Raw genomic sequence first — 57,671 nt, forward strand, 5'->3', positions numbered from 1 at the left:
CTTGAGTCCAGAGAGTAGTGATGGTGTTAAAAGTTCTCCCAAATTGGAATCTTTTTCTGGAAGTGTAATCGAAGTTTTGATACAATCCAAAGAATTGATTCTGAGTTCAGCAGACTCTCTTGCAAAAAAAGACATTTTGGTTCGATCCAAATTTTGAATGTCAGGGCTAATGGCCTTTGGCGGAATTTCTTTTTGCAAAGTCACATAACATTGTTTAGCTTCTTCCCAACCAAAATTTCCTTCAGGAATCCAAACAGAATGTGCATAGAGAACACCTGTCGTGAGACAAATGAATATCCCTAATCCAAATTTAACCATTTGTCCTTTCAAATTCTTTGATAAAGGATACAAGTGCATCCACTCCTTCTTCAGGCATTGCATTGTAGATACTCGCTCTAAATCCACCTACTTCACGGTATCCTTTAAGACCAGCAAATCCTTGTTCCTCGGCAAGTGACAAAAATTTGGAATCTAAACTATCATTATGGCTACGAAATACAACATTCATCGCAGAACGAAACGCCTCTGGTACGGGAGCATAAAATAAAGATGATTCATCAATTGCATCGTACAGTTTTTTTGCTTTTCTTTCATTGATTTCTTCCATAACAGAAAGTCCACCTTTCCGTTTTAAATACTTGTAAACAAGCCCAGCAATGTAGATGGAATAGGTAGGTGGTGTGTTATAAAGAGATCCATTTTTTTCCATCAAAGCAAAATTCATAAGATTGGGTATTGCATGGGAAACTTGTGGGAGTTTTTCCTTATCATAAATCACAACAGTCAGTCCAGAAGGACCAATGTTTTTTTGAGCTCCTGCAAAGAGGACAGAAAAATCATCAATAGGTAGTTTGCGACTGAGTAACTCACTTGTCATATCAGCTATGAGTGGAGCTTTTTTCAATTTAGGAAAGGATTTGTATCGTGTTCCATAAATTGTATTATTAGATGTGATATAAACATACTTTGCACCGTCATTGACAGAAGCATCCGTGATGGTAGGAAGTTCCATGTATTTGGAATCCGCTCCATTGAAGATGGATTTTACATTTGGGTAGAATTTTTTGGCTTCTTCAAACGCTTTTTTTGCCCAAACGCCAGTTACTGCAAAATCAGCGGAATCACCTGATTCTAAATAATTAAAAGGAATCGCTGAAAATTGTAAAGTAGCTCCACCTGGAAAATAAACAACCGCATAACGAGAAGGTAGGTTTAAAAGTTCTCGTAAATCAGCGATGGATTCATCTAAAATAGTTTGGAAAAGTTTTTCTCTATGGCTCATTTCCATAACAGACATACCAGTTCCTTTAAAATTGAGGAACTCAGACTGCGCCTCCTCCATGACCTCGGTAGGGAGCATGGCGGGACCTGCATTAAAATTGAAGATTCTGTGTGTAAACGTAGGCATTCTCCCACAGAATTTTGAAAGTTCACCCCCTGGTAAATAGATTTTTATTCGAAAACTTGCTTTGCAGAATCGGAAAGGTTGTTAATCTTGTGGGCATCTGAAACCTATTTTCGTGAGGAAACAATGAGAATCTCTCGTTCCATCATCATTTGTCTAATTGTTGTCGGTTTTTCACTGACAGCCCAGTCCAAAGCCCCTCTCGGTGAATCCGAAATCAAGGGTTCCAAAAAAATTGAATTCATCAACCGATCCTTACGTAAGGCTTCCGATGACATCATCCAAGAAAACACGGAAACTGGTAAAAAACTCGCAGAAACCTTGTCCAAAGAAAATTCGGCAAGTGTGGATGGAGTGAAAATCCAAAGGATTTTACCTGGAGCTGATGGAAAACTGGGAGCTGATATCCTGATTATTTCCGAAACACAAAGTTTTGATCATATCAATTCCATTGCTAGGATCCTTGCTTCTTATATTGAAAAGTCTTTCCAATACAAAGTAGGAAATGCTGAGACACTCGCTCAGTACATTCTGTACTATAATGCAACTCATCGAAAGGATGCCAAATTTTTTGGAAAAAAATACACAGCCGGTGTGATGGAAGTAACATCTCCTGATAAATTGGGGATTGATACGGTATATAAAAATTGGCCAGGTAAAACACAAATCATCATTCCAATAGAAGGGAACATCTTAAAAGACAGTGGTAAAGATGTTACGACAGATGAATTAGAAAAAGATGTAAATCGTACGGTGAAGGACAAAGAAAAAGATCCTGCCACCAAACAGAAGATGGAAGACGAAGCCAAAAAAATGGACAAGTTGCAAACCGATAAAATCAAAGATGAAAAAAAGGTATTGCAAGATAAAAAAGACGAAGTGTCCAAAGAAGGTAAAGATCTCCAAGACAAAAAAGAAGCTCTTAAAAAACAAGAAGCAGAAGCAGTTGCAAGTCTAAATGAACTCAAAAAAGATCCTGTAAAAAATAAAGCTGAGATTGATAAAAAAACGGAAGAAGTCAAAAAGATCGAACAAGAGAAAAAACAAACTGACGAGAAATCCCAAGCAGTCGAAGCAAAAAAAGAAGAGCTGAGCAAAAAAGAAGAACAACTTGCTAAAAAAGAAGAAGCAAGAACAGGAACCACTACTTCAAGTGATGGTGCAAAAAAAGATGACACAGTTCAAAAGGTAGAAGCGAAAGTTGAAGAATTAAAAACAGAACTCGCACAAACCAAAGAAGAACTGAAGAAAAAAGAAGAACAAAGTGATAATGTTGTGAACAACAAAATCCTTTTTATGAAGTTTATCAAATATGATACAGATGGTCACTATTCCAATGAACTTTGGGCCATTGATCCAGCAAAAGATGATGCTCTATTCAAAAGTCCTTACAATAATATTTGTTCTAAGGAGTTTAAAGAAATTGCAAACCAAGGGGTACTTATACTTGGTTATGATGGAGAAAAAGTAGAAACTCGAAAACACAAACTAGTGTTACTTGATCCAGATAAATTAGGTGTAAAAAAGACTAGTGAATCAGCTGATATTTTCTGGCGAACACCTATGATCAATCGTGAAGACAAAATTTATGTAATTGAAAAGGTAAAAGACAAATACCATGTATCACGTTTTAAATCAGATTTAACGTTTGAAAAACGGACAGAAGAACCAGTCGAAGAAAATTCGGAACTCACATTTTTTGGCGATAAAATTTACGTAACAGGAAAACCAAAAGAAGGAGAAAAAACAACGATTAAAGTCTTCAAAAAAGAGGACTTAAGTTTACTCAAAACCATTGCTCCGTAAGGAGTGTTACTGATTCTTTTCCATCCAGTTTCATAAGAGTGATTCCCAAATGGATACATTCTTTTGGGCTGGTAGGTCTCTAAAAATTTGAAAACAATTTCCAAAACAGTTTGGATACTCTCGCTTGTGAGTCTTTTTACCGACATCGCAAGCGAAATGTTATACCCAATTTTACCTATTTACTTAAAGTCCATCGGTTATTCGATCCTCTTCATTGGATTTTTGGAAGGGGTTGCTGAATTTGTCGCTGGTTATAGTAAAGGGTACTTTGGCAATCTCTCGGATATCCAAGGAAAACGAGTTCCTTTTGTGCGTTTTGGTTATGCACTGAGTGCCATCTCCAAACCCTTGTTAGCCATAAGTCGATTGCCATACCTTGTCTTTTTTTCACGAACAATGGATCGGATTGGAAAGGGTGTTCGCACTGGAGCTCGGGACGCTTTATTATCAGCAGAAGCAACATCTTCCTCAAAAGCACAGATTTTTGGATTCCATCGTTCCTTTGATACACTGGGTGCTGTGATTGGTCCAAGCATCGCTTTAATCTTTTTGGCACTTTATCCCAATCAATATGTATATTTGTTTTATTTGGCGATAGTGCCAGGTTTCATTTCAATAGGACTTACTTTTTTATTAAAAGATAAGGAAAACCAAACAAAACAAATGGGAAAAACAACTAGTTTGTTTTCCTATCTTTCGTATTGGAAACAGACAAATTCCAATTATCGAAAGTTAGTTTTTGGATTACTTGTTTTTGCTTTGTGGAATAGTTCCGATGTTTTTTTGATCCTGAAAGCAAAAGAAGTGGGGCTCACTGACACGACAGTCATTGGGATTTATATTTTTTATAATTTAGTGTATGCCATCTTTGCTTATCCATTTGGGATATTGGCAGATCGTTTCGGACTCAAACGAATGTTTTTATTCGGAATTTTTATGTTCATCCTTGTGTATTGGATCATGGGTAGCTTTCAAACTCTGGCATGGATTGTATTTGCCTTTTTTTTATATGGTCTTTTTGCAAGTGCAACAGAAGGAATTGGAAAAGCTTGGATTAGTAACCTTGTGCCTTCCGAGGAAGTAGGGACTGCCATTGGAATGTTCACTGGGTTACAGAGTTTTGCTACTTTTTTTGCAAGTTTGATTGCTGGTTGGATTTGGTTTACGTTTGGAGCAGGAGTTACTTTTTTTGTAACAAGTACATTTGCACTATTGGTATGGATGTATCTCAATTTCATACCAATAAGTGAAAGATAGTATTCCTAATCCTTTAAATACTCAATCCGTTCGCGAATTGCTTCGTTAGATGGATTTTTCTTTGCTAAATCCTCTAGCAATTTGATGGCCTGTGCTTTTTTCCCCATGATGTCCCAAAGGTCTGAAAGTTCAAGGGCTGGTCTTGGATCATTTGGAGATTTGGTTAGCAGTCCTAAATAAATTTCTTCTGCTTTTTCGAGGTCACCAATGAGTCGTAATGCGGCAGCTTTTCCGAGAAGTGCAAAATAATCGTCGCCACTCGCGAGAATTTTGTTAAAACATTCGAGAGCTTTGTCGTAGTTGCCAAGGCCTCTGAGAGAGTCCGCATAACGGTTGATAATGAGTTTGTTTTCAGGGTCAGACTCAAGGATTTTTTCCCAATGAGTGATTGCAGTTTTAAAATCTTTTTTCCCGCGGTAAGACTCGGCAAGACCATAAAGAGCAAAAAAGTTTTTTGGATCTAGATTTTTGGCACGTTCGTAGTAAAGAATTGCTTTATCAAAATCTTTGATCTTACGGTAACTATTTCCAATTTCAGTTAGGATTTTAATATTATTTGGTTGGCTACTCAGAAGTTTTTCCCACCATAAAATCGCATCCGCATACCGTTGGCAGGCAAAATACAAATGCCCAAGTCCTACAATGACATATTGGTCATTTGGATTAATTTGCAGAGCTTCCATATAATACACTTCTGATTCTTTGAAGTTTTTTAACTTTCTGTGGGCATCAGCAACTCTAGATAAAATACTTGCATCTGTGATTGTTATGTGGTGAAATTCTTCCGCAACTTCAATGATTCTTTTTAAACTATTGAGATCTCGGTAGGCATTCATAAGTCCCATAAGGGAAAACTTATTTGTGGTATCACCACTCAAACATTTTCGATAATATTGGATGGCTTGTTCTGGTTGTTTTGTTTTGGCATAATAATCGCCAAGTCCAACAAGCCCATAGGTATTGGAAGGATCTTCATCAATTAATATGTCTAATCGTTCTTTTGCTTCTTTGAAGCGACCTTGGTCGAGAAAACGATAAGCTTCTTTTGCAAGAGCTTTTATTTTTGTGAATTTTTCATCTTCTTGTGTTTTTTCAATCTCGGCGTTTTCCATTTTCTCTGTCCAATTTTCAGCATTCCTTTTTAGACAGTAAAAATCGACTCAAAAACGTGAGAACATTGACACCAGGCTCTTTTTTGCAGAAATGACAATGAGGGGGGATACGTATGACATCTACAACCGAAGCAATTACAGGCGGCCGGCTCATGGTCGAATTATTGGAAGAAGCGGGTGTTGAAATTGTCTTTGGTTACCCTGGTGGTGCCATTCTCCCTTTCTACGACGAACTTTATCATAGTAAAAAAATCAAACACATCCTTGTTCGCCATGAACAAGGTGCCATCCATATGGCGGAAGGCTATGCTCGTTCCACAGGAAAGTTAGGTGTTTGTATCGCAACTTCTGGACCTGGAGCAACCAATTTAATCACTGGTCTGACTGATGCTAAAATGGACTCCATCCCCATTCTTGCCATCACAGGTCAGGTAGCCACAGATGCCATTGGAACCGATGCTTTCCAAGAAGCAGATATTTTTGGAATCACAATTCCCATAACAAAATACAATGCACTAATCAAAAAGGCCGATGACCTTGCTCGTCATTTTGAAGAAGCCATAAAAATCGCAATGGGTGGTCGACCAGGCCCAGTATTACTCGATTTTCCAAAAGATGTTCAATTGGAAAAAACTTCCGTACGAAAAGCTTCCGCATTAAAAATTGCTCCTCACCATTATGAAAGACCAAAGGTAAAAGGGGATCCTCAAGAATTTGCGGATGCTTTGAACCAAGCCAAACGTCCGTTACTCTATGTGGGTGGTGGTGCAATCAACTCTTTTGCTTCTGCGGAAATTAAAGCTCTTGCTGAAAAAGCAAATGCACCTGTGACGACAACACTCATGGGGCTTGGTGCTTTTCCTGGCACCCATCCACTTTCCGTGGGAATGCTTGGTATGCATGGAACGGCTTATGCCAACAAAGCCGTGTTAGAATGTGATTATATTCTCAATTTAGGGGCTCGGTTTGATGACCGTGTTGCCAAATACCAAGACTTTGCACCAAATGCAGTGAGAGCCCATGTTGACATTGATGCAGCAGAGTTTAATAAACGAATTAATGTGGACCATATCTTACATGGTGATTTGAAAGATGCCATTCGTGAAATCCTTCCTTTTGTAAAAGGTGGAGATCGTGCCGATTGGATTTCCAGAATCCAAACTCTCAAAAAAAATCACCCACTCGATTATGACAACAATGGCGAAAGTATCAAACCACAAGACTTCTTAAACAGGGTATATACAAAAACTAAGGGTGAGGCAATTGTTTCTACTGATGTTGGCCAACACCAAATGTGGGCAGCACAGTATTATCTCTTTGATAAACCGAATACATGGCTTACTTCTGGTGGCCTTGGTACAATGGGATTTGGATTACCTGCGGCCATCGGTGCCAAATTTGGTAACCCAGATAAAACTGTGATTTGTGTGACAGGTGACGGATCTTTCCAAATGTGTATCCAAGAACTTGCGACGATCGCACAATCTAAGTTAGGTGTTAAGATTTTACTTTTTAATAATAACTTTCTTGGTATGGTTCGCCAATGGCAGGAACTTTTTTATGAAGAACGTTTTAGTGAATCACAATGGTCTTATAATCCTAACTTTGTGAAACTTGCCGAAGCTTATGATATCCCAGCAATGAGAATTGAAAAAAAATCAGAGATTGATAAAGGGGTAGAGTTCTTTTTGAAAGACAGTGGTTCAGCACTCATTGAAGTCATGATCCCTGCAGAAGAAAAAGTTTTCCCAATGATCCCTGCTGGTAAATCACAACAAGATCTCATCGAATTCAAAGACTTGGGGAAATTGAAAAAATGAAACATACACTCAGTATATTAGTCAATAACCATCCAGGTGTCATGAGCCATGTCTCAGGTTTATTCACAAGACGTGGGTATAACATTGATTCAATTGCAGTCGGTGTTACCGATAACCCAGAAGTGTCCTCTATGACAATTGTTCTCAATGGAGATGACTTTGTCGTTGGTCAGGTGAAAAACCAATTATTAAAACTCCCTGATGTTTTAAGAGTACAAGATATGGCGTATGCGAGTTCAGTTCAAAGGGAACTAGTTCTTGTTTCGTTTTCCATCAGTGAAAGTAATCGTAGTGAAGCACTTACAATTTGTAATGGATTTGATGTGAAAATTTTAGAAATGACAGAAGATTCCCTTCTAATTGAGTTTTCTGGAAATTCACGTCAGGTGACGAATATCATCGCTGTTTTAAAACCATATGGAATCCGAGAAATTTCAAGAACTGGGCAAATCGCCATCGCCTATCGAAACCAAAACGCTGTTTAGAATCCTCTTGACAGTGCTCTAATTTTAGAACAAAATTGGGGGCAATTGAGAATTGTCCCTATGAAACGTAATCTAGTTTTTTTAATTTCTTTCCTACTTGGTTCTTTCCTTTATTCTGATGCTGAGAGAAAACCAGTTCCTCTAAAAAGAGGGAGTGGGGCAGAAGTTTTGTATTTTGATTTTGGAGAAACGGCACCAAAGAGTTTTTTCCAATCTGAAAAACTCCAAGAACCAAAACTGGAAGATTTGAAGTTAGGATTTTTAGATGCAGCCCCTGGGTATTATTCGGGACCTGATGGGGGAGAAGTTTACCAATGGGCCAAAAACCATTACCAATGGAAACGTGCTGATGGCAGTGTGTTTACGGAATGGCCAACAGGGATTTTTAAATTAGATTTTCCAACAGGGACTGGATTTGTTTTTGCTCCTCCTTCCGCATCATGTAACGGATGTTTGCCGACACTCGTTTGGAATTATCCAGACAATACCAAAATCACAAAGTATTGGATTTCCCACCGAAAAGAATACGATTCCATTTACCAAAAACCTCTCGAGTATCAAAACTACCTTCTTGTCAATGAATCCAAATTCGGAAAACCAAAGTTGGAATTGGAAAATCTTACATTTTATGGTTCTGATAAATGGAATGAGTTTTTACGTGTGTTTGGTGAAGAAGTCAAAACCAAATCTTTATTTACTTTTTTAAAAAATGAATTTGGTTTTGAAAATCGGGGGAAAATTCCTGTTTTACTCTTTGATGATTACCAAACTGCAAAAGAATATATAGGTTTTGATCTCCCTGGTGCCAACCAAACAGAAATGGGATTTGGGGGTAAGGATGCCATCGTTTTATGTTGTGGCGAACAAATGCCAGAACGGTCGGGTAATCCAAATTTTGACGCAGATTCCCTTCGCCGGCTTAATTTTAGTATGGTACTCCAAAAACTGACAAGAAACGCAGAACAAGTTTCTTGTTTAAAAACCATAGCGGAAACAGGAACCCAACCTTCCCAAGAAATCCTTGATCCCTGGTTTGAAGAAGGATTGGCATCTTATATTGAATCTCGAATGAGTGACCGTAAACGTGTATGGGTATATACAGAAACAGAAAAATTAATACGCGAAAGTAAGGCACCCAAATCCTTTAAATCTTTGTTAGATGCCAAATACAAAGACAACATACCTTATCTTTTTGGCGCCATCTTAGTGAAACACATCCATGATGTATATGGAAAAGACGCGATCACTTCCTACCAAAAAGAAACTTGTTTGGGACTTGAGTCCACTCTCGCCTTACAAAAAGTAACTGGTGTCAGTGCAGATTCCATATTGAAAGAAAGTGTAAAACGATTTGAAACAGACAAAATTCAAATCTTAAAGGATTCTAAATCACTTTCTCTCTCTGGGTATACAGTCATGAACCCACAATTTCCCAATGAATATTTTTCCTTTTTAGAGAAAGGTTTTACTCTCAAAGAATCTGCAAAAGAGATCAAATCCTACGATGAACTTCCTTCCCTCTATAAAATATTTGTCGCTAATGTGAATGATTATACAGGAAAACGGGAAGGGGATTTTTTAGGACCCAAAGGAACCTATTTTTTCTTATGGAAAAAAGGAAATTATCGTTGGTTTGGAGATGGATGGGAAGCGAATGTTTTCCCTGGGAATCAAATTGTTTTCCGAGGTTCTAACTTCACACTCGTGGAATGGGAAAATGGAAAAAAACAATATGTGGCACCAAATGGTGATTCGGTGGTGTTCCCAAATCGAGAATCGGTACAGTATTCGGAGTGATATAAAAAACCGATTTGGCGATCTCCCACCAAATCGGTTTTTCTTCCAAAAGGAAGTGAATGTTTAAATTCTAATGACCTTCTAACCAACGTTCTGCTTCGAGTGCCGCCATACAACCGCTACCTGCAGCCGTGATCGCTTGTCTGTACACTTTGTCCTGAACATCACCTGCAGCAAATACACCTTCCACATTGGTTTGTGTGGTTCCTGGTTTTGTGATGATATAACCTGTTTCATCTAAATTCAATTGGCCTTTGAAAATTTCTGTATTGGGAACGTGGCCAATCGCATAAAAAAGTCCACCCACTTCTAAGTCTTTTTGGGTTTTGTCCTTTGTGCTTTCGAGTACGATGGAGGTAAGTCCACCTGCACCACCTTTTGCTTCCACAACGGTTTGGTTCCAAAGGATTTCAATTTTTGGGTGTTCCATGGCACGTTTTTGCATGATCTGGGAAGCGCGGAGTTGGTCACGTCTCACCACAAGATATACTTTTGATGCAAATTTAGTCAGGTGATTTGCTTCTTCCACTGCTGAGTCACCACCACCGACCACTGCAAGAGCTTTGTTTCGGTAAATCGGAAGGGCACCGTCACATACGGCACAAGCGGAAATCCCACGTTGCCAAAATACATCTTCTCCTTTTACAAACATACGTTTGGCGGTGGCGCCAGTTGCAATGATAATGGATTCTGCTTTGATTTCTTCGTCATCTGACCAAATGGTAAAAGGGCGTTTTGAAAAATCGACTTTGGTGATGGTTTGGGTATGGATGGTGGTTCCATATTTTGCCGATTGTTCGCGGAAAAGTTGAGTGAGTTTGGTTCCATCGATCCCCTCTGGAAAACCAGGGAAATTCTCCACTTCCGTTGTCGTTGTGAGTTGTCCACCTGCGGCAACACCACCTGCCATAAATCCTTCATACATCACTGGGTTTAAATTGGCTCTCGCCGCGTAAATGGCTGCTGTGTGTCCTGCAGGTCCTGATCCAATGATGACAACTTTGTGGTTCATATTCTCTCCTAATCTGTATCTAGTTCGTTATTCTTTAGACTCGGTCTAAACGATTTGTGCTTATTTTGTTTCACACGCCCGCACCCAAGGTGCATAGTACGGGTCACCCGAAAGTGGGCTAGTTTCTAAACTCTGGAGGTAGTCCTTTTGTTTGACCCCTCTGGTAAGACAGAGATAGGTAGCTTCAAAAAATTCCAAGGTTTCTTTTTTCCCTTGGAACCGAATTTCCTCTAAAATTTCCAGTGCTTCTTTTTCATACCCTGTGGTAAGATAGAGGCGGAAGAGTTCTCTTTGTACTTCCGTGTCGTCTTTTTTTTGTTTGTGGTATTTTTCCAAATAAAAGATGGCCGTGGCAATGGATTCCACACTGTCAGCAAGGAGAAGTCCCATACGTTTGAGGACAGGATCATACTCAGGATTTTCCCGGAGCGAAAGTTCGTAATAATAAAGGGCTTTTGTTTTTTCTCCAACCAATTCCCATTTTTTTCCTTCTTCAAAAAGAGTTCGTTCTTTTCGGCCGCAATTAACGACTAACAGGAAAGAAAGGATGAGTAAAAAAAAGGGAGTGATTCGGTAAGTCACATCTCCTTTTTTCCTGACATAGCCATTTGTGGCAAAAAAAATAATAAGTCTCTTTAAGCTTTTTGTCCGACTCTTTAAGTAACATAAGAGAGTAAAGATGGGTTCCAAATTGCCAGTTTCTCAAAATCAGCTTTTACAAACATTCCAAGAGTACCTGTCCGTAGAAAAAGGACTGAGCGATAATTCGATTTATTCCTACGGATACGATCTCAACAAGTTCGCCATCTTTTTGGAAAAAGAACATATCAACTTTTTAGAAGTAAAAGCAAACGACATCATGCGTTTTCTCGAAGAAGAAAGGGAACGTAAAATCTCTGCAAAAACTCTCGCAAGAGAAGTTGTGGCAATCCGTCAATTTTACAAATACTTACGAGATGAAAAACGTCTCGATTCCAATCCAACGGAAAAAATTGAAACTCCTGAAGTTGCAAGAACCATCCCTGATTACCTCACACAAGCGGAAATCGAGGAACTCTTTAAAAACATCAAAGAGGACAATTTGTACGAACTTCGTGACAAATGTATCTTTGAATTACTATACTCATCTGGCCTTCGGATTTCAGAAGCTTGTAACTTAAAAATGTCTGATATCGATGTGGAAAATATGACCATCACTGTCGAAGGAAAAGGGGGAAGACAACGCCTCGTTCCTTTTGGTGAGAAGTCTTTGGAAATCCTAAAACGTTACCTCACTGAAAGCCGCACGGAAATTCTCAAAAAAAGAACCTGTGACTTTGTGTTTGTTTCCAAAAAAGGATCGTATATCAATCGTAAGTCGGTTTGGAGACTTCTCAACCACTACATCAAACGAACTAAAATTAAGAAAAAAGTCACACCACACACACTACGTCACTCGTTTGCAACACACCTACTCGAAAACCACGCAGACCTTAAGTCCGTGCAAGAGTTACTTGGTCATATTGATATTTCTACCACACAGATTTACACACATATGGCAAATAAAACTCTGAAGGAAGTTCATAAGAAATTCCATCCGAGAGGATAATGTCGAACCCCACGAAACATGCGGACTACGGAAAAGTAGTCCGTATCCAAATTCCCTCCAACCCTCGTTTTGTTTCCCACACTCGTAATTACTTTTTTCATTTATGTTTAGAACATGGATTTTCCCTATTTGATTCCATGGATTTAAAATTGGTCATCGGGGAAGCCATCACCAATATCATTCGTCACGCTTATTCGAATCGCACAGACAAACCCATCTTTATCGAAATCCAATTTGATAAAGACAGAGTGGAGATCAAACTCCGAGATTATGGAAAAAAAGTAGAACCCAAAGACTTACGAAGTTTTGACGTGAGTGATTACAGAGAACACGGCATAGGGTTATTTATGATCCGCGAACTCACTGACTATTATTTTTTAGACCAATCCTTTGAGATTGGAAACCAGATGGTCCTCATCAAAAGAAAGTAACCTCCATTTTTCTCGACAAAGGTTTCCCATTTGGAATTTTATCCGTATGGAAACAATTCACGCAACCACCATCCTCTCTGTCCGTAAAAACGGAAAAATTGCAGTCGGAGGAGATGGCCAAGTTTCGATGGGAAATACCGTCATGAAACATACAGCAAAAAAAGTACGTCGCCTTTACAATGGTAAGGTGATCGCTGGATTTGCTGGAAGTGCTGCCGATGCCTTCACACTCTTTGAACTCTTTGAAAAAAAATTAATCGAACATGGTGGATCTGTCTCTCGTGCGGCAGTTGAACTGGCACGTGAATGGAGGATGGACCGAATGTTACGAAGGCTTGAGGCACTCCTCATTGTTTGTGATGCCAATGAATCCTTTCTCATTTCCGGAACAGGGGATGTGATCTCCCCAGATGACGGTGTACTTGCCATTGGATCTGGTGGTAATTTTGCCCTCAGTGCTGCAAGAGCACTCGTAGAGAATACAGACTTAGACCCAAAAGAAATTATCACAAGAGCGATGAAGATCACCGCAGACATTTGTATTTATACAAACCACAATTTAGTGATCGAGGAATTATAATATGACACTCAAAACCATTTTAGCAGAAGTGGCAAACGATCCAAACAAAACAGAGGATCTTACGCCTCGTCAAATTGTCGAACGTTTGGATGAACATATCATTGGCCAAACAAAAGCAAAACGAGCTGTGGCAGTAGCCCTTCGCAATCGTTCGAGAAGGCGTAAACTCGATGAATCCTTACGGGAAGAAATTTATCCTAAAAACATCATTATGATTGGGCCAACAGGAGTTGGGAAAACTGAAATTGCACGTCGTCTGTCTAAGTTATGTGGTGCACCTTTTCTGAAAGTGGAAGCCACCAAATACACAGAAGTTGGGTATGTAGGTCGGGATGTTGAATCCATGATACGAGATTTGGCCATGGGTGCATTAAACCTTGTAAAGGCGGAATTTCGTGAACGTGTGAGAGACAAAGCCACAGAAAAAGCAGAAGAAATTATTTTAGATGCGATCTTACCACCTATCTTTCATAAAAAAGAATCTGAACTAAACCCTGAAGAAAAAGAACGGTTTGAAAGTTATAAAGAATCCAGAGAAAAGTTTCGTGACAAAGTACGGAAAGGGATCCTAAACGAACAAGAAATCGAAATTGATATTCCAAAACCATCGGCTCAAACAGGTATGCCCATGTTGCAAGTGTTTGGTGCGGGGAATATGGAAGAGATGGACAACCAAATCCAAAACCTACTTGGGGATTTGATGCCAAAAAAATCAGGCAAACGAAAAGTGAAAGTTTCGGATGCACAGAAAATTTTACTCGAATCGGAAGCAGAAAAACTCATCGATTCTGATAAAATCCAACAAGAAGCAGTTCGCCGAGTGGAAGAGATGGGAATTATTTTTCTCGATGAAATTGATAAAATCGCGGGAAGAGAAGGGCGCCAAGGAGCAGATGTTTCGAGAGAAGGGGTGCAGCGTGATTTACTTCCCATCGTAGAAGGATCCACAGTCAATACAAAACTCGGTCCAATCAAAACAGATCATATTTTGTTTATTGCCGCGGGTGCATTTCACATGACAAAACCATCTGACCTGATCCCTGAGTTACAAGGTCGTTTTCCAATCCGTGTGGAATTGGAAACACTGACGGAGGGAGATTTTATCAAAATACTCACAACTCCAAAGTCTTCCCTCACCAAACAATACGAAGCCCTTCTTGCCACAGAAGGTGTGAAGATTGAATACACACCAGATGGAATTGCTGAAATTGCGAAACTTGCTTTTCAAATGAATGAAAAAAATGAAAACATTGGAGCACGAAGACTCAATACCATCATGGAAAAATTATTGGAAGACACAAGTTTTGAAGCTCCCGATTTACCAGAGGACAAAAAACATGTTGTCATCAATGAAGAATATGTTTCGAACAAACTAAAAGGAATCATAGAGGACAAAGACCTAAGTCGATTTATTTTGTAACAAGTGTTACCCGTTCGAAACCTCGGACGGAATTCCCCACTAGGATGGCCTCTGCTTGTAGTAAGTCATCTCTAGTTGTGGGTTTTACCTCCACCCAACCTTTTTTAAGAAGCCATTCTCGGAATACTCCAGGTAAACCACCTGTTTCCAAGGAAGGTGTAAACCATTTTCCCTTTTCTCTGTAAAATAGGTTGCGGATCGTCGTTTCAAGCACTCTGCCATCCTTGTCAAAAAGGATACAATCATCAAAACCTAATTCTTTACAAACTTCCGTTAGATGGTTATAGACACCACGGTTTGTTGTTTTGTGGAATAAAAATACATCATTTGAATTGATAGGTTCCTTTGCAAAACCCAATTGTATGGTAGGACGGATCGAACGTTTCGGAAGTGGCGTTTTTTCCCAATGGAAGTTGCCCTCTTCATTCAGTAAGAAACGTATCCTAACCTTGCCTGTTACTTCTAATTCGATTCTATGGAAAGTATCTTCTAACTTTTTTTTTGAAAAAGAAAATCCAAACCGTTTTGCTGTACTTTCCAATCGATTTCCATGATGTTCTTTTAAGAATATTTTTCCGTTGGATACTTTCATTGTCTCTAAAATTTGGAAAGTGGGTGGGACGGGACTCGTTAGTACCTTTAGTTTGGAGAGGCATTCTTCATATTCTTCATTGGGTTTGGAAAGTACTGTGACTCCACTCCCAATGCCATAAATCGCTTTATGCGATTTGTCATTTGATTCTGTTTCTAACGTACGAATTGTAACACAGGCACGGATTTGGGGAATGTGGTTTGTTTCCTCCGATGTAAAAAACGCACCGGTATACACCCCTCTGTTTCCAAATTCTAGTGAACGTAAAAGTTCATAGGAATTTCGTTTGGGTGCACCAATCACGGATCCTGATGGGAACAAGGAAGAGAGGACTGTATTCCAAGAAAATGGTTTGTCTAATTTTGCCGTTACTTGGGAAACCATTTGCCAAACAGTACTGAGCCCTCGGATTGAAAAAAGTTCTTCCACGACAACTGTTCCCTGTTTGGCGATTCTTCCCAAATCATTCCGATACAGATCTGTGATCATTACATTTTCGGCTCTTTCCTTTTCGGAAGTTTGTAGGTGTAAAAAATTCTTTTGGTCTTCCTCTTTTGTATTCCCTCTTACATTGGTTCCCTTCATTGGTTCGGTGGTGATTGTTTCCCCATTGACTTCAAAAAAAAGTTCAGGAGAGAGGGAGACAATGGTTTTGTTTTTCCCATCGTAAGGATAAAATACAGAATATTTTGTTTTTTGTTTTGTTTTGAGGTTTTGGTAATAGGAAAACAAATCACCTTGAATCTGAAATTCGACGGGAAAACACAAATTTAATTCATAACTTTCACCAAGTTTCAAATACTCCAAAGTTTTTTCCCATTGGGTTGTATATTCGTCTTTCGACCATTTTGGTTTGGGATTTGAAATGGAAATTAACGAATCAAACTTCAAATCAGGATTTTTGTATATTGATCTTTTTTTGTTTTGGTAAATTGTGATATGAAGGAGTGGGGTTCCTTCCTTTAAAGGAGAAGATTCTAAATCCAATCCTTCTATAAAGTGGTATCCTAATTCATAATTGAGGATCCCACAAGGGTAATTCCCTTTTTTTCTTTCTAAATCCAATCGATCGAATAGGGAGTGGATTTGTCCTTTTAAGTTTTGGTTTCGAGAGAATGTAAGCGGAATTTCTTCGATCGGATGAGAGTAATGATCACAGATTGTGTAACCAGGTTCTGATACACAATCTTCGAAGAGAAGGCCACCTAAGTTTCGGTAGTTCTCTTCGAATTGTATCCAAGGAATGGATTCGATAGGAATCAAAACTCCATTTTTTGGAGTGCTTCGAGTGGGTAATTCAAATAGACGGTTGTGGTTTTTTTGCTGGTTTGGATATCAAAACATTCTAATGGATCAAGTCCCAAATTATAAAAACCTTCATCAATCATTGCAATTCCAAATCCTGCACTTTCTTTTTCATCCAAAAAGTCTGGGCGAAAAAACTCAGCACTGTTCCCTTGTTTGGCAAGTTCTGCGTGACGTTCTCTACTCTTTCGAATCCTGTTTAAGTCCATTCCCATAATGGGAGAATCGTTACGAATCCGAATGTAAACAGAGTTTGGACGGATTTCGATTTTCATAGAAATCTTTAAATCATACTTTTTTACTTTCTCTCTAACAATTGTTAGGAAATCTTTTTCATCCTGAGAAAGATTGTGTTTTTTAGTTCTTTTTTTGTCAGAAAGGGTGAGGATTTTTTGTACCACTTTTTTGATTTTATCGGGCACAATGTAACGTTGCATTGCATCTCGAAGTGGTTCCGTTTCTAAAATGATATCAAGTAACTCTTCTGCTTCTTCTTCAGGAGTTTGTCCTTGGGCTTTCAGTTTGTTTAAGAGTTCATCTTGGAAAATGACAAATCTTGTATTTGCTTTTACCGCATTGAGCAGGGCTTCCATGAGTCCACTAAAGAGGTGAAAAGAGGTGAGAGGGTTTGCACCCACGCGGTTTAAAATTCCTTGGACCACTTCGTTTACGATATCACGTGTCGATTTGGTTAGACCTTTTAATTCAAAATGGAAATAATCCTTTTGGATGAGTTGGTCTAAGTTTTCAAGGATTTCTGTGCCTTTGTATTTGATTTTCTCGTTTGCCATTGAGGTTCGCTAAACTTTTATGTATAAAAAACGGGAAAACTTGGTTTTGTAAACCAGTTTTCCGACCGAGTGAGCAGGTTTGTTTGTATATGAAAGAATTCCTTCTGAAAACTCCTGATTTAGGTGACACTGAAAAAATCGAACTCGTCCGTTGGTTATGCAAAGAAGGCCAATCTGTGAAGGAAGGGGACGAAGTGATCGAACTTGTGACTGATAAAGCCGCATTTCCTGTCGAATCCCCTTATTCTGGTACCTTAAAAAAAATCATCATGGAACAAGGATCGGTAGTGAAAAAAGGAGATATCCTTGGAATCATGGATATTAACGAATGAAAATCCTTCATATATCCGATTTACATTTCCCGAAAAAACTCTCATTGTTTTCGCTTCGCGGAAAAGCCATTGTCGGATACCTCAATTACCATGTGAGGAGAAGGTCAAAACACCCAGTAGTTCTAATCGCTGCCATGGTGGACACTATCAAAAGTTTAGAATATGATGCTCTTGTTATCTCTGGTGACCTAACAAACGTTTCACATCCAAGTGAATTCCAAAATGCAAAAGACATCTTAAAACCGATTTTAACGGACAAAACGTTCTTAATTCCAGGAAACCATGACCGTTACCAAAAAAGAGCTATGGGGCCAAATCCTTTATTTGAAAAGGCATTTGCAGAATGGATGGGTGAGTCTATTTGTCCCAATCATTACTTACGAACCAAACGAATTGCAGGAAAATTATTTGTTGGCTGGGATTCCAATTTAGCCATTCCGAGAATCACAGCAAACGGATATGTTTCCAAAGAAGTAGTCGAAAAAACAGTGAAACTCTCAGAAGAACCTTATGTTCTTGTGGGTCACCACCCACTTTGGAATCCCAAAACAGAAGTGGAATCTGCTTCCCATCGTATGTCAAACCGCAAGGAAGTGGTGGATGGATTACAAATCAATCCTCCCGAATTGTACTTACATGGACACACACATACCAATTGGGTCAAACTTCCTGGGAAAGAGACTCCCTTCACCATTGTGAATTCAGCTTCGAGTACACGACTTTCGGATTCCAAACACGAGTGTGGATTCCATTTGATCGAACTGGGAAAACAAACCCATTACCGTCGTTTCATTTATTCAGATACTAAATTTACAGAGACAAATCCTATTCTTTACGAAGAGACAGAGGGAGTCGTCTAAAGGACATACCATGGCGAATGATAAAATTGATTTAACAACCATCCAACGGCAACTCATGCAAGTGAAACACCCGGAACTCAAAAAAGACATTGTGAGTCTCGGAATGGTGGCAAAAGTCACTCCCACCGATGATGGAATCGAAATCCTCATCAAAACTCCGAATGCAGACCGCCGTTTACAAATTGGACTCGAAGCACAAACAAGACAGTTGATTTCCAAAATCGAAGGTGCTGGCAAAGTAAAGATCAAATTTGAAGTTGATCAAAACTTAAAGATGGAAGATGGAAACCGAATCTTCGGTGTGAAAAAAGTCATCGCTGTAGGTTCTGGAAAAGGGGGAGTGGGGAAATCCACTGTCACTGCAAACTTAGCGAGCACCTTAGCACGTAACGGCAAAAAGGTGGGGATTATGGATGCCGACATTTATGGTCCATCCCTTGGAAAGATGTTTGGAATTAATGGCCGAGTGGCATTAAAATCCGAAGAAGATAAAATTTATCCTATAGAAAAACATGGAATCAAACTCATATCCTTTTCCTTTCTCGTCACCGAAGACCAACCTGTGGTTTGGCGTGGACCTATGCTTGGTAAGGCCATAGAACAGTTCTTATACGATGTAGTTTGGGGAGAATTAGATTACCTCTTCATCGATTTACCTCCAGGAACTGGGGATGTACAGTTATCACTTGCCCAGCTCATTGACCTCGATGGAGCTGTGATTGTCACCACTCCACAAGAGGTGGCAGTCCTAGATGCCGGTCGTGCTGCTGCTATGTTCAAACAAGTAAAAGTACCAATCCTTGGGATTGTGGAAAACATGTCTGGGTTTGCTTGTCCGAAATGTGGCCATGTGACCGATGTATTTTCCAAAGGGGGAGGGGAAAAACTTTCCAAACAAGTGGGAGTTCCTGAACTTGGTGCGGTCCCTCTCACACTCGATGTGATGAGTTCGGGAGAAGCGGGGAAACCTGCCTTACTTGACGAGAAAAAATCTCCTCTACAAGAGGCGTATTTTAAGATTGCAAAGAATTTAGAAGAACAAATTGCCAATTGGGAAGATTAAAAAATCACTTGTGTCTTCCTGCACATTTCTTAGTCTAAAGGATACACTATGAATTTTGAACGCGGTTCCAAACCAAATCCAACCGGGAATTTAATCGCATACTGCCATGTATTCGGAGAGAATCCGATTGCACCAGGTGGGAAAATCATAGCCTCCAATGTGGTGGTGAGTTTCTTAAAAATAGGGGACAATTACCCAGTGGTGACCTTTCCACCTGTGGCACTGCCATCCAAAGAGGAACTCATGAAAATCCTCGCGGACAATATCCATTTGTATGATGTGGTGCAACTCCCTGATTTCCAAATGCCAGAAAACAAAGATTTGGCGAACCAATACATCCAAGAACGAATGGAACAATTTAATTCCATGGTGATGCGGTATGTAGAATTTTGTAAGGCAAAAGAAAAGAAAACCCAAACCACAAATCTCAGTGACCAACTGGAGCAGGTAAGTGAACCACTGGAAACATTAGCAAATTTATCCATTGAGTTTCGGAACACTTCTGGCATTGCCAGAGAAGCAACAAGGCTCAAAATGGAAAGGATTGTGGACTACTTCCATACAAACCATCCAACACTCGACATTGATAATTTTAAAAAAGCATTGTCAGTTCCCGGAAAAGTTGGGGATGAACTGGTTGGTCTTTACATCCAAAAGTTCAATGCCATCCAGATTGAAAATTATGAAACAGCTTCTGATCTGAGAAAACGAATTTTAGAAATCGAAGAATCAACAGCTACGTAAAACAAGTCTTAGGTTCCAATTTAGCCGTAAGGATGCAAACCCTTCTTTCCATGAGGGGTTTATTTCTTAGGGTTCTCTTCTTAAAATGATATTTTTCACAAATCCTTAAGGCATCGCCCGAAAACCATTCCAATTTCCAACCTAAGAGTAACACTGTCATGGCACTTACCTTCCCAGTTTCCCCAGAAAAAAATGCCGCTCTCCAAAAACGAATGCAATCACTCGGCATCCGCGAATCTGATTTAAAAGAACAGTTTGTAAAAGCGAGTGGCAAAGGGGGGCAAAACGTGAATAAGGTGGCAACAGCTGTTGTGTTACTTCATGTTCCAACAAGCAAACAAGTGAAGTGTTCCATTTACCGCACCCAAGGACTCAATCGTTACAAAGCTCGTGACTTACTCTGTTTGGAAATGGAGAAAGAACGAACACCTGAGAAATTTCGAGAAAAACTCGATGCCATCCGCAAACAAAAAGACAAACAGAAGAAGAGGGCAGAGGAAAAGTATAAACGTAACAGTTTAGAAAATAACGAAATCGAAGATTGAACTGGAATTTGCCTACTCCCTATTCATAAAAAAAAGGCCTCGGATAGGAATCACAAGGCCTTCTTTGGTTTTGGTCTGCCTGTTTAACCAAACAGACCAAAGGTGAAATGTGCGAATGATTTACATCATGCCGCCCATTCCTCCCATACCACCCATTCCTCCCATGCCGCCCATTCCAGCACCAGCAGCATCTTTCGGCTCAGGTTTGTCTGTAATGGTCACTTCAGTGGTGAGGATCATCGCACCAATAGAAGCTGCATTTTGAAGTGCAGAACGAACTACTTTTGCAGGGTCAACCACACCAGCTTTGATAAGGTCTTCCCAAACCATAGTAAGTGCGTTAAATCCTTCGTTTCCTTTTTTCGCACGAGCTTGCTCCACAATCACAGATCCTTCAAGACCTGCATTGGAAGTGATCATACGAATAGGCTCTTCTAATGCGCGTAAGATGATGTTTGCCCCTGTTTGTTCGTCGCCAGAAAGCTTTAATCCTTTCACTGCGTCTTGTGCACGTAGTAGTGTGAGTCCACCACCAGGAACAATTCCTTCTTCCACAGCAGCGCGAGTTGCAGAAAGAGCATCCTCTACACGAGCTTTTTTCTCTTTCATTTCCACTTCAGTCGCAGCACCAACGTGGATCACAGCCACACCACCAGCAAGTTTTGCAAGGCGTTCTTGGAGTTTTTCACGATCGTAATCAGAAGTTGTATCTTCGATTTGTTTTTTGATTTGGTTTACGCGGCCTTGGATGTCTTTAGAAGCACCAGCTCCTTCGATGATGGTTGTGTTTTCTTTGTCCACTACCACTTTTTTTGCACGACCGAGCATCTTCACATCTGCGTTTTCGAGTTTCATTCCGAGGTCTTCAGAAATCACTTGTCCACCAGTGAGGATGGCAATGTCTTCGAGCATTGCTTTTCTTCTATCACCAAACCCTGGAGCTTTGACAGCCACACATTGGATGGTTTTACGAAGTGTGTTGACAACAATCGTTGCAAGAGCTTCCCCTTCAACTTCTTCTGCGATGATGACAAGAGGTCTTCCCGCTTGTGCAATTTTTTCAAGCACAGGGAGAAGGTCTTTCATCGAAGCAATTTTTTTATCGTAAATTAAGATGAATGGATCGTTAAAAGTAGCGATCATAGCTTCTGGATCAGTTACCATGTAAGGTGATACGTATCCACGATCAAATTGCATACCTTCTACGATATCAAGAGTGGTTTCAATTGATTTTGCTTCATCAACAGTGATCACACCTTCTTTACCTACTTTGTCAAATGCTTGCGCAATGAGGTTTCCGATTTCTGGATCATTGTTAGCAGAGATTGTTGCAACATTTGCATATTCTGCTTTGCTATTGATTTTGATTGCGTGTTTTTTGATTTCTTCTACAGCGGCAACAACTGCTTTGTCGATCCCGTGTTTAAGAGCCATTGGGTTTGCACCCGCAGTTACGTTTTTCAAACCTTCATTGATGATGGCTTGTGCAAGGATGGTTGCAGTTGTTGTTCCGTCACCAGCGATGTCGTTCGTTTTGGTGGAAACTTCTTTCACCATTTGAGCGCCCATGTTTTCGATTGCATCTTCTAGTTCGATTTCTTTAGCAACCGTTACACCGTCTTTAGTGATGGTAGGAGATCCAAATTTTTTGTCGATGACTACGTTACGGCCTTTTGGTCCGAGAGTCACCTTTACTGCGTTAGCGAGTTTGTTCACTCCGCTAAGAAGTTTTCTACGTGCTGATTCATCAAATTCTATTGTTTTAGCCATGATTCTTTCCTTTTAGATTTAGTTTGTCACAACACCGAGGATGTCGCCTTCACGGATGATGAGTAATTCCTTTCCGCCTTGTTTGATCTCTGTTCCGGAATACTTTCCGTAGAGAACTGTGTCTCCTACCTTTACTTCTAAAGGAACGAGTTTACCGTCTTCATAACGGCCTTGTCCCACAGCGATGACTTTGCCTTCTTGTGGTTTTTCTTTGGCAGTGTCTGGTACGATGATGGATCCGATTTTTTCTTCCGACTCATTCTTTGGCTCTACGACTACTCGGTCGCCTAAAGGTTTGATTGATGCCATGAGTAACTCCTTGTATGCAATCTATTGATCATTCCGAGTTTAGCACCTTTCAAAAAAGAGTGCTAAACTCCAGTACCATAGAATGTTTATAGGAGAAAGAGGTCAAGCACTTTCAAGTGAAGAGTGCTAAAAAAGGGTTAGAATCCAAATAACCCGGTTTTTTTGCGTTTGGAACCTCGTTTGGGAGTGACACCTAGCATTCCGAGAAGACCCCTTGTGACTTCCTTGGCGACGGTTCTCCCCACTTCTCTGGCGAGAGGGTTTTTGGAAAGGGTTTCCACAAAACTTGGGTCTTCTTTTTCCTGTGCACGTTTTGACTTTGGTTTTTTGGACCCAGTTTCTTCCTCTTCCGCCGATTCGGTTTCAGAAGCGATGGTTTCCATTTTTTTCGTGAGCATCTCGTGGGCACTTTCCCGATCGAGAGAAGTTTCGTATTTTTTAACCAAATCCGATTCCCCAATCAATGTTTCTAGTTCCTTGGGGGTTAAAGTCCCCATCCTAGATTTGGGAGGGGAAAGTAGTGTGTGGACAAGGGGAGTGGGGGATCCTTTTGTACTAAGCGCTGTGATAAAGGCTTCACCAATTCCCAGTTCTGTGATCACTTCCTTTGTATCATAAAAGTCTGTTTCAGGATAATTTTCTGCGGCAGTTTTGATCGCCTTGCGGTCGTTTGCCGTAAAAGCACGAAGGGCATGTTGTACTTTAAGACCGAGTTGTCCTAAAATTTCTTTTGGCAAATCAGTTGGTGACTGCGTACAAAAGATAATCCCAACTCCTTTGGAACGGATGAGGCGCACCATGGTTTCCAGTTGTTTTAATAAATCACTCGAAGCTTCATCAAAAACCAAATGTGCTTCATCGATAAATAAAACAAGTTTAGGTTTTTCCAAGTCCCCTTCTTCAGGGAAGTTTGCATAAATTTCAGTGAGTAGGGACAACATAAACGTAGAAAAAAGTCTGGGTTTTGTTTGGATGTCTGTTAGGCGGACAATCGAAATTTTGCCTTTTTTTGATTCTGTTTTTAATAGGTCTTCCACATCAAAAGAAGGTTCACCAAAAAAATCTTCCCCACCTTGGCTTTCTAGGTCCATTAATTTGCGTAAGATGATGGAAACACTTTGGGAAGAAACAGTTCCATATTCTTTTTCTAATTCTTTTTTCCCTTCGTCGTTTATGTATTGTAGTGCTTTTTTAAAATCCTTTAGGTCAAGGATTGGTAATCCCAAATCGTCACAGTATTTAAACACTAACGAGACTACGCTACTTTGTGTTTCATTTAATTCTAAAATCCTTGAAAGTAATATGGGACCAAATTCAGCAACAGTAGCTCGTAGTCTCACTCCTGGTTCTTTGGAGATGGATAAAAATTCCACTGGGTAAGCACTAGGTTTCCAATTCACTCCTAATAGTTTTGTACGTTCTTTGATTTTATCATTTTCTTCCCCTTCGGCTCCAAGCCCAGAAAGGTCACCTTTGATGTCCATCAGCACCACTGGCACACCCACATCAGAAAGTGATTCTGTCAGGAGTTGTAAGGTTTTCGTTTTCCCAGTTCCTGTTGCACCAGCGATCAGACCATGGCGGTTTAAAGTAGATAGGGGGATTTGTACTTTGGCCTCGGGGAAGGTATCCCCATCATATTTCCCACAACCAAGAAATAAGGATCCATCGCTTGGGTATCCTTCCTCGATTTTTTTTGTAAATGCATCAGATTGTTTGGCCATTCGTTCCCTCGAAAATCCACTAGTTCGACTGGTTTCCTACCGAAGTCAATGTTTTCTAATACGGGTAAATGGGGTTGGTGAATGTGGAGAATTAGGTTCTTTGCCACAAATTTCTCGTAGTAATCCTAATATGATTTGAGTTTTTCCAAAATCTTTTTACTCTTTGGATGTGGAACGGATTCTCACAACCAAACGAGTGTATCTACTTTTCGTAGTTTTCCTTTTATTCCCCTTCGTACAATGTAACCGCGGGATTCCCTCTTTAGCCTCGGCCAAAACCATCCAAAATGGAGTTTTGGATCTCACAAAGGAAGATCTCAATACCTTAGATCCCTTCCCTTTGGCAGGTGAGTGGCATGCATTTCCTGGTGAAATGCCAGAAACAGAGGCTGAGTTCCAAGCACTCGACCAAAAAACCCCTCAAATACTTGCTGTCCCTGGGTATTGGGTGAACCAAAACCTTCCCGCTCATGGAGTTGTTACCTATCGACTCAAATTACAAGTAAAAGAACCCATGAACCTCATGGTATATTTACGAGAAGCGTCTTCTGCGTACAAATTGTACTATCATAACCAGGAACGTGGCCTTGTTTTGTTAGGTTCCGCAGGTAAAGTCGCAAAAACAAAAGAGGAATCGATAGGTTACTATTTGGAAACTGGTAGGTCCTTTCGAGCCACACCTTCTACAGTCTTGTATTTACAAATCTCGAATTATTTGTATTCACGCGGTGGTCCTTATTATTCTCCCATCCTTGGAGAAGTGGGAAAAACCATCTTATACCTTCGGTTCAAAGAACGGAAAAAATCGTTTTTCTTTGGAGTCTTTTTAATCCTTTTTATCATTCATTTGTTTCTGTACATCCATCGAAATAAAAACAAATCAACTCTATGGTTTTCTTTACTTTGTTTCTCTTGGATGATTCGAATCCTGTTATTTGAAAGGGTTTCTAGGGATTGGTTTATTGGTAGTGACTTTCTCGAAATGTTACAAATTCGCCTGGAATATTTGGCATTCTGTGGAATCCAAATGTTCAGCCTACTTTTCTTTTACGAAATCCAACTACATTTTATACCAAACAAATTCAAACGGTATTTACTTGTTCCCATTCTTTTGGAAATTCTAATCATTCTTACGACTCCGTACGCAGTGTACACAAAACTCCTTGTGTTTAGCCAAGTATACATGACGATCATTTTGATTTTAGCCTTGGTTGCAGCAATTCGTTCTATCTTAGTTCGAGAATCACGTTACATTGGAATTTATATTACCTTTGGAACTCTCGTGATTCTTTTTGCCACCGTTTATGATTCAGTCGTGTTTTTCAAACGATGGGACTTACCGCTCATTACAGATCTTGGGTTCGGCATTTTTTGTATGTGCCTTGCCATTGTGATATCCAAACAAAACGCACATACGTGGGAAACAGCAGAATACCTCACACTCAATTTACGCAAAGAAGTGGAATGGAAAACCCTCGAACTCAAAAAAGAAAAAGACAAAGCTGAAAAAACAGGTGAGTTAAAGGATAAATTTATCTCTATTGTTTCTCACGACATTCGCTCTCCTCTTTTTGGAATCTCTTCTGTTGTCAATTTGCTTACCGAATCACCACCTTCCCTTTCTCCCGAAAGAGCAAAACAGGTACTAGGTGAGGCATCTACAGGGCTTAAAAATATATTGAGTATGGTGGAAGAACTCATCAAATACTCAAGGTTTCAAAATGCAGCCGTTTTCCCAGATTACCAACTGTTTGACTTCCGCCAAATCACAGACCAACTCATCGAACGTGTCCAGGAAATGGCAAAACCCAAAAACATCACTGTCATCACCCATATGGAAGAATCCTCCATTGGGATAGGGGATCCAAACCTCATCGAACATTTGATTTGGAACCTTCTCACAAATGCTGTCAAATTCACAAAAGAATCAGGAACAGTTGAAGTTTCCCTAACTGAATCCAATAAACATTGGAGTTTAAAAGTCACGGATACTGGGATCGGAATGCCAAAGTATTGGACCGAACATGTGTTAGAGGAAGGGTTTTTGTTTGTCCGAAAAGGGACTGTCGACGAAATGGGAGCAGGGGTTGGCCTTGCTTTTTGCCGAGAGGTGGCTGATCGCCATGGTGCTCATTTGGATGTCCAATCAGAAGAAGGAAAGGGCACTTCTGTCGAACTCCTCCTCCCGAATTTTGAAAAAATTGTCCTCATCCTGGATGACAATCCAGGTTACAGAAAACAAATCAGAAAGGTTTTAAAAGACCTGCCATGTATCATTTGGGAAGAAGAATACCCTGATCATGCTTTGTATTCGGTCTCGCGACTCAAACCCGATCTCATCATTGTGGACTTTTCGATGCCTGAAAAAACGGGAATCGATTTTTTAAGGGATTTGTATTCAAATCCAGAGATGGAAGAAATTAGATCCTTACTTGTGTCAAGTTCCCATACGGATCCAAACACTGGTACTAAATTAGAAACAGAAGTGATTGCACTAGGTGGAGATGCTTTTTTAAGCAAAACATCTCCTGATACAAAAATGGTCGAGATGGTCAAACGACTCCTCGACCTTTGAGGGTTAGATTAACATTTGTTCTTTGGCACGTCCAATGAGCTCTGCCACTGTTTTTGCGTTAAAACGATCTTTAAGGCGTCCCACATGGTATTCCACAGTTCGTTTGGAAAGGCCAATTTCCGTTCCAATTTCTTGGTAGGTTTTTCCATGCCCAAGTAAAGTAAGGATTTGTTTTTCCTTTTTATTGGCGACTTTGCCGTCTTGTGGTTTGCGATTGAAACTGAGTTTTAGGTTTTTGGAATAAACTGTTTTCCCAGATGCAATTTCATTTAGGTTTTTGGTAAGGCTACTCAAATCATCACTTTTTAATAAGTATCCATCAACACCAGCTTCAATGGCTGAATGGACAATCGGTTGTTCATCGAGCATGGTGAGGGTGACCACTTTTAATTGTGGTAAATCTTTTTTCCAATCCTTCACCATATTGAGAACATTTTCTCCAGGGATTCGAAGGTCGAGTAAGACAAAATCCGGTTTTGTTTCCGAAAGTAGCCCACCAATTTGCGATGAATGTTCCGCTTCGCCAACCACTTCAAAATCATTCGAAGCATTCACGACATGTTTAACGCCGACCCGGGTCACAGCATGGTCTTCAACGAGTAATACCTTCTTTTTAGGTGTCATAAATTTCCCTTTTTCTGGATCTAGGTTTCTGTTTTCTTCCTAGCGTTTCCCCCTAGTAGACGAGGAGAACTGGAAATATTAGTACTATTCCGTTTCATTTGTCCAGAAAAAATCATGGGTCTTTCTACTTAATTTTCTCTTGCAAAAACAGGAAGTTTCCCCCATGTTCAGAAAGATCCTAGGAGAATGAATGAATACTAAAGTAGAGAGTCTCAAAAAAATATATCTCTTCCAAAAGTTAAACCAAGATGAACTATTACATATCGCTGAAAAGATTCGGGAAGTCCACCTACCTCCTAGAAATGTGTTGTACGACATGGGCGAAGATGCTGAATCTATGTACATTGTGAAGTATGGAACTTTACAAATCTCTACCTCTACAAGCCATGGGGACGATGTGAACCTTATCACCCTCGGAGAAGGGGATCACTTTGGAGAATTGCCATTTTTTGATGATGAAAAACGGTCTGCCAAAGTCGAAGCCAAAGAAAATTCCGAACTCTACGAACTCCGTTACGCTGATTTACATGAAATGTTTTCCAAAAATAAGGAAATGGAGCTTAAATTTTACAAAGAAGTGACTCATTATTACATCCGAAGGTTGCGAAAACTAACGCACGATTTGGCGTATGCAAGGGAACTTCGAAAACGATTTGCGTAAAACCTAGTCCGAGAGACAAAATCTTACCAAATTAGTATTTTTTATTGCGCACATTCGAAAAAACCTTTTCCATTCCTCAGTTTCTTCCTATTACAGCTAAGGAATGGGTTTCGCAAACCGATACTATTACCGTAGGCAGGGAGAAGGAATGCATGGTGGACCCCGAAATCCTAACCGAGAAGATCGTAACACAAAATAAGACTTTCTTGGTGGATTTGAAGAAAAACCAGGCTGGATTTTACCTGAAAGTATCGGAATGGTCGAATAGCAAAAAATCCTCGATCTTTCTTCCGGCGGAAGGAATCGATCGAATGATCGAAATCTTGCATCAATTTAAAAGCCGGATAGCCGATAATGAGAATACGAAAGACCCGGAGTTAGGAGCCTTTTAGGAGTGAGTTTCATGGGGAAATTAGGAATGACCAAACTGTTGTTAGGCCTCTTCCTTTCAATAGGAATGTTGTACGCACAGGTAGATACTGGCGGACAAAATACAGCTAACACTGCAAATGATGAGGATAGCCCTCTTAGAAAAATCGTTTTAGATGATTTCGAAGAGGCTGAGGATTGGAGAGTTAAAGCAACCACTCCACTCGGAGAAACAAGAACTTTGAAACTCGTTCAACGCGGGCTCATCAAAGATGTATTCGATGAAAAAACCGTTCCAGAAGATGGTGGTGACAAACTCGAAAAAAACCATATCTTAGGAGTGAAAACACATTTTGCTGCTAAGGGATTGGATCGTGTGGAACTTTACCCTCCACATGAATACATCATCAAAGGAAAAGTAAGACAAATTTCTGTATGGGTTCTGGGAAGAAAATACAGACATACCTTATTTGCTAAATTCAGAGATTATAAAGACGTAACACATAATATCCGTTTGGGTCGATTGGATTTTTTTGGATGGAGAAAGTTGACAGCAACTGTTCCTGGTTTCATCCCACAAAGTTCTAGATTTGCACTTTTGGATAAAAACCTTCATTTTGTTTCACTTTTTGTGACATCCGATGTTCACGAAGTAGCAGGGGACTTTTACTTTTATGTAGATGACTTGCAAGTGAGAACAGACAGATCCGAAGCAAAATACCCTGGATCTGAAATTAAGGACAATTGGTAAGCGGGGAGACGGGAACAATGAAACACAAAAATACCAAAATCCTAACTTTATTAGCGCTAACCTCGGTTGCACTCATTGGTTTTGCACAAGCACAATACAAAGTATCCAATGGAGTGGCAACACCAGTTGGAAACGATATTGGAGCTTTGGAACTTAAAGCGATTACCATTGAATCTTGGGACAATCCAGTTTCTTCGGCACCATATGGTTGGGAAGTTTTCACTGACAAAGATGGTGTGAACAAAGATGGATCGGGAGACATGAAGTTTGATGAAAACAACAAGTATTCACCAGTCCTCAATGACCCAGCAAAATCCCCTCTTGTCATGAGAGAAGTGAAATTAGTGCCAGGAAAACCCGGTGACGTGAAAAACGTAGATGCAGGGAACGCAAAAGTTTTGGCTGTTAAATTCCAATTCACATTCCCTGGTAATAACGTGGTAACGGTTCGCCCTCCACGTGCCCCTGAATACGAAATCACAAGAGCTCGTCCTTATATTGACGCAGACAACAAAAAGAAATTGGAAAAGGTGTATGGAATTGAAGCACCTGGAAACGTAAAAGCAATTTCTGTTTGGGTTCTTGGTCGTGGAAATGAATACGATTTGGAAGGTTGGTTAGAAGATTATAATGGCAATAGCCATATCTTCCCTTTTGGATCCCTTGACTTTGTTGGTTGGAGACCACTCCACATCATCATCCCTCCAGGGATTCCACAGGAAGCAAATGCATTCCCTGCAACGAGAAACTTGATCTTCAAACAGTTCAAAATTCGTTCCAGACACAACACTGGACCTGAAACTGTGTATCTTTTCTTTGATGAACTTCGAGTCCTTGCGGATACTTTCGAAGTTCACTTTGATGGAGCAAACCTTGACTTTGATGAAGAGGATTGTAAAAACAAAGTGAAGTTGGAGCAAATGCTCCAAAAATCGGGAGCGATCTCCACTGGCGCAAAAGTGCGTGATTGTGGGGGAAGTAACGGTTCTTCGCAAAACAAATAGATCCCTTTTCACTCCAAGGGAATCTACTTGGACCAGGAAAACCCAGCCAATCGGCTGGGTTTTTTGGCTTTACAGAATCGAACGGACCTGGAAAATGAACCCTAGGACTGTTCTTTTCGCGGATTCATCGCTAAATTTACCGTAACAACTTTATAGGAACTATGAACACCCTTTATTGGAAATACGAAGAGGGAGATTCTTTTCATGCCTGAGACTATTACCGAAGACAAATCAAACAAAATTGCCGATAACGACAAACTAACACCTCTATTCAATGAGGAAATTTATGTTCGTGCTGATGCAGGAACGGTGCCCGTTTCTAAATTCAAAATCTTTGACGATGTCATTGATGCATATAAGGCAGAAAATCGTTTAGCAGAAGCTAAACAAAAAATCGAAGACCATTTCAAAGAACACCCTGAATCAATCTCCGCCAAATACATGTTAATGATCATTTCTTTCATGGAAGATTCCATGGGTGATGCGAATTTGGTGAAGAACATTTTGGATTCTTTTAAAGCACATGCAAAATGGACTATCATTGAATACATTACTGATTCTATTTTACGTTTTGGAGACCATAGACTTGCTCTCCGCGTGAAAGCAGAAGCACTTGATAAACTTAAAAAAAATAAAGAACTCAAAGTTGTTTTAGAAAAATTAGCAAAACAAGACCGCAAAAACCCTGAGATCGCAAAGAAGTATGGATTCTCCATTATGGAAGAAGACAAACCGAAAGCGATGTCTTATCTCAAACTTGCAGTTGAGATGTATGCAAAAAATAAAGAATACGTTCCGATGGAAGAAATTTGGCCTACCATCGTTCAAAACAATTATGAAGACGTAGCTTTTTTTGATAAAATTGAAAGGATCCTACTTGGCCAAAGAGAAAAAACTCGGTTAGTTGGTCTACTTTACCCAATTGTTGAGCCTTTTAAGGCGATGGAAGATTGGGATCATGTCATTTACTTCTTAAAGAAAATTTTAGAACACGAACCTGCTTCGCAAAAAGCAAGAAACGAACTCATTCGTTCATATAAACAAAAATATGCGGCGCACTCGTTACTCGAAGATTTTCTCAAGATGAGTGAACTTGGTAACAACCGTAAGCCGGTTAAACTTTGTATTACAAATTTCGAACGTAACATTGTATTTGATACTGGTAACTATGTAATGCATAGAAACTGGGGTGTTGGTAAAATTACATCCATCTCTCAAACGGGAGATTCAATCTTTGTTGATTTTGAAGAAAAGAAAGACCACAAACTTTCGATCCAAATGGCGATCACTTCTCTCAAACCATTGAAGAAAGATCACATTTGGGTACAACACTACGAAGATAAAAAAGGCATTACTACCATGTTCCAAGAGAACTTGGCTGAATTCCTCAAACAACTCCTCACTTCTTACGAAAACCGAATGCTCATTTCTGATATGAAGAATGAACTCATCGGAACTTTTTTGAAAGCGGATGAGTGGTCAAAATGGTGGGCAAAAGTCAAAACCGTTCTCAAAAAAGAAGCCAACATCGGAATGAATCCTAAGAAAAAGGATGAAGTGGTTTACCATGAAAAACCGATCACTCACTCCGAAACACTCACACAAAAATTCCAAGCTACCAATGACGTGAATAAAAAATTGGAAATCGCAATGGAAGCAGTGCGTGATTCTGACGAGGCTGCGGAAGCTGGTGAATTTTTTATCTCTCATTATGTGGAAGAAGAATCAGCAAGAGATATCATTCGAAAAATTTCTGCGTACCTTTATTTGGAAGAAGCAGGAAAAGCTTGGCCAACGGAAGAATTTTCACATAAAATCCGTGAACCTGAATTAAAAACCCTCATCCAAACTTTGACAAAAGATGATGCTCTGAAAATTTCTAAGTCCTTAGAAAATACAGATATCAAAAAAGGGTTTAAAGATCTCATTCGTGCACACCACCCAGAAGCAATCAATATCCTCATTGGATTACTTTTCGAAGTTCCAGTGAAGGTAAACAGATCTGTTTTCCAAAACTTGGTTGCTGATGAAAAGTATGCAGAACTCAATTTGTTTGTAGAAACTGTATCAAATAAATCAAAAGAAAACCCAGAAGTTTTCCTTTGGGTAGCAAAATCGATTTTATCTCATACTTGGAAATTTGATTGGTTAAAGGTAAGTGAAGAGGACTTGGTTCTCCGAGTTTTCCGTATCTTAAAACCTCTTGCTAAAATTGAAGACAAGGGAACCAAACTCAAAAACCAAGCAATGGACATTTTGTTCGGAAAAGACAACAGTCTTCTTCGTGACATCTTAACCAATGCAGATGATGAGTATGTTCGTAAACTTTTTGCTCTATTCAAAGAAGTTCCTTATGTGACTGATTTAGAAAAAGACCAATTGTATGCACTCATCAACGAACTCAAACCAAACATTGTATGGGATGAGTATGATTCAGAAGAAGATGCAGATGATGATCCATTGGCAAACCTTCCACACGATGTGGTTCTTGTGACAAGACGTGCATTTAATGCAAAAAAACTTGAATTTGAACACCTTGTGAATGTTGAGATGGCTGAGAACTCTCGTGATATCGGTGAGGCCCAAGAAAAAGGGGACTTACGTGAGAACGCAGAATACAAAGCGGCGATGGAAAAACAAGTACAACTCCAAGCAGCAATCAAACGTTTGGAAGCAGAACTGAAAAGTGCTCGGATCTTAGATTTAAGTGATGTGAAAACAGAAAAAGTAGGAATTGGAACCACAGTTCGTTTGAAAAACAAACAAACTGGTGAGGTTGTCACTTACTCTATCTTAGGTGCATGGGATGCTGATACTGAAAAGAATATCATCTCTTACCAATCACCACTTGCGAAGTCTTTACTTGGTAAAAATACTGGCAATGAAGCAACTCTAGTTTTCGGTGCAACAGAAACAGTTTACGAAGTATTGGATATCGCTCGTTACTCAATGACTGGACAGGAAGCCTGAAGGTCTTCCCTCCAACCATTTGTAGAAATTAGATCCAAAAACGGTTCGGAATTATTTCCGGTAAAATCAGAGGCCTTAACTTCCAAAAGAAGATAAGGCCTTTCTTTTTGTAAACTCTTTGGAATGAGAACTCGAATCGCACTCCTGTCGGGATCGTATTCATATGGAAAACTTTGCCCATCTACGAGTAATTCTACATTGGTTCGAAACCCACTCCCCACATCAGATAATCCATAGTATTTTTCTTCCATACAATGGTTTCGTACTTCTGGAAGTTCAATGTACCTTGCAATTGATGTCATCGGAAAAACGTTAGGTGGTGTTTCATCTGATAAAACCATAAGAAAGCCAACTTTTGTTAATTTGAAACTAAAACCATTTGGTTTTCGTTTTGGTTGTATGCCTTGGAATTTGCCAATAGAAGAATCAAAAAAATATAAAGAATCTTTGATAGAAGGGGTAAATCCTAAATTCATCTCACCTTGGCCTTCACCTTTCCAACTCATTCGTTTGGTATCAACTTGGTAAATTTTACCCTTTAATGGAAGTCCCTTTGGGATTTTGAATGGAATTTCTTTTTCGAATATCTCTGTAATGAGTAAACTTCCATCACCTGAAATTTCAGCTTTGGTTAGGTCTATGGAGACAACACCATCCAATGATTTGTATTTGTTTCCTGTTTTTTTGCTGATTTGTTTTACACTGAGATCTGGTGTTTGTTCTTCATGGATAATATCAAAAAATACAGAAGATACATTTCCTGTTGCATCCCGTAAGGAAGCTTGGACCTGGACCTTTTCTTTTTTCGGAAATGAACTGAGATTGATCGAATAACCTTCCTCTTTGAAGAGTTTTGGTTGTTCATACATATGATAAAAATACACAGGTGGTGACAACGAAGAGCGATTGATATCATAAAATTGGTGTTTTTGTGATTTGTCTTCAAAGGATAAGAAGTCAAAGTTTCTTGAGAAAACTGATTTCCCGTTCACGAATAAATCCATTCCATACACATTGTTCTTGTTTCTAGATCGAATTTTGTCATAACCACTTAAACGAATTCGAATCTTGCCTGTTAGTTGGATGGAAGAGAACTTATCACCTTGTTCTGTGTACAATTCAAATTTTCCCTTTCCAATTTCTTTCGCAGTGAGAAGGAGAGGTTTTTCCAATCCGTCTCCTTCTAAAAACATAGAGATGATGGTTGGTGGAGTAACATCCTTTTGGTGGATTTCAGAAAAATAAAGCGGATTGATATTTCCTTTTTCGGATCTAAATTCTAAATGCAGGTGAGGAGGACCAGATCCAGTTTCCCCTGTTTTTCCAATCGCATTGCCTTTTTTGGTAACAAACATTCCTGGAGGTAGTTTGAGTTGGAATCCTGTGGGGTCACCCATTAGGAGTAGGGCTCTTCTTAAGAGTTCTAATTCATACAAGGTTCCGCCAAAGGAGTGTAAGTGGGCATACTTTGATTTGATTTTGTATTTAGGATTGTATAAATTTAATGAGAGTCCATAACCTGTTTTGGAATAACTGATTTCTTCCACATAACCGTCAAAAGTGGCGAGGATATTGTGGCCGTTCAATCCATATGATTTAAAGTCTGAACCTAAATGTAGGTTATGGTTTCTGATTTCAGCAAAAGTTCCGGATACGGGAGAATAATATGGCAGTGGAAATCCAACTTCTGAATGAGGGATTTCTGGAATTTTTGATTCAGCAAATAAGCTGGGTGCCAAAAAAATTAAGGATAATCCAAAAGTACAAATCTCTCTAGGCCGCATGGGAAAAGTAGAAACCTACCACATACTTTGTCATGCTTTTCCTTCTGGAAAAGGAAATTCTCTTCGGTTTCGATTCCCTTGACAAACTAGACTTGAGACCTAGTATGACAGGGAACAAATTCCCATGAAACAAGGTGCCATCATTTTACTCTTTCTTACCGTCTCTGGTTGTTCCTTTCTATTTAAGGAACCTGGCAGACCACCAAAAATCGATGGAGTTCCCGTTCCAGATTCCAAAAGACTTTTGTACATTCAAAATGTAAGAAACAATACCTATTCACCAGGGATGCACACCCGTCTCACACAAATGATCATGGAAGAAATTGATCGGAGAGGAAGGTTCATCACAACACGTGAAAAAACTCTCGCGAAATACCGCTTGTATGCGGAAATTGTCCACTACCAAAAAGTGGGGGATCTCATGGATTTGGCTGACCAACACATCACTTCTGAATTATTTGTGGTCACTCGAGTGGAAATCATTGAAGCCGAAACGGGAGTCAAAATTCCCATGGAGCGAAGTGAAATTCCTGGGAGGGTGCATTTTTCGACCCAAATTGGGTATCGGGAATCTGAACTAGAAGCTCAGAATCGACTGTTACGAGTGATGGCCCTTCGCATTGCAGAAGAAGCAGAAAGGGCTTGGTATTATTCTCTCTCTGGTGTTTTGAATTAATTTACTTATTTAGGAGATTTAACCCTTGCAAAACGATCCTATTTCCAATGAAGACACAAAAAAAGAGATGCTCGCCTTTGAAGAATATCTCAAAGAAAAAGGTTTAAAAATTACAAACCAACGTTTGTTAGTTGCGCAAAAGATTTTTTCTTCTCATAACCACTTTACGGCGGAAGGTTTGCTCGACGAACTAAAAGACAATAAAGACCGCATCTCAAAGGCTACTATTTACCGGATCCTTGCGATTATGGTAGAAGCTGGACTTCTCGAAGAACATGATTTCGGTAAGGATTATAAATACTACGAACACATCATTGGTCACGAACACCATGATCATATCATTTGTATGCAATGTGGTCGTATTGTTGAATTCATTGACGAACGGATCGAAGAATTACAAAACAAAGCTGCTTCCGAAAATGGGTTTACCATCACTGGGCATAGTTTGAATATTTTTGGGAATTGTTTGAACTTTGCAAATTGCGAACATAAGAACAAAAAGTAGTGACTTCGATATTTAAAGAAGGGGTCTACGATACCGGCTCGTATGCAAGGACTGGTACATTAACTCTAGGTGGGATTCAAATCCCAACACCTATTTTTATGCCAGTGGGTACTCGGGGTAGCATCAAATCGCTTACATCGGAAGACATAAGCGAATTGGGTTATGAACTCATTCTTGCTAATACCTACCATTTGTATTTAAAACCAGGGAAAGAAGTTTTGGACCATTTTGCCGGTCTGAAAAATTTCATGTCTTACAAAAAAGCATTACTCACAGACTCTGGTGGGTTCCAAGTTTTTAGCCTGGCGAGTCTCTTTAAATTTGAAGACGATGGTGTGCGTTTCCAATCCCATATTGACGGGAGTTATCATAAATTCACACCTGCCTCTGTCATTGATGTACAGCGCTCCATTGGCTCTGATATCATGATGGTTCTCGATGACTGTGCCCCATACGGAAGTGATACCAAACGTTTGGAACTTGCCCTGGAAAGGACACATCGTTGGGCCAAGGAATCCTATCAGTATTGGATGGAAAATCCAAACGGGCAAAATGTATTCCCAATTGTCCAAGGAGGTGTGAACGAATCCCTGCGCCTTCGGAGTTTAGAAACCCTTCAGAATATAGCCTTCCCGGGGATTGCCATTGGGGGACTCAGTGTTGGGGAACCTAGGCCAGAATACATTCGTATATTGGAATGTATGGCTCCTTATTTGGATAAACAAAGGCCACATTACCTGATGGGTGTTGGAACTGTTGTGGACATCCTAGAAGGAGTCAAAAATGGAATCGATATGTTTGATTGTGTTTTGCCGACACGAAACGCAAGAAATGGGCAAGTATTTACATCTAGAGGCAAAATTAACCTACGAAATGAATCCCATCGATTGAGTGAGTTACCCATTGATCCCGAATGTGAATGTAAAGTATGTAAAACATATAGTCTTGGTTACATTCGTCATCTACATAAAGTAAAGGAATTAACCGCGTTTTCCTTATCCACCTACCATAACTTATTTTTTATGCAAAGCTTCATGGAAAAGTTGCGAAAGTCCATAGAAATAGGCAATTTTCGGCCATTTTATGAGCATTGGAAAAATTTGTTTGGTAGCTAAAATTATTAGGTTGACGTACCTATTTTTTTTGAATGCAATTGTACCGTCATTTCTACATTGATTGTAGCTTCATTGAGGAGTCTCTAGACACACATGGAAATCACCAGAAGGGAAAAAGATAAAATCGTAGTACTCGATATTAACGGGGAAATCGACCTTTATAACGCGCCTGAGATCAAGGATGTAATTGCCAAATTGATCGAAGAACAAAAGTATTGCATCGTCATCAATCTCGAGAAGGTATCTTATATCGACTCTTCCGGAATTGGAGCTTTAATTTCAAGTTTGTCCAACCTGAAAAAATACCAAGGTGGATTAAAGATCATCAACGTGGCAGGTTCTGTCCGTAAGGTATTTGAACTCACTAAGTTGACTTCATTTTTTGAAATTTTCGATAGCGAAGACGAAGCAGTCACAGCTTTCAAATAAAAGAGGAAGCGTATATGCGCTTCTCTCTTTTTTTCACCCCCCTACCAAACATTAAGGAGTTTGTTATGTTAAGAAAGAAAAAGACATCTGTCTTTCTCTCCGCTTTGGTATTGTTCTCAGCAGGTTTTGTAAACTGCTCCCAAGAACTACCTCTCAAAGAATTAGCTTTGGCAAAATCTCAAGTAGAGAGAGCTGAACGACTTTCCGCAGAAGAATATGCACCAGAAGAATATTCTGAGGCAAAAAAAAGTTTAGTATCAGCAAATGAATTTGCTGCGGAAGAAAAAGCATCGGATTCCAAAAAGAGTGCCGATTATGCAATTTCAAAAGCATATGATGCATTGGAAAAAACATTACCGAAGTTAGCTGCAAAATCAAGAGAAGAAGCAGTTACTGCTATTGATGCAGCTGACGAAGCTTATGCTTCTGAATACACTCCTGAAGAATATAAAAAAGCAGTGAGTGCAAGAGATGCAGGTGAAACCAAATTAGCACAAGCTGATGCAAGCCTTGCTTCTTACTTACGTGAAGACAAAGACGAAACTGCAAAAGAATTAAAAAGAACTGTTGCTTTACAAGAATATGAAGATGCTCATAACCAATTCCAAGAAGCATCAAAGATCAGTTCAGACGCAAGGAAAGTTGCACTTGAGAAATCAGGTGGTGCACTTGTTAAATCTGCAGATGAAGTAGACGCATTACTCGACAAAGCAGCATCCTATTCAAAAGCAGGAAACCCTGCCATTGATGAAGAAAAAGCAAGAGTGGCATCGGCAAGAGAAGACATCCAAGCTGGTAAATTAAAATCAGCGGACGAAAAAATCAAAGCTGCTCGATTGGCATCTGCTTCCTTATTGCAAGATTCTATCAAAGACCATGCAAAAAATCGAAATGCACAAGCACGTGAAGTGGTTGAAGATGCAAATGTTCGCTTTGGCGAGTTAAATGCAGAAACCTATCTTAAATCCAATGCAAAAGAATCTTATGCAAGCACACAAGAAAACCTTGGTGCATCCAATGAATCATTACAAGCATCTGGTAACTTACTAGAGCAAGATAAGTTTGAAGATTCGATTGCACAGTCCGAGGAAGCAATTCGATTGGCTGAAATTTCGATCGACCAAATTGAAACTCTCAAAGGAAAAAACAATGTTGCGAAAAAAGATCGCAAAACTGTAGAAACTACTGAGACTACAACGACTGAAACAAAAGATACTAAGGCATCTTCTTCGCAAGTGGAAGAATTGTCTGGCGGTTGGAAACGATACACAGTGGAAAAATCCAATCCAGCAGATTGCCTCTGGAGAATTGCTGATCGTGAAGATATCTATAGTGATGCAAAACTTTGGCCACGTATTTTTGAAGCGAATCGTAAATACATTCGTAACAAAAATCTAATTTATCCAAAACAAAAACTCAATATCCCACCAAAAACCGGGAAAATTGGAAAAGCTCCAAAGCAATAAACATTGTTTAGGTGATGTGAAAAAAGCTGTCGTAAAGACAGCTTTTTTTTTGTCTAAATTATAGGATGAATATGAATAGAGGATATACAACTCCCATAACATCAATCACAGAAAAAGACTTTGAAACCTTGGTCCAATTGGCCTTGGAAGAAGATTTGCCTGCAGGAGACATTACAACGGATACTTTGTTCTCCGTTGAGGACTCGTGTACAGCAATTTTACTAGCGAAAGAAGAAGGTGTGTTGTGTGGACTTTCTGTGATACCTTGCCTAATTCAAAAATCGAAAACAAATGTAACTTGGAATCAGATTTTGGAAGATGGTGCTTCTTTATCCAAAGGAACAATCATTGGCGAGTTAAAAGGATCTCTCGTTGGCATTTTAAAAATGGAACGAATTTTACTCAATTTTATACAATACCTTTCGGGTATTGCCACAAATGCTAATCGGGTTGCCAAACAATTCCCAAATCTCCTCATCCTAGATACGAGAAAGACCTTACCTGGTTATCGAAAATTAGCAAAATATGCGGTGTACACTGGGGGCGGTGCCAATCATCGCATCAACTTGTCCGATATGGCGATGTTAAAGGACAACCATATAACAAAAGCAGGTTCGATTCAATCAGCCGTGTATATGGTTCGGCAAAAAAATCCAGGAAAAAAAATTGAATTAGAAATTGATGGGCTTTCCCAATTAGAGGATGCCATTGAAGCCGAACCAGATATCCTTCTATTGGATAATTTTTCTGATATCGATACTGAAAAAGCAATTTCTATCTTAAAAGAAAAAGCACCAGAGATTCGAATCGAATGTTCTGGAGGCATTACTCCCGATAAATTAAATTTTTTATCTAAATTTGATGGGATTGGTGTGAGTATGGGATATTTAACTCATACAGTGAAATTTTTGGACATTAGTTTGGATATCAAATAATGGGACTCTATCAAGATATAAAGGACAAACAAGAGTTATTTGATGCTGTCCAAAAAAGACTTGGTCCTGAAAAAGCACAACTCATCGAAAAGGCTTATCACATTGCAGATAAAATGCATGAAGGTCAAAAAAGACTTTCTGGAGAACCGTATATCATCCATCCGATGAATGTTGCTTCTGTATTGGATGAATTAGGATTGGATGAAAGGGCAATCGCTGCAGGATTATTACATGATGTTGTAGAAGATACAAGTTACACCAAAGAAGATATGGCAAGAGAATTTGGTGAGGACATTGCCGCTCTTGTAGAAGGTGTTACAAAAATTTCTGAAATTAAATCACAATCAAAAGAAACAGAAGCGGCAGAAAACATTCGAAAGATGTTACTTGCTACGATTAAAGATGTGCGTGTGATGCTCATCAAACTGGCAGATAAAACACATAATGTCAGAACGTTAAAATTCCAACCTGAAGAAAAACAGAAACGAATCGCCAAAGAAGTATTGTCATTGTATGCACCTATTGCAGGAAGACTTGGTGTTTATAAGGTAAAATTTGAATTGGAAGATTTAGCCTTTCAATCTCTGCATCCAGAAGAATACCAAGAAATCAAAAAAAGAGTTTCAGCTAAAAAATCTGAACGTGATGAATACATTGAAAAAATTAAAATTATCTTAAAACAACGATTAGCAGAGATCAATATTGATGCAAGGATTGACGGAAGGGCAAAACATTTTTATTCAATTTATCGCAAGATGGTAACTAAGGAAAAATCTTTTTCAGAAATTTTTGACCTTCGTGCTGTTCGAATCATTGCAAATGAAATTAAAGATTGTTACGGTGTGCTTGGAATTGTACATACCTTATGGACTCCTATCCCCGGAAGATTCAAAGATTATATTGCCACTCCCAAAACAAACCTTTACCAATCTTTACATACAACTGTGTTTGGACCAGACGGTCGTCCCATGGAAGTACAAATTCGTACAAAAGAAATGAATGCCATTGCTGAGAATGGTGTTGCGGCTCACTGGGCATACAAAGAATCTACGAACCTTTCCCGTTCTTCTGTAATCTTACAAAATGGTGTGGAAAATGCCTTCCGTATGAAGTGGTTGGAGATTTTGAAGTCTTGGCAAGATCCAAGTTTAGATTCAAAAGAATTTATGGAGGAACTGCAATACGACCTTCATGAAGATGAGGTTTTTGTTTTCACACCAAAAGGTGAGATCATCGAAATGCCAAAAGGAGCAACGGTTTTAGATTATGCATTTCGTATCCATACAGACGTTGGCCTTCACGCGCGTGGTGGTAAAGTGAATGGTAGGATGGTTACACTTCGTACGGAATTGAAGTCTGGTGACCAAGTAGAAATCATTACAGAAAAAAACTCAAAACCATCGCCAATTTGGCTTAGGATAGTGAAAACCTCTGGCGCCAGACAAAAGTTACGCGCTTATTTTCGAAAACTGCAAGAAGATTCCCAAAAGGAAACCATTGGCTCTGTCTTAGAAGTCTCAAATCCTGCTATTGATGAAAATACGATCAAAGAAATCAAAAAAGTTAAAATTAAAAAGCCAACTAAACCTAACCAGAACCAAGAAGAATCAAAAGAGTTTGGGATATCGGTAGCTGGTTGGAATGATGTGCCTGTTCGAGTTGCCTCCTGTTGTACGCCAATCCCAGGGGATGAAATCATTGGTTTTATCACCCGTGGAAGAGGGGTAAGTGTTCACAAAAAAGACTGCACCACTGCAACTAAACAGTTAGAGTGGATGAAAACAATTCCTGTGCGATGGGAGGGACCTGGTGAACCAATCCCAATCCAAATTGAAGTCCGTGCAAAAGACGTACAAGGGATTTATCTATCGATGGTGGAATCCATTTCGAGTACAGAAACAAATATTTTGGAGGCAGGTGCTTCTTCCCATCCAAATGGAACACTTACCGCCAAATTTATGTTAGAAGTCGATCACTTAGACCAACTAAAAGAGATTCTAGAAAATTTGAGAATGATACAAGGTGTTGTGTTTGCCGAAAGGGTTAAAAAATAAACCACTGTATCTCGTTCGGTTCTAGTTTAAAATACATTCCTTCTTTTTGTGGTTTGCCTTGGGGGTAAATCTGATTGGAAACAATATCTTTTAAAGTTTCTCTATACGAAATTTTTTCCTCATAAGGAATCCATCCAGAACAAGATACCTGTTGATAATTCCATAGGAAAAGTTCTGTTTGAGTGTCTGAGATGAGTAAACGCATAAAGACAGGTAATTGGTTCATTTCCGTATAATTTAAAGTTTGGTATTCCAACACTTTGGACCGTTTGGAAAGAATGGCAAATGCTCTTTTGTAAAAATCTTCTATCTCAATGTCAGGTGATTCTTCATCTACATTTTTCATCTGGACAGGTATTTTTTTGAGACAACCAATTTCTTGGCCATCAAAGAGAAGTAAGATTCCAGGTAAACTCGATAATAAACTAAAATATGTTTTAGAATGTTCACCAAACGTAAGTTTTGCTCTGTTTTCGTCGTGATTTTCCAAAAAACGAATTAAGTTTGGTTTTGATATCTGTCCCGATTCATTTGAAATGACTTCGGCTACTTGATCTAATCTATGATGCACCAATTCGTCATATAGTGATTTATCATAAGTTGCATCAAAACCAAGCGAACGTAATGTCCCATCTAATCCCCAATACACTTCTGCATAAAATCGAAAATCAGGAAATTCACTTTTGACAGAGTATATCACATTTTCCCAATGGTATACGGATTTTTTCCCATGTGTTCTTTCAAAAACATCAGGTAAAGGTAACATTGCCATATCGCATCTAACACCATCGCAGTGTTTTGCGATCGTTTTTAATATTTGAATGTGGTAATTTTCAACTTCAGGGTTTGAAAAATCCCATTGGATAGTGTCCGTCCAGCCATCAAAATAAGGATCTTTTCCATGTTTGTAACAATTTCCATTGGGATGTAAAAAACTATTTTTATCTTGTTCGGAATGGATGGATTGTAAAAATAAATTTGGAAATTGGGAAACCAGAGGTGAATCAATTGCCATATGATTGGGTACAAAATCGAGAATCAGTTTTTTGTTTTTGGATCGGAACCATTCGTATATGACTGTTAGGTCTGTATCTCCACCGATCAAAGGGTCCAAGTTGTATTCATAAATGGAATAGGGAGATCCGTATATATCTTTGTTTGTAAGTTGTGACCTGACAGATTGGTAACCTGGTTGTAGTTCAGGCATTGTTTGTGCGATTCTTTGTGAGCTTGGGCTATTTTTCCAAACTCCCATAAGCCATATTTCATCTGCCCAAACAAAGGGAGTTTTTTTTTCTAATTCATTGAAAATCGCAGGAAGATGTTCCCCCTTTTTTCCACAAAAAAGCCTTGAGCCTATCTCGTACAAATGGATTTGATGGAAGGGATGTTTCATAAATTAGTTCAATACCCTATGGTTCGTTCCCAAGTAATCAAGTTTGTTTTGGTGGGTTTTACCTGTCTTTTACCAATTCTATTGTTTCAAAATTGTTCAGAAGAGGACAATAAAGAAAGTCTGAGTCGTGTGGTTGACCTTCCTTGGGAAGGAGATCCAAACTCCATACCTAAAGCCTTACAAGTGAAAAATCCTGTCGCAGACCCAAAGGCAAAAAAGGGAGGTAGGATACGGATCTACTCTCACCAATTTCCAAAATCATTGAATTATTACTTAGACCAGTTTACTACGACTGCAAGAATCTTTACAAGTTTATACGAACCTCTTACAGCCTATCATCCACTTACATTGGAAACCATTCCACACCTTGCTAAAGAATGGAAAATTTCTCCAGACAAAAAGAAATTCACTTTTTATTTAGATCCCAATGCACGTTGGTCAGATGGTAAACCTGTTACAGCAGATGATGTTATTTTTACCTATGAAACGATAATGAATCCGAAAAATGGAACTGCAGTATTCCGGATTTCTCTCTCTCGTTTTTTGAAACCAATTAAGGTCGATGACCTAACGGTTGTTTTTGAAGCAAAAGAAGTTCATTGGAATAATTTTAATGATATCGCATCGTCCATCTTCATTTTACCAAAACATCATTTTGAAGGGAAAGACTTTAATAAAGAAAATATGGAATTCCCAATCGTTTCTGGTCCATATAAAATAACAGAAGTCAAGAAAAACCGATACATCAAATTGGAAAGAAGAGGAGATTGGTGGCAAAGAGCATATCCATTTAACGAAGGTCGAAACAATTTTGATCAAATTGTATACAAAGTTTATAACGAAGAAGCCGTAGCTTTACAAGCATTCAAAAAAGGTGATATAGACATTTATCCTGTTTACTCTGCATTTGTATGGGTAGAAGAAGCAAAAGGGGAAGCATTTGATCAAAATTGGATTGCTAAACAAAGGATTTTTAATTTAAAACCAATTGGATTCCAAGGTTGGGCAATGAACGCTCGGCGATCTATCTTCGCTGATAAACGAGTGAGAGAAGCAATGAACTTACTTGTAGATCGTAAATTAATGATCGATAAACTAGCGTATGGTGAATATGATCCAACAAATAGTTATTATCCAGATTTTTATTTAGGTGGTGAGAAAAATCCAAACACTCCAACAGAGTTTAATATTGAAAAGGCAAGAAAATTACTTGCGGAAGCTGGTTGGAAACCTAACTCAGAAGGAATTTTGGAAAAAGATGGAAAACCATTCCAATTTTCAATCCTTGATCGAGATAAAAAAACAGAAAAATATTTTACAGTGTTTCTTGAGAAAGCCAAAGAAGTGGGAATCCGAGCATCGATTGATACATTGGATTTAGCTGCTTGGAGTGAACGTGTCGATAAATATGATTTTGATATGACTTGGGCTGCTTGGGGGTCAGGTATATTTAAAGATCCTGAATCACAATGGTTATCAAAGTATGCAGATGAAGAAGGGCAACCCAATTTACCTGGACTAAAAATACCAGAGGTAGACAAACTCATTGAAAAACAAAAAACTGAATTTTCAGTTTCCAAACGAAATGAAATTCTTAAACAAATTGATCGAATTGTATATAAAGAATATCCTTATGTATTACTCTGGCATTTGCCAAGCACACGACTTTTATATTGGCAAAAATACGGAATGCCTAGTTTACCACTTGGTAAATATGGAGATGAAAGTTTTTCATCTGACTATTGGTGGTATGATGAAGAGAAAGATAAAAAATTAACAGAAAGCCTTTCTAAAAAAGAAAAGTTCTTAGATTACGAAGCCATTGTTCGTTGGAAATAAACTTAGTTAGTGGCAGATAAAAAAGGACCAATCAAAGGGATTCGCGATCGGATCTCACAACTTTGGAATCAATATCCTAGTTGGGGGAAAATTCCTCAATTTTTGGAATTGTTAGAGAAGGGCCTCGACAAAGAGCTGTTTGTTGACCCAAATAAAAATGAAGAACCCATTCCACTGGAAGACCTACCAGTGGATGAAGTTCTCCGGAAGTCCGGTTTTATTCGGAATTTATACGAAAGGTTATTTCCTGTTTCACATGTCTTTCGAATGACCTTCCGTTATAATCGTGAATTTTTAGATAATTTTATGCCTCTATCCTTAAATGATTATATAGGACGTGGTTCTTATAAATTTGTTTATAAACTTCCTTGGAACCAAGTTGTCAAAATTGGAAAATCAAAATTACCTTCCGATGTGATCTTTGGCTCCTTATTTAAAGAAGTAGGAAGAGATTTATCTAGATTTTTAAAACCAGAGGAAATTGAACTTAGAGATTTTTTAAAAAAACAAACTTTCCGCGATTCCAAAAAAGATGAAATTGATTTTAAGTTCAAACGATTGGGATTGGAAAGGTTACATTATTGGAAATTAAAATCGCTGATTCCTGATTTAGTTGTACCCACTCGTTTTTTTATGGGATTACGAATGAGGAAAAATCCATTTGGAATTCCAAATGTCACTCTTACACCATGTGACCAACAACCCCTTCTTGCAGGGAAACATTTAAAAGAATTTACCATCCGTAATGAAAAATTAGACCAAAATCCGATTTTGGATAAACTATTCCCAAAATGGAAATTAAATTTTGATTCGCATCGGTTTGGAGTGATTTCCAAATCAAAACTCAAAAAAATTGCAGTAGATTTTAATCGTGTGATTGAAGTCACAAAGTATTTGGCGGAAGAAGAAAAATTAATATTTGATATTCATGCAGAAAACATCATCATCACTTTACCTGATTTTGAATTAAAAATTTTTGACTTTCATGTGTTTGATGACTATCTTTATGAACCTTCGTTAGAAAATCCTACTCCCGAGATGGACCACATCAAAATCATTGAAGAGTTTATCAAATCATTTGAATTGGATTAGTTCATGTTTGATTTAAAACGTAATTTTATTTTTTATTATCTTTTAGTTGCCCTAGTGTTTTTGTATGCTATTTACCAAGCATACCACTGGAGGTGGATTTGTGATGATGCCTACATAAGTTTTGTGTATGCTAGAAATTTATGGGAAGGGAATGGTTTGGTTTTTAATCTTGGGGAAAAAGTAGAAGGTTATACAAACTTTCTCTGGACCCTTTATTTATCCTTTGGTTATTTTGTAGGTATCAAACCGCAGCTCTTATCAGTATTCACTGGAATCTTTTTTTACATTCTATTGTTGTGTTTGTTTTTTGATGCTGAAAATAAAATTTCCTTTGGTAATGTTTACCCACTCCTCATTGTCCATTTGGCATTTTTATTTCACTTGTACATATTTGCGAGTTCGGGATTGGAAACATCTCTATTTACTTTTTTTTTGAGTTGGGGATTGTTACTTTGGGAAAAACAAAACAAACGTGTGTTTGTTGTATTTTTAATAACATCACTTTTTCGGCCTGAAGGCGCTTTGTTTTTGGTTTTCGCATCTCTGGATTGGATACGAAAGAAACAGTATAAGGAACCTATTTTTTTTGGTGTTTTGTTCTTATTTTTTTGTGGGTTACGATTTTTCTATTACGAAGATTTTTTTCCAAATACCTTTTATGCTAAAGGGAATAAAGGATGGTATTTTTCACAAGGATTCTATTATCTTTTGTATTTCTTAAAATCGTATCCATTGTTTCCGTTTGTAATTCTCCTCACTGGTATTCAGATCTTTCATATTTTTCAGACAAAAAGAGAAAATCGGCTCCTTGTTCATTCAATCTTACTTTATATCATCTATGTATTGTATGTCGGTGGTGACTTTATGGGGAACCGGTTTTGGATTCCGATTTTACCTTTTGTCTCTTATTTGGCATTCCAAAGGATACAGTTTTGGACAACTGAATCTCAAATTGAATCCAATCAAAAATCTCGTTTTTATCAAATATATGCTAAAAATTCGATTTTATTTGGCTTACTCTTTCTCCTTTCTTCTGCGATTTATACCGACCCATTAAAATCCGATGGCAAACGTGTTCCTGATTGGCACGGAATTGGGGAAGAACGAATGTTTTATGAACAACATTTAATGGATGAGAGTGGGTATGATGATGGTGCTTTAGAGAAGTTTCGTGTGGCCTTTTTTGGAGCACAGGCACATTTTATTTATTATTTAAGACCCAATTTTTCGTTTGAAGCAGAGTCAGGGCTTACCGATAAACTTTTTGCAAAAAAACAAATCGATGTTAGGGGAAGAGTCGGTCACGAAACAAAACTTTCTTATGATGATTTAAATTCTCGTAAAATTGATCTATTGCTCGATAATCGACTGCCTGAATTAGATCTTCCATTTGTTACTTATACCTGGCGTTCTTTACCACTGAAGTTTTATATTTGGAATTATGATCCAATTAAAATGAAACTACTTTGCCAAAGAAAGGATTGGAATTGTGAAGATTTAATAAAACGGTTTTTATCACAGGGTTTGGATTTAAATCAAACAGTATTCTTTGGGAAAAACGATTCAAAATGAAACAATCTGTATTCGTTTCGTATGGAAAGATTACCTATGGCACTTTCGGGAAAGAAGAACTCCTAAATACGAGCTCGGAAAACCAAATGTTTCCCAAAACAGCCAAGGATTGGCTCCTATATACGAAAGAGGTTTTTTCTAAAACCTATTCAAATCCAACGTATCAGATCCATACTTTAGGCCAAGTTCATGGTGCTCATATTGAAAGGATTCCTTCTGAAACAAATCACAATCCAGTTTTAGAAATAAAAGAGGGAGACGGACTATTTTCATCACAAAAAAACCAAGTTTTAGTTGTGAGAACTGCAGATTGTGTGCCAGTATTCCTTTATTCCACAAAACGTCCGTTTGTTTCTATCCTCCATTCAGGTTGGAAAGGTACAAGTTTAGGAATTACTGAGAAAATGATCGAAAAACTGATCAGTGATGGTTATTCGTTTGAGGAATTGGTTCTCGAACTAGGGCCTTATATCCAAAGAACCCATTATGAAGTGGGAGAAGATGTTGCTGTTTTATTTGCTGAATTAGGAATTGATGTATGTATACCCAAAGGAGGTGGTAAGTATCTTTTGGATGTAGGACTTGCAATTTCTAAGAGAGTGGAAGAGCGGTTTGGTGGGAACATCCGAATTGTCAATCAACATACAGATGTGTTCCAAAGCCCTCTTTACTTTAGTCATAGGACCAAAGAAGAGGGTCGGAATTTGAACTTTATACTTTGGGAATCTTAATCAACGTTTCTTTGATTTTTTCTAAGATTTTTTCACGTTTGATCGGTTTTACGATATAGTCCATTGCACCGTTTTCTAACAGTGCTTTGATGACGGAAGGAGTGTTTTCTTCCGAGATAAAAAGAATCCTCGGTAATACTCCCATTTCTTTCATGTCCCAAAATGCAGCATAACCATCTACTTCTGGTAAAAAGATTTCAATGGTGACAAGGTCAATTTGTTGGCGATTTTCCTTGTACAGTTTAAGAAGTTCTTTTCCCGTTTCCGCAATTCCGATGATTTTGAATCCTTCTGATTCCAAAATCTGTTGGAGTTGTTTCGACTGAAATTTGGAATTCTCAGCAATGAGAATCTGATATGGTCTACCTGTCGGTCCTATGCCTGCTTGCATGATGTTCTACGTACCTTATCCAAGTGCCTTTTCGATTTCAACACCAATTTCTTTCGTTCCAAGGACTGTTGTTCCTTCCTCGGCGATGTCTCGGGTACGAAGCCCTTTTTTGAGAACCGCGCGGATCGCATTTTCAATGGCCACTGCCTCTTTTTCCATGGAGAAAGAATATCGTAACATCAATGCTCCAGAAAGAATTTGAGCAATCGGATTGGCGATTCCTTTTCCTGCGATATCGGGTGCAGATCCACCAGAAGGTTCATACAATCCAAACCCAGATTCCGATAAGGAAGCTGATGGTAACATTCCAATCGAACCTGTGATGATAGAGGCTTCATCAGAAAGGATATCTCCAAACATATTCTCACAAAGCATTACATCAAATTGTTTCGGTTTTACAATGAGCTGCATAGCTGCGTTGTCTACATAGAGGTGTTCCAAAACACAGTCTGAGTATTCTTTTTTATGAAGTTCCACTACCACTTCTCTCCACAAAACGGAAGTGGTGAGAACATTTGCTTTATCAATGCTTGTTACTTTTTTATTTCTTTTTTTAGCGGCTTCGAAAGCAGTGCGAGCAATCCGTTCAATTTCCCTTCTGGAATATCGCATGGTGTCATATGCAAATTCTTCGGCACCACTTCCTTCTCGGCCTTTTGGTTTTCCGAAGTAGATACCAGAAGTTAACTCACGTAAAATAAGAATATCAAGACCATCACCGATGATGTCTCCTCGGATGGGGCTTGCTTTTTTGAGTTCTGGGTAAATGATCGCTGGTCGAAGGTTAGCAAACAAATCAAAATGTTTACGAAGTGGGAGTAGGGCACCACGTTCTGGTTGTCTGTCGGGAGGAAGTCCTTCCCATTTTGGTCCACCTACGGAACCAAAAAAAATCGCACTGGATGATTCACAAAGTTTTAATGTTTCTTCCGGAAGTGGAAAACCAGTGGCATCAATTGCTGCTCCACCAACTAATGCGTGTTCGAAGCTAAATTCGCTTGCTTTTGTTCCTAATGCTTTCCCTACTACTTGTAAAGCCACTTCCATTACTTCTGGGCCGATTCCATCACCGGCAAGTACTGCTACCTTTTTCATTTCATTTCCTTTAAAACTGATTCTAAAATATCCAATCCTTCTGTCGCTTTTTCGATGCTTAAGATGAGTGGAGGGATGATACGAATGACTTTTCCTGCGGTGCTATTGACCACAAGACCACGTTTTAAACATTCTTCCACAACGGGCCTTGATTCTGTAAAGAGTTCTACACCAATATGGAGACCACGACCACGGACTTCTTTGATTTTCCCCGTTGACTCCATCATTTGTTTTAAACGAAGGAACATTTGTTCCGAGATGGTTGCAACATGATCGAGCAAATTTCTCGATAGGATGATCTTAAATGTTTCATATGCTGCAACACACGCTAGGTGGTTCCCACCGAATGTAGATCCATGCATCCCTTTTTCCAAAACGGATTCGTATTCCTTCGATACAACGAGTGCACCCATTGGAAAACCTGATCCAAGTGCTTTTGCGAGTGTAAATGCATCCGGATACATTCCATAATGTTCGAAACAAAACATCTTGCCTGTTCGACCCATACCTGTTTGGATTTCATCAAACACAAGGAGAGAATTGGTTTCTTCTGTCAGTTTACGAGCAAGATTCACAAATGATTGCGAAAGTGGGATGACACCACCTTCACCGATGATGAGTTCCATGATGATCCCAGCAATGGATCCACCGTATTGTTCAAATGCTTGGATGAGAGAATCTTCATTATTGGCTTCCACAAAATGGATGTCAGCTGCGAGTTCTCCAAAACCATTTCGCACTGATTCATTTCCCGTCATAGACATGGCAGACAAAGTTCTTCCATGAAAACTGGAGTGGAGAGCTAATATGACTGGTTTGTCTATGTTTTGGTTTACCCCATGGCGACGCATGAGTTTGAAAGCAGCTTCATTTGCCTCAGTTCCTGAATTGCATAAAAATACTTTTCCAGGAATACTATTTTCGATGATGACTTCCGCAAGTTTTGCCTGTTCTTCCGAATAATACAAGTTTGATGAATGGAAAATTTTATCCATTTGGTTTCGAATGGCTTCGATGAGATCTGCTTCTCCGTGGCCTAAATTAGATACAGCAATTCCAGCTAAAAAGTCAATATAACATTTGTTATCTTGGTCAAAGATCATCTCTCCAACACCATATTGGAAAGCTACTGGATACCTGTTGTACGTATTGAGGAGGTATTTATCAGAAAGTGTTTTGATACTATCAAATTTGGTTTTGGTTTCGGAACTCATAATAGGCCTGCTAGTTTTAAAAATTCAGTTTCAGCGAGGGAAATTTCTTGTCCAAGTGATTCCCATAGAGATGGGATCTCGGATGTTTTTTTCGGTTTTTTTAGGGAAGCAAACGAAGAATAAACTTTTACCTTAGGTTCTGTCCCCGAAGGACGAATGGTGAGTTTAGCATTACCTTCCAATTCTACTTGGATCACATTTGACTTTGGCATTCCTTTGAATACAGAAGTTTTGCTTTTACCTGAAGCCGTTTGTGTTTCATAGTCTAACACTCCCACAACCTTTCTTCCCCCAATTAACTTTCCAATGAGGTTTTCTTTTCGTAAGGCCTCGATGGATTCTTTGATTTTGGTTTGTCCCGAACTTCCTTCTAAGGTAAGTGAATATAGGCTTTCGCGGTAAAGTCCATACTTCAGGTAAATTTCATTCAGGTAAGAGAGTAGGTCTCCTTTTTCAGCGAGGATCTCTACAAACAAAAGTGCACTCGAAAGAGAGTCTTTATCGCGAACAAATGGTACGGGTAAGTATCCATAGGATTCTTCTCCGCCAAATAGAAACAAATTGTTTTTCTTTGTTTCTATTTGTTTCATTTCTTCAGCGATGTATTTGAATCCGGTGAGGACATTTTTGATTTTGATTCCATTTTTTTTGGCAATGGCTTCTTGTAAGTCAGTTGTGACAATGGTTTTCACTAAGTGGTAAACTTTGCCTTTTGCCTTTTTTTGTTCACAAAGATAAGCCGCCATAATGGAACCAATTTGGTTTCCATTCAGATACTCATATTCCCCATCGGACTTGCGAACACCCACTCCCAATCTGTCAGCGTCAGGGTCTGTGGCAATGAACACTTCTGCTTTTTTCTTTTTAGCATGAAACTCACATAAGGCGAGAGCATCCTTTTCTTCTGGGTTTGGGTATTTGACCGTTGGAAATTCGCCATCTGGTTTTTTTTGTTCTGGTACTAAAAACACAGATTTGTATCCAAAAAAGGATAACATCTCTTTCATATATTCCCCACCTGTCCCATGTAACGGAGAGTATACGATTTTTAAGTTGGTACGAGTTTTTGGTTTTGCTTTGGACTGGATTTTTGCTTTTTTTAATTCTTTTAAGTAACTTTTAAAACAATCAGTTCCCACCGACTTCACAAATTTTTTATAAACTTTGTCTGTTTTGGAAAGCATTGGGATGGAAGTCCAATCTTCAATTTCACCAATTCGTTTGATGATGAGTGCATCGTCTGGTGGGACAAGTTGTCCTCCATCAGCAAGATAAGCTTTGAATCCGTTGTATTCAGGAGGATTATGAGAAGCAGTGATGACAATTCCACCACTTGCTTTGTAATACCGAATGGCATACGATAAAAGTGGGGTAGGTGTTACCTTAGGGAATAAATGAACGGTAACTCCAAGGGTAGCACCAATGCCTGCAGAAAGTTCAGCGAATTCTTTAGATAACCTTCGGGAATCATAAGCAATGACAATTGATGGTTTTTCTTTTGTGTCTCTTAGATAACTTAAAAAACCTAGAGCAGCACGACCCACTGTATAGAGGTTCATTTTGCCTATTCCATTTCCGATTTTCCCTCGGATCCCTCCCGTACCAAAACTGAGAGGGTGTGCATATGAATCGACGAGTTCCGAGGTGATTCCTTTTTGCCAATCTTCGTATGCCTTTTTGGCTTCGGATTGGATTTCTGTAGAAAAAGGTGATTTCGTCCAAGATAGGATATTGTCTTCTGGTTTCAACATAGCTTACATACTAATCTTTTGAAGCTAAGTTGTCTGGAAATCAATTTTGGAACCAAGAGAATTTTTCATAGAAGATAGACTGGAACGATTCCGTCTGAACGCATTTTGTAATTTAGGGGAAAGTGGGCTATCTCACTTTACGATGGAGGAAATGCTTTCCATGGCGGGTCTTCATTGGAAAGATCTTTCTCAAATTCCGATGTATGATGCACCAAACCAAGGCTCATACGACCTCCGTTTGGCCATTGCCAATTTGTATCCAGGTGTTTCACCTGAAGAAGTGCTTGTGACAACGGGAACGGGTGAGGCCTTGTACATTGTTTTCCAACTTTTGGTGAAACCGAAAGATTCCCTTGCTCTCGTTTGGCCAGCTTTCCAAGCCTTGTATGAAATCCCAAAAATGCTAGGTGCTAACATCCTCCCAATTCCCTATACAAATGCTTTTTCCGCATCTACTTGGGAGGGAATCGAAGCCGATCTCTATTTGATCAACCACCCTCACAATCCGTCTGGTATGACGTTTGCCACAAACGAGTGGGACTCACTTCTCAAACTCTTACAACGAAAAAAGAAAACAGTAGTGTTCGATGAACATTACCGATTTTTACCAAAAGGTGGGGGAATGGGGAAAACAGGAGTGGATCCCAAACAAAAATTTTACGGAACAGGTTCTTTTACGAAATGTTTTGGTGTAACAGGACTTAGGGTAGGATGGCTCATCGCAGACAAAGACTTTATCAAACGAGCACGGTCGTTTAAGGATTATCTCACACACACGGTGAACCCTCTCTCTGAACGAATTGCACTTGGGCTTCTCAAGGAAAAAGAAACTTTCCTTCCAAACATTCAAACACGTGTTCAAAATAATATAGATCATTTTACTTCTGTTTGGCGAGAGTTCCCAAAGGTAGAATTTTTTTCCCCACCAGAAGGTGGTCTTGTTGGTTGGTTACAAATCCAAAATAGTATCAGATCTGAAGACTACGCAGACAAACTGTTTGATCGCACAGGTGTGTTTGTTTTACCTGGATCCAATTTTGAAATGGAAGGATTCCTTCGGATTGGTTTTGGTGCAAAGGAAGATGTGTTTTTAGAAGGACTAAAACGGTGGAAATCATGTACGGATCTCATTTAAGACAAAGCCTACAACTCTTTCCTGGCATCGGCGAAAAAAAAGAAAAACAATTGTTTGGTGCTCAGGTGTATGATTGGACATCTCTCATCCAATACCAAAAAACAACAAATGATCCCCTTTTGCCTTCTGTATCCATACTAGAAGAACGTTTGGAACAATTGGAAACGGAATTCCAAGAAGCAAATTTTACTTTTTTCACAAATGAACTTCCAAACCTTGAGTATTGGAGGTTATGGCAAAACTTTCCAGAACGATTTTGTTTTTTAGACATTGAGACCACAGGGATATCTGAGTCTTCAGTGACAACGGTTGTGAGTCTGTTTCAAAACGAAACCATTCGTACCTTTGAACGAGGAAAAGACTTAGAATTTTTATTTGATTCCATTTTTCCTGAAGACATCATCGTTACCTATAATGGCAGGAGATTTGATATTCCCTTTTTAGAAAGAGAATTCCACTACCGTGTGAAAAATCCACAATTGGATCTGATGAATCTCTTACATTCCATTGGGATCAAAGGGGGCTTAAAAAAATCAGAAATCCAACTAGGCCTCGTGCGACCAGAAGCCATTGCGGGGATGGATGGAAGGGAAGCACCACTACTTTGGTATTCCTACCAACAAACAAACAATAAAGATGCACTTGAAAAACTAATCGCGTATAACAGAGAAGATACGAAAAACCTTAAAATTGTATTAGAGAAAACAATTGATTTGTTAACTGAGAACCGACTTTTTTAGTGTGGGCCGTACATATACTCTCTGAGGATATGCATCTCGGCTTCGGTTTTACTGAGTTTTGTTTTGACGGCATCCCCAATGGAAATGAGTCCAATGATCTTATCACCATCTAATACTGGCATGTGGCGAAATCGTTTTGTGATCATATTTTTTAAAATATCATCCACATCTTCGTCTGGACCTGCAACCGTGAGTTGAGTGGTCATCACGTCTTTTAATTTGATTTTATCCAAATTAGCATGGTCTTTGGCAACCACACGCATTAGGTCTCTCTCTGTAAAGATACCAACAAGTTTTCCTTGGAAGGTCACAATGAGTGATCCGACTTTGGCACCCACCATCATCTGAGTGGCTTCCAAAACATTTCTATCTTCTTCGATGGAAAGAACGGAGGAGGCTTTGTCTTTGAGGATTTCTTTTACGGACATGACACACTTGGTGTAACGGAATTCGGGGAGATAGCAAGAAATTTTTAAAAGAGGAGGGAAGAGAAAACGGGTTTTTGGAGCGTATCGGGATCGAACCGATGACCTTCTGAATGCAAATCAGATGCTCTCCCAGCTGAGCTAACGCCCCGTTTCTTTTCTTGGGCCTGACAAGACTTGAACTTGTGACCCCTCGCTTATCAAGCGAGTGCTCTAACCAACTGAGCTACAGGCCCGGGATACGAACAGTATTTTTCGAGAGGGGTCTATGGGCAATCTTTTTTTGGGATTATTTTGCAAACCCCAAGAGAATTTTCATTCGGTGATTTCTAAGATCAAATCATCTAACAAAAGTAATGCTTCCTTTTTCCATTGGAAAACTCCACTTACGATGGAACAGAGCCCTTGTTTTTCCCATTTATGAATGGTTTCAATGTATTTGGTTTGTGTAGGAAGTTCTAAATAGGTTTGAAAAAACTCTAAATATTGAAACGGAGAAAATAACCGAAAGAGTGTGAGGGCAAGTTCCGTGTTTGGGGTTGCCTCTTCATATTGATTTTTAGGAGGTTTTTTTTGGTAGGTCATCGCATTTCTTGGATTCCCATACCGAGAACCTTCGATAAAGCCATGGGCACCGGGTCCAATTCCAAGATAGGGTTCATAGGTCCAATACTTAAGGTTGTGTTTGGATTCGAAACCTGGTTTGGCATAATTGGAAACTTCATACCATCGGTATCCATTTTTTTCCATTAACTCTGGTAAGGTGAGTAAAATTTCTGATTGGATCTTCTCTTCGGGTTCACTTTTTTTGCGATCCTTTACATCTCGTGAATACTGGGTCCCTTTTTCCAATGTGAGAGAATACAAACTTAAATGGGGTAAACCCGCTTCTAAAAAATATGCTAAGTCGGAAAAAAAATCAGACTCTTGTAAACCTGGAATTCCATACATCAAATCAATTCCCACACGTTTAATGGGGGAACTTGTCAAGGTGCAAAGAAGAGAGTCATATTTTTCTTTGTCATAATGCCTTCCCAAAAATTCCAAACCAATTGGATTACGTGTTTGTACACCCACATTCACACGGTTGATCCCAATCTTTGCATACTCGTCGAGTAAGTTTGGACTAAGGTCTTCTGGGTTTACTTCGATCGAGATTTCGGTTTCTTTGGCAAACTCAAATTCGGATCGAAGGAAGTGGAGGAAGTTTACCCAATGTTTTGTTGTTGCCTTTGATGGTGTCCCACCTCCGAAAAAAACAGTATCAATGGTTTTGTTTTTTAAGTTCGGAAAATGAGAGATTCGTTCTAATACTTCTTTTTGGTAAGAAGAAAAGAGCGACATTTCATCGTTAGCTGGTCCACTTCCAATTCCTTCTGAATAAAAATCACAATAATCACATTTTTTGAAACAATAGGGAAAATGTACATAGATCCCCAAAAAGGAATTTCTGACTTGCCAGATGGTTTCATTTGTTGTTTGTTTCATGTGATGAAAGGTATTTCGATTCCTTTATTTTTTGTATTGGCCATATCTAATACGATTCTTTCTCAGACTCTTGTGGAACCAAACCAAAACTTTTTATGGGAATCGTTTTCATTTCAATTTCCAGAACCTGTTGTTG

At 39.1% G+C, this 57,671-nt stretch carries 53 protein-coding genes and 2 tRNA genes (2 of these 55 running past the window's edge); 34 read left to right on the forward strand and 21 right to left on the reverse strand.

What is annotated here, in order from left to right; translation table 11 throughout:
* Both CH354_RS13450 and serC read right to left on the reverse strand, forming a co-directional pair.
* A protein-coding gene (locus CH354_RS13450) for a hypothetical protein (RefSeq protein WP_100727458.1) crosses the window boundary here: on the reverse strand, positions 1–318 show its 5' portion. It extends 321 nt beyond the left edge of the window; only the first 318 of its 639 coding nucleotides appear in the window; its start codon is at positions 316–318; its stop codon lies beyond the left edge, outside the window.
* Positions 311–1,408: a 3-phosphoserine/phosphohydroxythreonine transaminase gene (serC, locus tag CH354_RS13455; protein WP_100727459.1), complete on the reverse strand. Its 1,098-nt coding sequence runs from the start codon at positions 1,406–1,408 to the stop codon at positions 311–313. The genes CH354_RS13450 and serC overlap by 8 nt, the downstream gene beginning before the upstream one ends.
* 123 nt (positions 1,409–1,531) lie before the next feature.
* Between serC and CH354_RS13460 the strand changes: the two genes are divergently transcribed.
* Both CH354_RS13460 and CH354_RS13465 read left to right on the forward strand, forming a co-directional pair.
* On the forward strand, positions 1,532–3,211 hold the full coding sequence (locus CH354_RS13460) for a P83/100 family protein (protein ID WP_100727552.1): 1,680 nt from the start codon (positions 1,532–1,534) through the stop codon (positions 3,209–3,211).
* An 87-nt stretch (positions 3,212–3,298) separates the two neighbouring features.
* Positions 3,299–4,468 (forward strand): MFS transporter, encoded by a 1,170-nt coding sequence (locus tag CH354_RS13465; protein ID WP_100727460.1) that lies wholly within the window; start codon positions 3,299–3,301, stop codon positions 4,466–4,468.
* Between the two features lie 5 nt (positions 4,469–4,473).
* Here the strand turns inward: CH354_RS13465 and CH354_RS13470 are convergent, their stop codons facing one another.
* Positions 4,474–5,580, reverse strand: coding sequence for a tetratricopeptide repeat protein (locus tag CH354_RS13470; protein ID WP_100727461.1), 1,107 nt, complete (start codon positions 5,578–5,580; stop codon positions 4,474–4,476).
* 113 nt (positions 5,581–5,693) lie between these two features.
* Here CH354_RS13470 and ilvB point away from each other — a divergent pair, with 113 nt between their 5' ends.
* From ilvB to CH354_RS13485, 3 genes are read left to right on the forward strand one after another with little or no spacing between them, the layout of a single operon-like run.
* The gene (ilvB, locus tag CH354_RS13475; RefSeq protein ID WP_100727462.1) at positions 5,694–7,400 is read left to right on the forward strand and encodes a biosynthetic-type acetolactate synthase large subunit; all 1,707 of its coding nucleotides are present in this window, start codon (positions 5,694–5,696) and stop codon (positions 7,398–7,400) included.
* Positions 7,397–7,885: an acetolactate synthase small subunit gene (gene ilvN / locus CH354_RS13480; protein WP_100727463.1), complete on the forward strand. Its 489-nt coding sequence runs from the start codon at positions 7,397–7,399 to the stop codon at positions 7,883–7,885. The genes ilvB and ilvN overlap by 4 nt, the downstream gene beginning before the upstream one ends.
* Before the next feature lie 60 nt (positions 7,886–7,945).
* Complete coding sequence (locus tag CH354_RS13485) at positions 7,946–9,682, forward strand: peptidase MA family protein (RefSeq protein WP_100766514.1); 1,737 nt, start codon at positions 7,946–7,948, stop codon at positions 9,680–9,682.
* Between the two features lie 70 nt (positions 9,683–9,752).
* Here the strand turns inward: CH354_RS13485 and trxB are convergent, their stop codons facing one another.
* Together trxB and CH354_RS13495 are read right to left on the reverse strand one after the other, a co-directional pair.
* A complete protein-coding gene (gene trxB / locus CH354_RS13490; protein ID WP_100727466.1) occupies positions 9,753–10,694 on the reverse strand; it encodes a thioredoxin-disulfide reductase in 942 nt (313 codons plus the stop codon).
* A gap of 60 nt (positions 10,695–10,754) precedes the next feature.
* Positions 10,755–11,276, reverse strand: coding sequence for a tetratricopeptide repeat protein (locus tag CH354_RS13495; protein ID WP_100727553.1), 522 nt, complete (start codon positions 11,274–11,276; stop codon positions 10,755–10,757).
* A gap of 97 nt (positions 11,277–11,373) precedes the next feature.
* Between CH354_RS13495 and xerD the strand changes: the two genes are divergently transcribed.
* From xerD to hslU, 4 genes are read left to right on the forward strand one after another with little or no spacing between them, the layout of a single operon-like run.
* Entirely contained in the window at positions 11,374–12,282 is a 909-nt protein-coding gene (xerD, locus tag CH354_RS13500; RefSeq protein ID WP_100728326.1) for a site-specific tyrosine recombinase XerD, read from the forward strand.
* The gene (locus CH354_RS13505; RefSeq protein WP_100727468.1) at positions 12,282–12,713 is read left to right on the forward strand and encodes an ATP-binding protein; all 432 of its coding nucleotides are present in this window, start codon (positions 12,282–12,284) and stop codon (positions 12,711–12,713) included. The genes xerD and CH354_RS13505 overlap by 1 nt, the downstream gene beginning before the upstream one ends.
* Before the next feature lie 46 nt (positions 12,714–12,759).
* On the forward strand, positions 12,760–13,293 hold the full coding sequence (hslV, locus tag CH354_RS13510) for an ATP-dependent protease subunit HslV (protein WP_100727469.1): 534 nt from the start codon (positions 12,760–12,762) through the stop codon (positions 13,291–13,293).
* A 1-nt stretch (position 13,294) separates the two neighbouring features.
* Entirely contained in the window at positions 13,295–14,713 is a 1,419-nt protein-coding gene (gene hslU, locus CH354_RS13515; protein WP_100728327.1) for an ATP-dependent protease ATPase subunit HslU, read from the forward strand.
* On the opposite strand, the gene CH354_RS13520 is transcribed toward hslU, so the two are convergent.
* Together CH354_RS13520 and CH354_RS13525 are read right to left on the reverse strand one after the other, a co-directional pair.
* Positions 14,703–16,568, reverse strand: a complete 1,866-nt coding sequence (locus tag CH354_RS13520; protein WP_100728328.1) for a bifunctional chorismate-binding protein/class IV aminotransferase — start codon at positions 16,566–16,568, stop codon at positions 14,703–14,705. The genes hslU and CH354_RS13520 overlap by 11 nt on opposite strands.
* Complete coding sequence (locus CH354_RS13525; RefSeq protein WP_100727472.1) at positions 16,565–17,401, reverse strand: hypothetical protein; 837 nt, start codon at positions 17,399–17,401, stop codon at positions 16,565–16,567. The genes CH354_RS13520 and CH354_RS13525 overlap by 4 nt, the downstream gene beginning before the upstream one ends.
* A gap of 89 nt (positions 17,402–17,490) precedes the next feature.
* On the opposite strand from CH354_RS13525, the gene CH354_RS13530 reads away from it, so the two are divergent.
* The 5 genes from CH354_RS13530 (at position 17,491) to CH354_RS13550 (ending at position 20,945) form a co-directional block, all read left to right on the forward strand.
* On the forward strand, positions 17,491–17,733 hold the full coding sequence (locus tag CH354_RS13530) for a biotin/lipoyl-containing protein (RefSeq protein WP_100727473.1): 243 nt from the start codon (positions 17,491–17,493) through the stop codon (positions 17,731–17,733).
* Positions 17,730–18,593: a metallophosphoesterase family protein gene (locus tag CH354_RS13535; protein WP_100728329.1), complete on the forward strand. Its 864-nt coding sequence runs from the start codon at positions 17,730–17,732 to the stop codon at positions 18,591–18,593. Before CH354_RS13530 ends, CH354_RS13535 begins: the two co-directional genes overlap by 4 nt.
* Before the next feature lie 10 nt (positions 18,594–18,603).
* A complete protein-coding gene (locus CH354_RS13540; protein ID WP_100728330.1) occupies positions 18,604–19,656 on the forward strand; it encodes an Mrp/NBP35 family ATP-binding protein in 1,053 nt (350 codons plus the stop codon).
* A 48-nt stretch (positions 19,657–19,704) separates the two neighbouring features.
* The gene (locus tag CH354_RS13545; RefSeq protein WP_100727476.1) at positions 19,705–20,400 is read left to right on the forward strand and encodes a hypothetical protein; all 696 of its coding nucleotides are present in this window, start codon (positions 19,705–19,707) and stop codon (positions 20,398–20,400) included.
* Between the two features lie 158 nt (positions 20,401–20,558).
* A complete protein-coding gene (locus CH354_RS13550; RefSeq protein WP_100727477.1) occupies positions 20,559–20,945 on the forward strand; it encodes a peptide chain release factor family protein in 387 nt (128 codons plus the stop codon).
* Positions 20,946–21,065: 120 nt separating this feature from the next.
* Here the strand turns inward: CH354_RS13550 and groL are convergent, their stop codons facing one another.
* The 3 genes from groL to CH354_RS13565 form a co-directional block, all read right to left on the reverse strand.
* Positions 21,066–22,715 carry a chaperonin GroEL gene (groL, locus tag CH354_RS13555; RefSeq protein ID WP_100727478.1) on the reverse strand — a complete coding sequence of 550 codons (1,650 nt, stop codon included), beginning with the start codon at positions 22,713–22,715 and terminating at the stop codon, positions 21,066–21,068.
* 18 nt (positions 22,716–22,733) lie between these two features.
* Positions 22,734–23,024, reverse strand: coding sequence for a co-chaperone GroES (locus tag CH354_RS13560; RefSeq protein WP_100727479.1), 291 nt, complete (start codon positions 23,022–23,024; stop codon positions 22,734–22,736).
* Positions 23,025–23,161: 137 nt separating this feature from the next.
* Complete coding sequence (locus tag CH354_RS13565; protein WP_100727480.1) at positions 23,162–24,748, reverse strand: helicase HerA-like domain-containing protein; 1,587 nt, start codon at positions 24,746–24,748, stop codon at positions 23,162–23,164.
* Between the two features lie 178 nt (positions 24,749–24,926).
* On the opposite strand from CH354_RS13565, the gene CH354_RS13570 reads away from it, so the two are divergent.
* Positions 24,927–27,323 (forward strand): hybrid sensor histidine kinase/response regulator, encoded by a 2,397-nt coding sequence (locus CH354_RS13570; RefSeq protein WP_409036424.1) that lies wholly within the window; start codon positions 24,927–24,929, stop codon positions 27,321–27,323.
* 3 nt (positions 27,324–27,326) lie between these two features.
* Here the strand turns inward: CH354_RS13570 and CH354_RS13575 are convergent, their stop codons facing one another.
* Positions 27,327–27,947 carry a response regulator transcription factor gene (locus CH354_RS13575; protein ID WP_100727482.1) on the reverse strand — a complete coding sequence of 207 codons (621 nt, stop codon included), beginning with the start codon at positions 27,945–27,947 and terminating at the stop codon, positions 27,327–27,329.
* 190 nt (positions 27,948–28,137) lie between these two features.
* Between CH354_RS13575 and CH354_RS13580 the strand changes: the two genes are divergently transcribed.
* From CH354_RS13580 to greA, 5 genes are all read left to right on the forward strand, one after another.
* The gene (locus CH354_RS13580; protein ID WP_015678718.1) at positions 28,138–28,608 is read left to right on the forward strand and encodes a cyclic nucleotide-binding domain-containing protein; all 471 of its coding nucleotides are present in this window, start codon (positions 28,138–28,140) and stop codon (positions 28,606–28,608) included.
* 155 nt (positions 28,609–28,763) lie between these two features.
* Positions 28,764–29,000: a PurA ssDNA and RNA-binding domain protein gene (locus tag CH354_RS13585; RefSeq protein WP_015678642.1), complete on the forward strand. Its 237-nt coding sequence runs from the start codon at positions 28,764–28,766 to the stop codon at positions 28,998–29,000.
* Between the two features lie 11 nt (positions 29,001–29,011).
* Entirely contained in the window at positions 29,012–29,728 is a 717-nt protein-coding gene (gene flaA2 / locus CH354_RS13590; RefSeq protein ID WP_100727554.1) for a flagellar filament outer layer protein FlaA2, read from the forward strand.
* Between the two features lie 17 nt (positions 29,729–29,745).
* Complete coding sequence (gene flaA1, locus CH354_RS13595) at positions 29,746–30,732, forward strand: flagellar filament outer layer protein FlaA1 (RefSeq protein ID WP_100727483.1); 987 nt, start codon at positions 29,746–29,748, stop codon at positions 30,730–30,732.
* Between the two features lie 204 nt (positions 30,733–30,936).
* Positions 30,937–33,702, forward strand: coding sequence for a transcription elongation factor GreA (gene greA / locus CH354_RS13600; RefSeq protein ID WP_100727484.1), 2,766 nt, complete (start codon positions 30,937–30,939; stop codon positions 33,700–33,702).
* Here the strand turns inward: greA and CH354_RS13605 are convergent.
* Positions 33,675–35,441 carry a M23 family metallopeptidase gene (locus tag CH354_RS13605; protein ID WP_243396089.1) on the reverse strand — a complete coding sequence of 589 codons (1,767 nt, stop codon included), beginning with the start codon at positions 35,439–35,441 and terminating at the stop codon, positions 33,675–33,677. The genes greA and CH354_RS13605 overlap by 28 nt on opposite strands.
* Before the next feature lie 169 nt (positions 35,442–35,610).
* Between CH354_RS13605 and CH354_RS13610 the strand changes: the two genes are divergently transcribed.
* From CH354_RS13610 to CH354_RS13640, 7 genes are all read left to right on the forward strand, one after another.
* The gene (locus CH354_RS13610) at positions 35,611–36,162 is read left to right on the forward strand and encodes an LPS assembly lipoprotein LptE (protein ID WP_100727486.1); all 552 of its coding nucleotides are present in this window, start codon (positions 35,611–35,613) and stop codon (positions 36,160–36,162) included.
* Between the two features lie 67 nt (positions 36,163–36,229).
* Positions 36,230–36,667: a Fur family transcriptional regulator gene (locus CH354_RS13615; RefSeq protein ID WP_238761753.1), complete on the forward strand. Its 438-nt coding sequence runs from the start codon at positions 36,230–36,232 to the stop codon at positions 36,665–36,667.
* Positions 36,667–37,782 carry a tRNA guanosine(34) transglycosylase Tgt gene (gene tgt / locus CH354_RS13620; RefSeq protein WP_100727488.1) on the forward strand — a complete coding sequence of 372 codons (1,116 nt, stop codon included), beginning with the start codon at positions 36,667–36,669 and terminating at the stop codon, positions 37,780–37,782. The genes CH354_RS13615 and tgt overlap by 1 nt, the downstream gene beginning before the upstream one ends.
* Positions 37,783–37,875: 93 nt before the next feature.
* Positions 37,876–38,211: an STAS domain-containing protein gene (locus CH354_RS13625; protein WP_002975418.1), complete on the forward strand. Its 336-nt coding sequence runs from the start codon at positions 37,876–37,878 to the stop codon at positions 38,209–38,211.
* Between the two features lie 65 nt (positions 38,212–38,276).
* Complete coding sequence (locus tag CH354_RS13630) at positions 38,277–39,677, forward strand: lipoprotein LipL71 (protein ID WP_100727489.1); 1,401 nt, start codon at positions 38,277–38,279, stop codon at positions 39,675–39,677.
* A gap of 71 nt (positions 39,678–39,748) precedes the next feature.
* The gene (gene nadC / locus CH354_RS13635) at positions 39,749–40,612 is read left to right on the forward strand and encodes a carboxylating nicotinate-nucleotide diphosphorylase (protein WP_100727490.1); all 864 of its coding nucleotides are present in this window, start codon (positions 39,749–39,751) and stop codon (positions 40,610–40,612) included.
* The gene (locus CH354_RS13640; protein ID WP_100727491.1) at positions 40,612–42,666 is read left to right on the forward strand and encodes a RelA/SpoT family protein; all 2,055 of its coding nucleotides are present in this window, start codon (positions 40,612–40,614) and stop codon (positions 42,664–42,666) included. The genes nadC and CH354_RS13640 overlap by 1 nt, the downstream gene beginning before the upstream one ends.
* On the opposite strand, the gene CH354_RS13645 is transcribed toward CH354_RS13640, so the two are convergent.
* Positions 42,656–44,062 carry an alpha-amylase family protein gene (locus CH354_RS13645; RefSeq protein ID WP_100727492.1) on the reverse strand — a complete coding sequence of 469 codons (1,407 nt, stop codon included), beginning with the start codon at positions 44,060–44,062 and terminating at the stop codon, positions 42,656–42,658. The two genes, CH354_RS13640 and CH354_RS13645, sit on opposite strands and share 11 nt — an antisense overlap.
* Between CH354_RS13645 and CH354_RS13650 the strand changes: the two genes are divergently transcribed.
* From CH354_RS13650 to CH354_RS13665, 4 genes are read left to right on the forward strand one after another with little or no spacing between them, the layout of a single operon-like run.
* Positions 44,054–45,901 carry an extracellular solute-binding protein gene (locus CH354_RS13650; protein ID WP_420843833.1) on the forward strand — a complete coding sequence of 616 codons (1,848 nt, stop codon included), beginning with the start codon at positions 44,054–44,056 and terminating at the stop codon, positions 45,899–45,901. The genes CH354_RS13645 and CH354_RS13650 overlap by 9 nt on opposite strands.
* Positions 45,902–45,931: 30 nt before the next feature.
* A complete protein-coding gene (locus tag CH354_RS13655) occupies positions 45,932–46,993 on the forward strand; it encodes a hypothetical protein (RefSeq protein ID WP_243396097.1) in 1,062 nt (353 codons plus the stop codon).
* Positions 46,994–46,996: 3 nt separating this feature from the next.
* Positions 46,997–48,565, forward strand: a complete 1,569-nt coding sequence (locus tag CH354_RS13660) for a hypothetical protein (RefSeq protein WP_100727494.1) — start codon at positions 46,997–46,999, stop codon at positions 48,563–48,565.
* Complete coding sequence (locus CH354_RS13665) at positions 48,562–49,296, forward strand: purine nucleoside phosphorylase YfiH/LACC1 family protein (protein ID WP_100727495.1); 735 nt, start codon at positions 48,562–48,564, stop codon at positions 49,294–49,296. Before CH354_RS13660 ends, CH354_RS13665 begins: the two co-directional genes overlap by 4 nt.
* Here CH354_RS13665 and CH354_RS13670 read toward each other — a convergent pair.
* Genes CH354_RS13670 through CH354_RS13685 form a run of 4 tightly spaced genes read right to left on the reverse strand, consistent with a single transcriptional unit; the run spans position 49,277 to position 53,747 of the window.
* A complete protein-coding gene (locus CH354_RS13670) occupies positions 49,277–49,687 on the reverse strand; it encodes a response regulator (RefSeq protein WP_100727496.1) in 411 nt (136 codons plus the stop codon). The two genes, CH354_RS13665 and CH354_RS13670, sit on opposite strands and share 20 nt — an antisense overlap.
* A gap of 15 nt (positions 49,688–49,702) precedes the next feature.
* Positions 49,703–50,782, reverse strand: a complete 1,080-nt coding sequence (gene leuB, locus CH354_RS13675) for a 3-isopropylmalate dehydrogenase (protein ID WP_100727497.1) — start codon at positions 50,780–50,782, stop codon at positions 49,703–49,705.
* On the reverse strand, positions 50,779–51,996 hold the full coding sequence (locus CH354_RS13680) for an aspartate aminotransferase family protein (protein WP_100728742.1): 1,218 nt from the start codon (positions 51,994–51,996) through the stop codon (positions 50,779–50,781). Before CH354_RS13680 ends, leuB begins: the two co-directional genes overlap by 4 nt.
* Positions 51,993–53,747, reverse strand: a complete 1,755-nt coding sequence (locus tag CH354_RS13685) for a phospho-sugar mutase (RefSeq protein WP_100728741.1) — start codon at positions 53,745–53,747, stop codon at positions 51,993–51,995. The genes CH354_RS13680 and CH354_RS13685 overlap by 4 nt, the downstream gene beginning before the upstream one ends.
* A 46-nt stretch (positions 53,748–53,793) precedes the next feature.
* On the opposite strand from CH354_RS13685, the gene CH354_RS13690 reads away from it, so the two are divergent.
* Together CH354_RS13690 and CH354_RS13695 are read left to right on the forward strand one after the other, a co-directional pair.
* The gene (locus CH354_RS13690) at positions 53,794–54,882 is read left to right on the forward strand and encodes a pyridoxal phosphate-dependent aminotransferase (protein ID WP_100728740.1); all 1,089 of its coding nucleotides are present in this window, start codon (positions 53,794–53,796) and stop codon (positions 54,880–54,882) included.
* Positions 54,864–55,622: a ribonuclease H-like domain-containing protein gene (locus tag CH354_RS13695; RefSeq protein ID WP_100727501.1), complete on the forward strand. Its 759-nt coding sequence runs from the start codon at positions 54,864–54,866 to the stop codon at positions 55,620–55,622. The genes CH354_RS13690 and CH354_RS13695 overlap by 19 nt, the downstream gene beginning before the upstream one ends.
* Here CH354_RS13695 and CH354_RS13700 read toward each other — a convergent pair.
* The 4 genes from CH354_RS13700 to hemW form a co-directional block, all read right to left on the reverse strand.
* Positions 55,619–56,050: a CBS domain-containing protein gene (locus CH354_RS13700; RefSeq protein WP_100728739.1), complete on the reverse strand. Its 432-nt coding sequence runs from the start codon at positions 56,048–56,050 to the stop codon at positions 55,619–55,621. The two genes, CH354_RS13695 and CH354_RS13700, sit on opposite strands and share 4 nt — an antisense overlap.
* Before the next feature lie 75 nt (positions 56,051–56,125).
* Positions 56,126–56,198, reverse strand: a tRNA-Ala gene (locus CH354_RS13705).
* 11 nt (positions 56,199–56,209) lie between these two features.
* A tRNA-Ile gene (locus CH354_RS13710) sits at positions 56,210–56,283 on the reverse strand.
* A gap of 79 nt (positions 56,284–56,362) precedes the next feature.
* A complete protein-coding gene (gene hemW, locus CH354_RS13715; protein WP_100728738.1) occupies positions 56,363–57,535 on the reverse strand; it encodes a radical SAM family heme chaperone HemW in 1,173 nt (390 codons plus the stop codon).
* Here hemW and CH354_RS13720 point away from each other — a divergent pair.
* A protein-coding gene (locus CH354_RS13720; protein WP_238761721.1) for a hypothetical protein crosses the window boundary here: on the forward strand, positions 57,503–57,671 show its 5' end (the start). It continues 350 nt past the right edge of the window; 169 of the gene's 519 nt are visible here — the first part of the coding sequence; its start codon is at positions 57,503–57,505; the stop codon falls past the right edge of the window. The genes hemW and CH354_RS13720 overlap by 33 nt on opposite strands.

Source organism: Leptospira levettii (genome assembly GCF_002812085.1).
Classification (GTDB): Bacteria; Spirochaetota; Leptospiria; order Leptospirales; family Leptospiraceae; genus Leptospira_A; species Leptospira_A levettii.

Excerpts from the sequence above, each read along its gene's own strand:
- CH354_RS13630 (WP_100727489.1), top strand. The coding sequence starts at position 38,277 with ATGTTAAGAAAGAAAAAGACATCTGTCTTTCTCTCCGCTTTGGTATTG.
- CH354_RS13485 (WP_100766514.1), top strand. The coding sequence starts at position 7,946 with ATGAAACGTAATCTAGTTTTTTTAATTTCTTTCCTACTTGGTTCTTTC.
- CH354_RS13670 (WP_100727496.1), bottom strand. The coding sequence starts at position 49,687 with ATGCAAGCAGGCATAGGACCGACAGGTAGACCATATCAGATTCTCATT.
- CH354_RS13685 (WP_100728741.1), bottom strand. The coding sequence starts at position 53,747 with ATGTTGAAACCAGAAGACAATATCCTATCTTGGACGAAATCACCTTTT.
- hemW (WP_100728738.1), bottom strand. The coding sequence starts at position 57,535 with ATGAAACAAACAACAAATGAAACCATCTGGCAAGTCAGAAATTCCTTT.
- CH354_RS13640 (WP_100727491.1), top strand. The coding sequence starts at position 40,612 with ATGGGACTCTATCAAGATATAAAGGACAAACAAGAGTTATTTGATGCT.
- CH354_RS13470 (WP_100727461.1), bottom strand. The coding sequence starts at position 5,580 with ATGGAAAACGCCGAGATTGAAAAAACACAAGAAGATGAAAAATTCACA.
- CH354_RS13540 (WP_100728330.1), top strand. The coding sequence starts at position 18,604 with ATGGCGAATGATAAAATTGATTTAACAACCATCCAACGGCAACTCATG.
- trxB (WP_100727466.1), bottom strand. The coding sequence starts at position 10,694 with ATGAACCACAAAGTTGTCATCATTGGATCAGGACCTGCAGGACACACA.
- greA (WP_100727484.1), top strand. The coding sequence starts at position 30,937 with ATGCCTGAGACTATTACCGAAGACAAATCAAACAAAATTGCCGATAAC.
- ilvN (WP_100727463.1), top strand. The coding sequence starts at position 7,397 with ATGAAACATACACTCAGTATATTAGTCAATAACCATCCAGGTGTCATG.
- CH354_RS13535 (WP_100728329.1), top strand. The coding sequence starts at position 17,730 with ATGAAAATCCTTCATATATCCGATTTACATTTCCCGAAAAAACTCTCA.
- CH354_RS13545 (WP_100727476.1), top strand. The coding sequence starts at position 19,705 with ATGAATTTTGAACGCGGTTCCAAACCAAATCCAACCGGGAATTTAATC.
- groL (WP_100727478.1), bottom strand. The coding sequence starts at position 22,715 with ATGGCTAAAACAATAGAATTTGATGAATCAGCACGTAGAAAACTTCTT.
- CH354_RS13460 (WP_100727552.1), top strand. The coding sequence starts at position 1,532 with ATGAGAATCTCTCGTTCCATCATCATTTGTCTAATTGTTGTCGGTTTT.
- CH354_RS13525 (WP_100727472.1), bottom strand. The coding sequence starts at position 17,401 with ATGGCAAACGAGAAAATCAAATACAAAGGCACAGAAATCCTTGAAAAC.
- ilvB (WP_100727462.1), top strand. The coding sequence starts at position 5,694 with ATGACATCTACAACCGAAGCAATTACAGGCGGCCGGCTCATGGTCGAA.
- CH354_RS13580 (WP_015678718.1), top strand. The coding sequence starts at position 28,138 with ATGAATACTAAAGTAGAGAGTCTCAAAAAAATATATCTCTTCCAAAAG.
- CH354_RS13615 (WP_238761753.1), top strand. The coding sequence starts at position 36,230 with ATGCTCGCCTTTGAAGAATATCTCAAAGAAAAAGGTTTAAAAATTACA.
- xerD (WP_100728326.1), top strand. The coding sequence starts at position 11,374 with ATGGGTTCCAAATTGCCAGTTTCTCAAAATCAGCTTTTACAAACATTC.
- CH354_RS13665 (WP_100727495.1), top strand. The coding sequence starts at position 48,562 with ATGAAACAATCTGTATTCGTTTCGTATGGAAAGATTACCTATGGCACT.
- flaA1 (WP_100727483.1), top strand. The coding sequence starts at position 29,746 with ATGAAACACAAAAATACCAAAATCCTAACTTTATTAGCGCTAACCTCG.
- CH354_RS13550 (WP_100727477.1), top strand. The coding sequence starts at position 20,559 with ATGGCACTTACCTTCCCAGTTTCCCCAGAAAAAAATGCCGCTCTCCAA.
- hslU (WP_100728327.1), top strand. The coding sequence starts at position 13,295 with ATGACACTCAAAACCATTTTAGCAGAAGTGGCAAACGATCCAAACAAA.
- CH354_RS13700 (WP_100728739.1), bottom strand. The coding sequence starts at position 56,050 with ATGTCCGTAAAAGAAATCCTCAAAGACAAAGCCTCCTCCGTTCTTTCC.
- flaA2 (WP_100727554.1), top strand. The coding sequence starts at position 29,012 with ATGGGGAAATTAGGAATGACCAAACTGTTGTTAGGCCTCTTCCTTTCA.
- CH354_RS13560 (WP_100727479.1), bottom strand. The coding sequence starts at position 23,024 with ATGGCATCAATCAAACCTTTAGGCGACCGAGTAGTCGTAGAGCCAAAG.
- serC (WP_100727459.1), bottom strand. The coding sequence starts at position 1,408 with ATGCCTACGTTTACACACAGAATCTTCAATTTTAATGCAGGTCCCGCC.
- CH354_RS13505 (WP_100727468.1), top strand. The coding sequence starts at position 12,282 with ATGTCGAACCCCACGAAACATGCGGACTACGGAAAAGTAGTCCGTATC.
- CH354_RS13650 (WP_420843833.1), top strand. The coding sequence starts at position 44,054 with ATGTTTCATAAATTAGTTCAATACCCTATGGTTCGTTCCCAAGTAATC.
- CH354_RS13680 (WP_100728742.1), bottom strand. The coding sequence starts at position 51,996 with ATGAGTTCCGAAACCAAAACCAAATTTGATAGTATCAAAACACTTTCT.
- CH354_RS13660 (WP_100727494.1), top strand. The coding sequence starts at position 46,997 with ATGTTTGATTTAAAACGTAATTTTATTTTTTATTATCTTTTAGTTGCC.
- CH354_RS13625 (WP_002975418.1), top strand. The coding sequence starts at position 37,876 with ATGGAAATCACCAGAAGGGAAAAAGATAAAATCGTAGTACTCGATATT.
- CH354_RS13695 (WP_100727501.1), top strand. The coding sequence starts at position 54,864 with ATGTACGGATCTCATTTAAGACAAAGCCTACAACTCTTTCCTGGCATC.
- CH354_RS13575 (WP_100727482.1), bottom strand. The coding sequence starts at position 27,947 with ATGACACCTAAAAAGAAGGTATTACTCGTTGAAGACCATGCTGTGACC.
- CH354_RS13645 (WP_100727492.1), bottom strand. The coding sequence starts at position 44,062 with ATGAAACATCCCTTCCATCAAATCCATTTGTACGAGATAGGCTCAAGG.
- CH354_RS13565 (WP_100727480.1), bottom strand. The coding sequence starts at position 24,748 with ATGGCCAAACAATCTGATGCATTTACAAAAAAAATCGAGGAAGGATAC.
- CH354_RS13530 (WP_100727473.1), top strand. The coding sequence starts at position 17,491 with ATGAAAGAATTCCTTCTGAAAACTCCTGATTTAGGTGACACTGAAAAA.
- leuB (WP_100727497.1), bottom strand. The coding sequence starts at position 50,782 with ATGAAAAAGGTAGCAGTACTTGCCGGTGATGGAATCGGCCCAGAAGTA.
- CH354_RS13610 (WP_100727486.1), top strand. The coding sequence starts at position 35,611 with ATGAAACAAGGTGCCATCATTTTACTCTTTCTTACCGTCTCTGGTTGT.
- nadC (WP_100727490.1), top strand. The coding sequence starts at position 39,749 with ATGAATAGAGGATATACAACTCCCATAACATCAATCACAGAAAAAGAC.
- hslV (WP_100727469.1), top strand. The coding sequence starts at position 12,760 with ATGGAAACAATTCACGCAACCACCATCCTCTCTGTCCGTAAAAACGGA.